Raw genomic sequence first — 47,445 nt, 5'->3', positions numbered from 1 at the left:
GGGCGGAAGCCCTCGTAGCGGAGCTACTAGGGCTTTTGTCCGGTGCGGCGAGAGTGCGTGCCGGGCGTCGCGACGCCACGGAGATCCGTCAGACACCCCCTACGGCCGTACGAGGAGCTGGAACTCGAAGGAGTAGCGGGCGGGGCGGTAGGTGTGGCTGCCGTACTCGACCGCGCGGCCGGTGTCGTCGTACGTGGTGCGCTGCATGGTGAGCAGGGGGGCGCCGACCGGTTCGCCGAGGCGTTCGGCCTCGTCGGCGGTGGCGGCGCGGGCGCCGATGGACTGGCGGGCGCTGTGCAGGGTGATCCCGGCGGCCCGCATCAGCCGGTACAGGCCGGTGGCCTCCAGTTGCCCGGTCTCCAGCTCCAGCAGCCCGGTCGGCAGGAAGTTGCACAGATACGCCATCGGCTCCCCGTGCGCGAGCCGCAGCCGTTCCACCCGGTGGACGTCCGCGCCCTCGGGGACGCCGAGCGCCGCCGCGATCTCGGCACCGGCCGGGACGACGGTGTTGACCAGCACCGTGGTGGCGGGGCGCTGTCCGGCCGCCTCCAGGTCGTCGTAGAGGCTGCTCAGCTCCAGCGGGCGTTTGACCTGGCTGTGCACCACCTGGGTGCCGACGCCCCGGCGGCGCACCAGCAGTCCCTTGTCGACCAGGGACTGGATGGCCTGGCGGACCGTGGGCCGGGACAGGCCGAGCCGTCCGGCCAGCTCGATCTCGTTGCCCAGCAGGCTGCCCGGGGTGAGCGTGCCCTGCTCGATGGCGGCCTCCAGCTGCTGGGCGAGCTGGAAGTACAACGGCACCGGGGAGCTGCGGTCGACGCTCAGGTCGAGGCGCACGGTCGGGTCCACATCAGGTTTCGGCACGGCCCGAGCGTAGCCGCGTGACGGGTTGACGGGAAGTTGTGTAGTCAGATTGTCCGGACATACGGATTGACAGCGGGGCCGGGGGGCCTCACTTTGATTCCATGCGCATCGGGGTCATCGGTACGGGCCGCATCGGCACGATCCATGCGAACACGCTGAGCCGTCACCGCGAGGTCGGTTCACTGATCCTCACGGACGCCGACCCCGCCCGCGCGCAGGAGCTGGCGCACCGGCTGGGCGAGACGGCGGCGCCCGGCATCGACGAGATCTTCCGCTGGGGCGTGGACGCGGTGGTGATCACCACCGCCACCTCGGCGCACGCCGAGCTGATCGGCCGGGCCGCCCGCTCCGGGCTGCCGGTGTTCTGCGAGAAACCGATCGCCCTGGACGTGCCGGGCACACTGGCCGCGATCACCGAGGTCGAGACCGCCGGAACGGTCCTCCAGATGGGGTTCCAGCGCCGCTTCGACACCGGGTACGCGGGCGCCCGGGAGGCGGTGCGGTCCGGGCGGCTGGGCCGGCTGCACACCGTACGGGCCCTGACCTCCGACCCCGCTCCCCCGCCGGCCGCGTATCTCGCCGTCTCCGGCGGGCTCTACCGGGACACCCTGATCCATGACTTCGACGCGCTGCGCTGGGTGACCGGCCGTGAGGTGGTGGACGTCTACGCCGCCGGGTCGGACCACGCGGGCGGGGTCTTCCGCGAGCTGGGCGACCTGGACACCGCCGCGGTGGTGCTGACCCTGGACGACGGCACGCTCGCCACGGCGACCGCGACCCGGCTGAACGGCGCCGGATACGACGTCCGGATGGAGCTGGCCGGGGAGCGGGACCAGATCGCCGTCGGCCTGGACGACCGCACGCCCATCGCGTCCACCGAACCGACCGGGCCGCCGCCCGCCAGCAAGCCGTGGACCGGTTTCCTGGAGCGCTTCGGACCGGCCTACGAGGCCGAACTCGCCGCGTTCGTGGAGGTGGTCCGGGGCGAGCGCGCCAACCCGTGCGACGGCCGGGAGGCGATGCAGGCGCTGCGGATCGCGGAGGCGTGCGACCGTTCCCGGCGGGAGCACCGGCCGGTGCGGATCGGGGAGATCCTGGGCGGCCACGAGCCGGTGTGAGCCGCTCTGGTCCAGAGCGTCCGGCTACTCCAGCAGTCCGGCGTCATGGGCGAGCAGCGCGATCTGGACGCGGTTGTTGAGGCCGAGCTTGGCCAGCACCCGGGAGACATGGGTCTTGACGGTGGCCACGCTCATGTACAGCTCGCCCGCGATCTCCGCGTTGGACAGCCCCCGGCCGACGGCCACGGCGACCTCGCGCTCCCGGTCGTTGAGGGCGGCGAGCCTGGTCCGGGCGCGGCCCGCGCGGTCACCGCCGGGGGCGCCCGCCGCGTGCTCCATCAGCTGCCGGGTCACCGTCGGGGAGAGCACCGGGTCACCGGCCGCGACCCGGCGCACGGCGTTCAGGATGTCGGCGGGCGGGGTGTCCTTGAGCACGAAACCGGCGGCGCCCGCGCGCAGCGCGCGCAGCACCTGTTCGCCGGCGTGGAAGGTGGTCAGCACCACGACCTGGGGGGCGCTCTCGCGGTCCCGCAGCCGGGCGGTGGCGGTGAGCCCGTCGACGTCCGGCATCCGGATGTCCATCAGTACGACGTCCGGCCGCGCCCGCTCCACCAGCGCCTCGACCTCCGCGCCGTCGGCCGCCTCACCGACGATCTCGATGTCCTCGGCGCCGCCCAGCATGAAGGAGAGTCCCGCGCGCACCAGGGGGTCGTCGTCGACGAGGATCAGTCGGATCGGGGTCGCAGTCATGGCCCTCACGTCATCACGGTCGGCGGAGCGGGAACAGGGGGCACGGGCGGGGGCCACCCAGAGTCAGGGTCCGTCGTCGCCGCCCCGTGCCGTGGCCGCCGGGGGCCACGGCAGCCAGGCCCGGATCTCGAACCCGGCGTCCGGACCGGGCCCGTGGTGGAGCCGTCCGCCGGCCAGGGTGGCGCGTTCGGTGAGACCGATGAGCCCCTGTCCGGAGCCGGGCACGGGGACGACCTCGCCCTCGGGGGCGGGGTTGTGCACCCGGACGTCGAGGCCGTCGCCGGGGGCGCCGGTGACGGTCACAGAGACCTCGGTACCGGGGGCGTGCTTGCGGGCGTTGGTCAGGCCCTCCTGGACGATGCGGTAGGCGGTGCGGCCGACCGAGGCGGGGACCGTGCCGGGGTCGGTGACCCGCAGGTCGAGATGGACCTTCGCACCGGCCTCGCGGGACTCGGCGACCAGGGCGTCCAGCGCGGCCAGGGTGGGCTGCGGGCGGCCGGACTCGTCGCCCTCGGCGGCGCGCAGGACACCGATGATCTCCCGGAGGTCCTGGAGCGCCTCATGGGAACTCTCCCGGATCACCCCGGCGGCGCGGGCGACCTCCGCGCGGGGCGCGTCGGGCCGGAACTCCAGCGCGCCCGCGTGCACGCTGAGCAGGGTGAGCCGGTGCGCCAGGACGTCGTGCATCTCCCGGGCGATGGCCTCGCGGGCGAGCCGCTGGGCGCGGTCGGCGCGCAGTTGGGCCTCGCTCTCGGCGTGCCGGGCGCGGTCGCGCAGGCTCAGCATCAGCTCCCGCTTGGAGCGGGCCAGGCGGCCCCAGCCGATGACACCGAGCAGCAGCAGGTTGGTGAAGCCGATGACGACGCCGTAGGACAGGTCGGGGTCGGGGCGCAGCCAGTAGAACAGCGGGACCTGGAGCATGGCGATGCCGCCGATCCAGGCCACGTACCGGAAGGGCCGGTGGACGGCGACGGTGAACAGGGCGACGATGAACGCGCCGCCCGAGGAGCTGGAGACGAAGCCGACCGCCAGCAGCCCGATCGCCAGCCCGACCGGCCAGCGGCGGCGCAGCCAGATGGCGGCGCAGGCCAGGGCGCCCAGCAGTTGGTCCAGCGCGGCCAGCGCGGGCGACAGGCCGTAGCTGCTCATGGAGTCGGCGTCCATCAGCCCGATCCCGGCGGCCATGAGGAACAGGGCGAAGTCCACGGCCCAGTCCCGCGCGGTCCGGCGCGGGCGCCCGGAACGGGCCGAGCGGGGCGCGTCGGGGTCCAGCTCGTGCACCACGGCGGACGGGAGCAGCCATCGGCGTCCCTTGAACGAGTACGCGGACGGCGGCTGTGCCGCTTCCTGGACCTGACCCTTCACGGTCGACAAATCTACGCAGTCCCCCGGCGGGGTACCGCATCGAGCGGCTGATCTCCGACCAAAGTCGCGGCACCCGAGACTTTCGGCGGGGTGCGGGCGGCGGACGCCAGACTTCCGTCTGCCCGGTCCGAGCCCGGCGGCCGATGCGCGCCGGGTGCCCGCCCGGGGAAGGTCGGGGCATGAAGCGGTTGCTGGAGATTCTCGGGTTCCTGGCCCTGGTGCAGGGCGTGCTGGGGCTGGTGCAGCGGTTCACCGGCTGGGGTGGGGGGCTGGTGCACCGGTTCCTCGGCGATCATCAGATCTTCGCGAGTGTGGTGCTGATCGTCCTGGCGTTCGCCCTGTTCGCGGCGGCGGAGAGCCGCAAGGGCCCCTGACCGGGCGCACGCGCGGCGACGGAGAGCCGTAAGGCCCTGGACCGGGCGCACGCGCGGAGCCCCCGCTCCGCGGCGGATTCCGTGGGGGGAGCCGCGGAGCGGGGGCGGGGGACGGGGGCGGTCGGCGGACGGCGGTCCGAGCCGGTCGGCGGTGCTGACCGATCAGCAGTCGTAGTCGACCAGATCGAACGACGCGTAGTGGTTGGCGGTGTAGTAGTCCTCGTCGGTGCGCTCACCGGTGACGATGCGCCGGGCGCCCCGCGTGGAGGAGCCGGGCGTCTTCACCGTGTACTCGTGGTAGTAGCCGGTGGCCTTGATGGGCAGCAGGCGCTCCCGGTTCTGGAAGACCCCGCCGTCCTGCGGATAGGGGAAGGGCCCGCCCCGGGAGATCAGGTTGAGCGTGGTGTACGCCTGCGACGGCAGATCGCTGTAACAGATGCTGCCGTACGCGGTGGGCGCCGCGGTGGCGGTCGGGGCGGACATCGCGCCGCCGACGAGGAGCGCGGAGAGCAGGGCCGCCGCGGCGCCGAGACGAGTGGTTCGTGGGGGGAATCTCATGGCCCCATGATGACGCGCGTAGAAGGTGGCATGTCAATGACAAGTCGAGAGAATTTCCCGTGCCGTGCCATGAGTTCTCACCGTGTTAACACGCGGGACCGCCCCCGCGTCGACGAAGGGGACCGCCCCCGCGTCGAGGAAGCCGACGAAGGCGACCCGCCCCGCCCTACGCCCCCTCCGGCAGCGTGAACTCCCCGTACAGGGGCCGCCCGGTGCGCTCGTAGGACTGGATGGACACGCCCTTGGAGGTGATCCGGCCGCCCGCGTGCCGGAACGCGGTGGGCAGCCCGCCCTCCCCGAACAGCCGTCGCCCGGCGCCGAGCAGCACCGGCACGGTCACCAGGTGGAGCGTGTCCACCAGGTCCTCCGCGAACAGCGAGCGCGCGAGCGTCGCGCTGCCGTGCACCTGCACCTCGCCGTCGGTCCGGTCCAGCACCGCCCGCACCTCCCCGGGGAGATCGGGCCCGAGCACCGTGGTGTGCGCCCAGGACGGGTCGGTGAGGGTGCTGGAGACGACATACTTCGGCAGCGCGTTCAGCGGCGCGGCGACCGGGTTGTCCGGGTCGGTCACCCGGGGCCAGTAGTCGGCGAAGATGTCGTACGTCCGGCGCCCCAGCAGGAACGCGCCGACCCGGCTGAAGACACCGGCGATGAAGACACTGAAGTCGTCGTCGGCGTAGGGGACGGTCCAGCCGCCCTGGGTGAAGTCGTCCCGGGTGTCCTCGTAGGGCGAGCCGGGGCCCTGGTGGACACCGTCGAGGCTGACGAACGCGGTGAGCACGAGTTTGGAGGACATGGGCACCGCCTCTCTCCGCGCCGCGGGTGATACGCCCGACCGACCGCTTGCCCGACCACTCGCCGCGCCACGTACGGACCGGGGCGTCTTCCATTCAAACCCCGGACCACGGCGACGGCGACCGCGTCCCGTGGCCGTACGGGTCAGCCCCCCAGCTCCCGGTGGCGGGCCCGCAGCCCGGTCAGGCCCTGGTCGGTCAGGGTGCCGTGCAGGCGCAGCCGGGAGATGCCGCCGTCCGGGTAGATGTCGATCCGGGCGTGCGTGGCCGCCGGGGACGGGGACGGCAGGGGGAAGCGGTGGGCGGTGTCGGGCTGGAGTCGGGTGCGCGGGAGGATCTCGTGCCACTCCTCCCGCTCACCCTGGCGTACGGAGACCGACGCCCAGCCCGCGCTGTTGCCCTTGAGGTAGGCGGTGTCGATCTCGACGGCGCGGATCTCGGCCTCGGCGGTCAGCCGGTAGGTGATCCAGTCATGGCCCTGGTCGCGGCGGCGGCGGGTCTCCCAGCCGTCGTCCATTGTGCGGGAGCGGCCGGGCTGGATGGTGTGCGTGGCCGGTGAGTAGAAGAGGTCGGAGGCGTCCTCGACGCTGCCGCCGTTGTCCAGCGCCACCACGTCGAGGACGGACAGGGCCGCCAGCCACTCGGGGTCCGGGGCCACCTCCCCGTGCACCCGCAGCCGCGCTATGCCCCCGTCGGGGTGCTGGTTGACCCGCAGATGGGTGAAGCGCCGCTCCTCGGTCACGGCGAAGCCGTTCGCCGCGTGGCCGCCGACCGGGGTGCGCGGCACCAGGGTGGTCCAGGTGACACCGTCGGCGAGCAGGTCCTCCGGGCCGGGCGCGCCCTCCACCGCCGTGGCCTCGATGGACACCGACTGGGGGTAGTTGCCGCGGAAGTGGGCGGTGTCGACCACGATCCCCCGGACGACGCCGGGGGCGCCGAGCCTGATCAGCGCCCAGTCGTGGTCCTCGGCGGCGGGCCAGGGGTGCTCGGCGCAGACTCCTCGGCGGCGCCGGGTCTCCCAGCCGTCCATGACCTTGCCCTTGTGGCCGAAGTGCTCGGGGTCGAACACCGCCGGGCCGGGCTGGAGCAGGTTCTCCCGCTGGGCGAAGAACTCGTCGTTGGCGGCGACGACTCCGGCGCCGAGGCGGCGGTCGGCGAGGTCGGCGTACCGGGTGAAGGGGAAGTCCGCGGTGCGGTAGTCCGCGTACGGGTCACCGCCTCCGTAGGGCTGCGCGTCGCCGGTGAAACTCGGAATCGCCGTCACGGGATCTCTACTTCCTTTCGGGGGGAGCTGCGAGCGACAGAGGGCGTGGGGGCTCAACGAGTCAGGAGGCGTCCCCTCGGTGGGGTGAACTGGCCGTCCGCGTAGATCCGTTCGCCGCGCAGCCAGGTGGACTTCACGGTGCCGGACAGGGTGCGGCCCGCGTACGCCGTGACCCGGTTGCGGTGCTGGAGGGCCGCCGGGTCCACGGTGAACGTCTCGTCGGGGGCGAGGACCGCGAAGTCGGCGTCCCGGCCGGGGGCGATGGCGCCCTTGCGGTCGTCCAGGCCGACCAGGGCGGCGGTGCGCGCGGACATCCAGCGGGCCACGTCGGTGAGGCCGTGGCCCCGGGCGCGGGCGGCCGTCCAGACCGCGGGCAGGGACAGCTGGAGTCCGGAGATGCCGCCCCACGCGGTGGCGAAGTCGGCGGTCTTGAGGTCGGCGGTGGACGGGGAGTGGTCGGTGACCACGCAGTCGATGGTGCCGTCGGCGAGCGCCGCCCACAGCAGGTCCTGGTTGGCGGCCTCCCGGATGGGCGGGCAGCACTTGAACTCACTGGCCCCGTCCGGCACTTCCTCGGCCGTCAGGGTCAGATAGTGCGGACAGGTCTCGACCGTGACGCGTACGCCGTCCGCGCGGGCGCGGGCGATCAGCGGCAGCGCGTCGGAGGAGGAGAGATGGAGGATGTGCACCCGGGCGTCCAGCCGCCGGGCGGCGGTGAGCAGCGTGGCGACGGCGGTGTCCTCGGCGGCGCGCGGGCGGCTGGCCAGGAAGTCGGCGTAGCGGGGGCCGCCGTGCTGCGGGGCTCCGGCCAGCCGGTGCGGGTCCTCGGCGTGCACGATGAGCAGCCCCCCGAACCCGGCGATCTCCGTCAGGGACCGGTCGAGCCCGGCGGCGTCCAGATGCGGGAACTCGTCCACGCCCGACGGCGACAGGAACGCCTTGAAGCCGAACACCCCGGCGTCGTGCAACGGACGCAGGTCCGGCGTGTTGCCGGGCAGCGCGCCGCCCCAGAAGCCGACGTCGATGTGCGCCTTGGCGGCGGCGGTCGCGCGTTTGACCGTCAGATGCGCGACGGTGGTGGTGGGCGGGAGGGAGTTGAGGGGCATGTCGACCAGGGTGGTGATGCCACCGGCCGCCGCCGCGCGGGTGGCGGTCCGGAACCCCTCCCACTCGGCGCGTCCGGGATCGTTCACATGCACATGGGTGTCCACCAGACCGGGCAGCAGCACATCCCCACCGAGATCCACCACCCGGTCGGCGGCGACCGGATGGCCATGGGGCAGTACGGCGGTGATGGTGCCGCCGGTCACCGTGACGGACGCGGGGCGCTCCCCGTCGGGCGTGACGACCCGTGTGGAGCGCAGCACCAGTTCGGCGTCGGACACACGGACCCCTCTCATTCAACGTTTTGTTGAATCTGCTGCTGGAGTCTTCACTCCCGCCCGAGCCCCGTCAAGAGGCACACTTCTCCACGGTGCACCCACCCCTGGCATCTGGACGTTTCCACAAAGCGGAATTATGCTTCCGAAGGGTAGAACACGGGTCGAACGCCGTTCCGCGCCGACGGGCGGCCCACCGGCCGCCGGGTAGGCTTCTGCCCTTTCCGCCCGCCCCGAAAGGAACGCGCCGTGCCGACGTCGAGCGCCAGCACCACCGACTCCGCCAAATCCTCCCCCAGCGGCGGCGTCCAGTCCCTGGAGCGCGCCTTCGACCTGCTGGAGCGGATGGCGGACGCGGGCGGCGAGGTCGGCCTCAGCGAACTCTCCGCGAGCAGCGGGCTGCCGCTGCCCACCATCCACCGGCTGATGCGCACGCTGGTCGCCTGCGGCTATGTACGCCAGCAGCCCAACCGGCGGTACGCGCTCGGGCCCCGGCTGATCCGACTGGGTGAGTCGGCGTCCCGGCTGCTCGGCACGTGGGCCCGCCCCTACCTCGCCCGGCTGGTCGAGGAGACCGGCGAGACGGCGAACATGGCGCTGCTCGACGGCGACGAGATCGTGTACGTGGCGCAGGTGCCGTCCAAGCACTCCATGCGGATGTTCACCGAGGTGGGGCGGCGGGTGCTGCCGCACTCCACGGGGGTCGGCAAGGCGCTGCTCGCCGGGTTCCCGCCGGAGGAGGTACGGGCGCTGCTGGCGCGGACCGGGATGCCTGCGGCGACGGAGAAGACGATCACCACGGCGGACGGGTTTCTCGCGGCGCTGGAGGAGGTGCGGCGGGTGGGGTACGCCGTGGACGACAACGAGCAGGAGATCGGGGTGCGGTGTGTGGCGGTGTCGGTGCCGGGGGCGCCGACTGCGGCGGCGATCTCTATTTCCGGGCCTGCGGGGCGGGTCACTGACGTGGTCACCGAGCGGATCGTGCCGGTGCTTCAGGGGGTTGCCGTGGAGTTGTCGGAGGCCTTGGACAGTTCGGGGGCGTGAGGGGCGCGACGGGGGGGGTGGGGGGTCGGGGGGTATTGGCGGGTGCGGGTCGTGGTCGCTTTTCGCGCAGTTCCCCGCGCCCCTGAGAGTCGTTGTCGGGTGCGGGTCGTGGTCGCTCCTCGCGCAGTTCCCCGCGCCCCTGAAAGGCACCTCGCCGCGCCCCCGAATTACCAGAACAGGCCCACTCGATCGCTAGAACCGCTCCACCGCTCTTCTCATCTGGTCCAAGCCCCTCGACAACGCGCTCACCGAGCCGATCGACGCGGTGATGAGGAGGAGGGAGTTGCGTAGGTGTGGGGGGTCTGGAAGGGCGTCGGTGAGGGTGGCGGCGAGGGACGCGAGTTCGTGCTCGGCGATGGGGCGGTCCGGGAAGTCCGCCGGGTGGGCGGCTAATTCGCGGCGCAAGCGGGCGACCGCCGTGCACAGTTCCGCCATCCTCGGATCGTCGCCACTGTCCGTCGCGGGCCGGTGGCCCAAGCTGTTGAACACAGTTCTCCCCCTGCGCACCCTCCGGCGCGCGGTCCCTTCGTGTTCCCGCCCTGTCGTCCGCCCCAGGTGGTCGGCACCGGCGGACGCGGGTCAGTAAACGCCACCCGGCGCGGCGCGCGCCACCACGCGGGCCTAAATTCAGTCCGCCGTGCGCGCCCCCGGCGCACCGCGGAACCCGGGGTTGACTCCGCCGGGCCAGTGGGTCGGGTAAGCAGGAGTCATGACGGATCAGGAAGACGCCGCCGCCCCGGTCGCCGGGCTGTTGCTGGCCGCCGGGGGCGGGCGGCGGCTCGGCGGGCGACCCAAGGCGCTGCTGGTGCACCGGGGGCGACCCCTGGTGGAACACGCCGTGGAGGTGCTGCGTACGGCCGGATGCGCGCGGGTGCATGTGGTGCTGGGGGCCGCCGCGGACACCGTGCGGGAGCGGGCCCGGTTGGACGGGTGCGCGGTCGTGGAGAACCCGGACTGGGCCGAGGGCATGGGCTCGTCGCTGCGGGTCGGGCTGGCCTCGCTGGCGGGGACCGGGGCCCGCGCCGCCCTGGTGTCGCTGGTGGACCAGCCCGGCATCGGCGCGGCGGCGGCCGGGCGGGTGCTGGCGGCGTACACCGGCGAGGACTCCCTCGCGTCGGCCGCCTACGACGGCGTACGGGGGCATCCGGTGCTGCTGGGGGCCGCGCACTGGGCCGGGGTCGCGGCGAGCGCGGGCGGGGACCGGGGGGCGCGGGCGTATCTGCGGGCGCACGAGGACGGGATCACGCTGGTGGAGTGCGGGGACGTGGCCCGTGCGGACGACATCGACACCGAGGCCGACCTGCGCCACCTTGAGTGAACGCGATGGCACCCTGCGCCATCTTGGCTTGAACCCGTGAATCTCGATATCGACAGACCGTTGAACTTCCACCATGAGGAAACTAGTATCCACTGTTCAGAAGCGCTCGGGGTGTCCCCCCGAACGCCGGTCGCCCTTTTTGCACGCATTGGCACGCGCTGGCACGCGGTGCCAGTGGTGTGCGGCGGCATCGCACCATGGTTCGCCGAAGCAGCTCGCCGAAGGAAGTGACAGCACATGTCCGCACCAGCGCCGTCCTCGCTGGCCGTCGTCGACGCCGAGCCCCTGCCCCGGCAGGAGGAGGTCCTCACCGACGCGGCACTCGCCTTCGTGGCCGAGCTGCACCGCCGGTTCACGCCCCGGCGTGATGAACTCCTCGCCCGCCGGGCGGAGCGCCGCGCCGAGATCGCCCGCACCTCCACCCTCGACTTCCTGCCGGAGACCGCCGCGATCCGCGCGGACGACTCCTGGCGGGTGGCGCCCTCCCCGGCCGCGCTGAACGACCGCAGGGTGGAGATCACCGGCCCCACCGACCGCAAGATGACCATCAACGCCCTCAACTCCGGCGCCCGGATCTGGCTCGCCGACTTCGAGGACGCCTCCGCGCCCACCTGGGAGAACGTGATCCTCGGCCAGCTCAACCTGGCCGACGCCTACACCCGGAACATCGACTTCACGGACGCCGCCTCGGGCAAGTCGTACGCGCTCAAGGCGGACGAGGAGCTGGCCACCGTCGTGATGCGCCCACGGGGCTGGCATCTGAGCGAGCGTCATCTCGTCGACGCGGACGGCACACCCGTGCCCGGCGCGCTGGTCGACTTCGGGCTGTACTTCTTCCACAACGCCCAGCGCCTCATCGACCTCGGCAAGGGCCCCTACTTCTACCTCCCGAAGACCGAGTCCCACCTGGAGGCGCGCCTCTGGAACGAGGTGTTCGTCTTCGCGCAGGACTATGTGGGCATCCCGCAGGGCACGGTCCGCGCCACCGTCCTCATCGAGACCATCACCGCCGCCTACGAGATGGACGAGATCCTCTACGAGCTGCGCGACCACGCCTCCGGACTGAACGCCGGCCGGTGGGACTACCTCTTCTCGATCATCAAGAACTTCCGTGACGGCGGCGAGAAGTTCGTCCTCCCGGACCGCAACGCGGTCACGATGACCGCCCCGTTCATGCGGGCGTACACCGAACTCCTGGTCCGCACCTGTCACAAGCGCGGGGCGCACGCGATCGGCGGCATGGCCGCGTTCATCCCGTCCCGGCGCGACCCCGAGGTCAACAAGGTGGCGTTCGAGAAGGTCAGGGCCGACAAGGACCGGGAGGCCGGGGACGGCTTCGACGGCTCCTGGGTCGCCCACCCCGACCTGGTGCCGATCGCGCTGGCGTCCTTCGACAAGGTCCTCGGGGACCGCCCGAACCAGAAGGACCGGCTGCGCGAGGACGTCGACGTCCGGGCCGCCGACCTGATCGCCGTCGACTCCCTGGAGGCCAAGCCCACGTACGCGGGGCTGGTCAACGCGGTGCAGGTGGGCATCCGGTACATCGAGGCATGGCTGCGCGGGCTCGGCGCGGTCGCCATCTTCAACCTGATGGAGGACGCGGCCACCGCCGAGATCTCCCGCTCCCAGATCTGGCAGTGGACCAACGCCGGGGTCATCCTCGACAACGGGGAGCGGGTCACCGCGGAGCTGGCCCGCAAGGTCGCCGCGGAGGACCTGGCGGAGATCCACGCGGAGATCGGCGAGGAGGCGTTCACCGCCGGGCACTGGCAGCAGGCGCACGACCTGCTGCTGTCGGTGTCGCTGGACGCCGACTACGCCGACTTCCTGACCCTCCCGGCGTACGAGCAGCTCAAGGGCTGAGCCGACGTCAGCTCTCGCCGGTACGGTCCGTGTGGCCCAGGGTGCGTCCCGGGGCCACCCGGTCGCGGACCAGCCGCTTGACCGCCGTGGGCTCGGGGAACCCCTGCTCACGGCGGTCCCACACCACCTCGCCGTCCACCCGCACCACGAACACCCCGCCGGTGCCGGGCTTCAGCGCCAGCTCGGTCAGCTCGGCCTCGAAGGTGGTGAGCAGTTCCTGCGCCAGCCAGGCCGCGCGCGGCAGCCACCGGCACTGGGTGCAGTACTCGATCTGAACGACGCTCATCCCAGATGCACCGACCCGTCCTGTTCCACCGCTGGCTTGCCATGCAGATCGGGGACCTCCCGCAGCCACGCCGGGCGCCCCCGCCGGGTCTTCGCCGCCCGGCGCGCCTCCTCCGCGGCGATCTCCGCGCGGCTCGGGAACCCGGTCGGCAGCCACCCGGCCGACACCCGCGCCCGCGCCAGCAGAAAGTCCACGTACGCCGCGCGCACCGCGTCCGGTGTGCCGAACCCCGCCTCACCGGCCAGCCAGTCGTCGGGCACCTCGCCGACGATCCCGCGCAGCAGCTCCTCCGTCACCCGGGGCGCCAGCTCGGCGTCGGCGGCCGTCATGTCCGGCGCGTAGCGGCCGAGGGCGTGGTGGCGGAAGTCGTAGCGCCGGGCCGGGTCGGTGCCCTCCCAGCGGTGGTGGAAGACCAGGGCCGCGCCATGGTCGATCAGCCACAGCCGGGGCGGCACGGTCCCCAGGGTCGGCCAGACCATCAGGTTGGAGCTGTGGATCGTCCGGTCCACATTCACGGTGAGCGCGTCCAGCCAGACGATCCGCCCCGCCTCCAGGGGATCGACGGGGAACTCCTCGGCGACCTCCGGGCTGAAGTCCCGGGCGCCCGGCAGATAGTCCATGCCGAGGTTGATCCCCGCGCTGGCCTCATGCAGCCGCCGCACCTCGGTGTGCGGTTCATGGGCGGCGATGGCCGGGTCGAAGCGCACCAGCACCAGTTCCGGGAACCGCAGCCCGAGCGCCCGCGCCAGCTCCCCGACGATCACCTCGGCGACCAGCGCCTTGCGGCCCTGCGCGGAGCCGGTGAATTTGACGACGTACGTTCCGAGGTCGTCGGCCTCCATGACTCCCGGGACGGAGCCGCCGGAGCGCAAGGGCTCCAGGTAGCGGGTGGCGGTGACTTCTCTGAGCACCTGATCAGGTTATACGGGGGTCGGTGAGGGCGGCTTCCGGCCGCAGCGGGTTCGGCAGCGGCCGGTACCGCGCGTCCGCGCCGTCCGCGTCCGTCCAGCGCAGCAGCAGGTTGGTCTTGCCCGGCAGGGTCTCCGCGGTGAGCAGCGCGGGGATCTCCGGGAGGGCGTGGCGGGACAGCTCGCGGCGGGCGGCGGGCCAGGGGTCCAGGGCGGGGTGCTGTTCGGCGAGGGCCGCGGCGATCTCCACCAGGTGGTTCACCACCAGGCAGTACACCAGCCGCTCCCATCCGGCGGCCCGTCCCACGTCCTCGACCAGTTTCACGCCCTCCGCGTCCCGGTACAGCGCCCGCACCGGTGTGCCGTCCGCCGCGCACACGACGAGGGCGTTCTGGAGGTGGGCCTCGACCACCACACCGCGGTCCGCGAAGGCGGCCAGGACCGGGGGCACCACCGCGGCGAGGTACGCCTCCCACCAGCGCGCGGGGTCGGTCGCGGCGGCCAGCGGGGAGCCGGGGAAGCCCTCCGTCAGCGCGGCGGCGAGATACGGCGTGGTGCCCGGCGCCAGGTGCGGGCGCAGCCCCTGGCGGCTGAGCACCGCGAGTTCCTCGAAGGCGAAGGCAGCCGTCCGGTACCCCTGGTCGCCGAGCCAGCCTCCGCCCCCGCCGCCGGGCGCGCCCTGCGCGGCGAACGCGGCCGTCGCCGCCGTGTCCGTCCGGCGGAGTCTCAGCAGGTCGTGGCGCCACAGCCGGCGGATGTCGTTGGTGATCCGGACGTCCAGGCTGAACTTGAGGAAGAGGTCCGCGTCGGGCGCGTACACCGTGCGGATCGCCGCCGTCGGCCAGACGTCGGCCGGGGTCGCGCCGAGCCGGATCAGCCGACCGTCGGCGAACGCGGCGGCGAGCCGGTCGCCGAGCAGGGCGAGCTGCCAGGGGTGGGCGGGCAGCAGCCGGTATCCGGGCGGGGCGGTGCCGAGCGCGTCCAGCGCGGACGTGTCGCCGTCCTCCACCACCGTGTCGGCGCGCAGCCCGAGCAGGGTGAGCGGGAAGCGGGCGTACGCCTCCGGCGCGTACGGCAGCCAGGCGGCGACCGGACCGCCGCCGCGTGCCTTCGGCGCGGGGTGGTGGGGGTGGCCGGTGAGCAGGGACTGCTCGGAGAGGAGGTACGGGTCGGCGGGCGGCTCGGTGTCCGCACGGGCGGCCAGCAGCGCCGCCACCACGTCCCGGCTGTCCCGCATCTCGCCGGGCAGCTCGGCGTTGGTCCGGCCGGTGTGCCGGGTCAGCTCCTCGGCGACGACCTCGACCAGGGCGGTGTGGGTGAGCGGCTGCCAGTGGCCTCCGGCCGTGCGCAGCTCCGGGTCGGCGGGGCGCCGGGTGCCACGGACACGCAGGAGGCGGCCGGTGCCGAGCAGGCGGTAGGTGGGGCGCGGGTCCCCCGGCGCCTGCCCTGGCACGCTCCCCGGCGTCTCCCCCGACACCCGGCCTGGCGCACTCCCCGGCGCCTCCACTCGCTCCGCCGCCTCCCGCAGCAGACAGTTCAGCAGCGGCGCGGCGGCGCGGGCGTCGGCCTCCCCCGCGAGACGGGCGGCGGCGGCGGACGCGGCGCCGCCGGTCCGGGGGCCGGTGGACGGGGGGATGAGATCCACGGGTTCTACTCGTTCCCTACGGTTCTTACGGTTCGTGCGGTCGGAGACGATCAGTATCCCTCCGTACCCTCGCGCCCCCCATCAGCACCACCGCCCCGAGCCGCCCCGCCCCATCAACACCACCGCCCCCGAATCCCCCCCTCCCCACCCGCACCACCACCCCCGCACCGCCCCGTCCCCACCCGCACCACCGGAGGTAGACCCCCCGTGTACCCACCCTCAGCAGCCGTCACCGAGGTCGCCGGTGAGCTGGCCGCCCTGCGGCCCGGACTCGTCCCCGGGTTCTCGGCGGCGCTGCCCGGCGCCCGTGTCGCCGTGCTGACCCGGCTGTGGCGTGCCCTGGCCCATGAGCCGCTGCCCTGGGTCGAGCGCCGTGAGCCGTCCGGCGACGGTGTCACCCTGCGGCTGCGCGACGGGCGCGCGCTGTACGGCCCCGCCGCCGACCCGTACGCGACCCACGCCTACGCCACCACCGTGGAGCTGGACGGCCGTCCGTACGACGACCCGGCCCGGCTGCTGGCCGCGCTCGGTGTCCCGCACGGCGACGGGTTCGCCGCCGAGCTGGCGCACAGCACGGCCTCGCTGGCACTGTCCCGGGCCGCGCAGTCCGAGCACCCGGACACGGCCCCGGCGCACGACTGGGAGTGGGAGCAGCGGGTCGTCGACGGGCATCCGTACCACCCCAACTGCCGGGCCCGACCCGGTTTCTCGGTCGCGGAGCAGTTCGGGTACGGTCCCGAGCACCGCCCGCTGGTCCGGCTGGGACTGGTGCCGGTCCCGGCGTCCGCGGCGCTGGTGTCGGGCACCTGGCCGGACGCGCTCCGGGACGGAAGCCGTCTCCTGGTGCCGGTGCACCCCTGGCAGGCGGCCCATGTCCTCAAGCGCCGCTACGACGAGCAGCGTCCGGCGCATCCGCTGATGTCCTTGCGGACGCTCGCCCTGCCGACCGGGCCGCACGTCAAGACCGCGCTGAGCGCCCGGCTCACCTCCTCCGTGCGGGACATCTCCGTGCCGTCGGTGACCTCGTCCGCGGCCCTGTCGGCGTTCGCGGAGCGGCTCGCGGCCCGTACGGACGGGCTGCTGCACACCACGCGCACCCTGGGCGCGGTCACCGACGGCACGCCCGAACTGGCGGCGGTACTGCGGGAGTCGCCGCAGGTGTACGCAGGGCAGGGCGAGCGGGTGGTGCCGGTGGCGGCGCTGCCGCTCACGGGGCTGCCGGACGCGCCGGGCTGGCTGGTGGGGTTCGCGCGGCTGGCGCTGACGGTCGGGCTGCGGCTGCTGGAACTGGGCGTGGCGATGGAGGCGCACGGCCAGAATCTGCTGGTGGTGCTGGACGCGCAGGATGTGCCGGTGCGACTGGTGTACCGGGATCTCGCGGACATCCGGGTGAGTCCGGCGCGGCTGGCCCGGCACGGCATCGAGGTCCCGGAGCTGCCGGAGCTGCCCGCCCGCATCCTGACGGACGACGAGGACACCTTGCGGCGGAAGCTGTTCGGTTCGCTGGTGGCGGGGACGCTGGCCGCGACGGCGGGTTCGGGAGCCGCGCTGGGGGCGGTTCTGGACACCGTCGTCGACGATCTGCCCCGTACGCCGGACTCCGCCGCGCTGCGCGAAGGTCCGCTGCCCGCGAAGGCGTTGACGCTGATGCGGCTGACACCGGACCGAAAGGGAGATCTGTGGGCGGAGTTGCCCAATCCACTCAAGTGACGGAACGGACTCTCATGACGGTCCGCCACTCATGACGGACCGTCATATCCAGTCCCCCGTACGCCCCTTGACGCGCCCCCGGATGCCCTTCACCTCACTCCATCCGCGTTCTTGACCCGGAGTTTTGGAGCCGGACACCCACGCTCAATAGGATCCGCCGATGATCACAAGTAAACGGCGGGCGGCAGGCGTGGGTGTCCTGTTCGCCGCGCTGGCGGCCGGGCTCACGTTCCCGTCCACGGCGCTCGCCGACGAGACCACGGCCGCGGCGCCCAAGGTCAATCTGGTGCTGGACGTGAGCGGCTCCATGCGGGAGCGGGACATCGACGGACAGTCCCGGATGGCCGCCGCCAAGCAGGCGTTCAACGAGGTGCTGGACGCAACCCCCGAGGATGTCCAGTTGGGCATCCGGACACTGGGCGCGGACTATCCGGGCGACGACCAGAAGCGGGGCTGCGAGGACACCGCGCAGCTGTACCCGGTGGGCCCGCTGGACCGTACCGAGGCGAAGACGGCGGTGGCGACGCTGGCGCCCACCGGCTGGACGCCGATCGGCCCGGCGCTGATGGCCGCCGCCGGTGATCTCGACGGCGGCACCGGCTCCAAGCGGATCGTGCTGATCAGCGACGGCGAGGACACCTGCGCCCCGCTGGACCCGTGCGAGGTGGCCCGGGAGATCGCGGCGAAGGGCATCGGCCTGACCATCGACACCCTCGGCCTGGTGCCGAACACCAAGATGCGCCAGCAGCTCAGCTGTATCGCGGAGGCGACGGGCGGCACGTACACCTCGATCGAGCACACCGATGAGCTGACCGACCGGGTCAATCAGCTGGTGGACCGGGCCGCCGACCCGGTGGTCGTGCCGGTGGCGGTGGAGGGCGCCGACCGGTGCGCGCGGGCGCCCGCGCTGAAGTCGGGGCTGTACACGGACCGTCAGGAGTTCGGCCAGGCCCGCTGGTACCAGGTGGAGGTGGCGCCGGGCCAGGAGGTGCGCGCCGCGGTGAGTGTCGCGGCGGACCGGGCGGTGGCCCCGCACTACGGGGTGCTGCTGCGGGCGGTGACGGTCTCCGGCCGGGAGATCGTGCGCGGTGAGGCGGCGGGCACCGGCCGTACGGATGTGATCTCGACGGGGCTGCGCTATCCGAAGGCGGAGGCGGACGACGAGGACGCCCCGGCGGAGACGGTCTGTCTCCAGGTGACCAACTCGTTCGCGGCGGCCTCCGGGGTGAAGACCACGCCCGGTCTGCCGCTGGAGCTGACGGTGGACGTGGTGGACGGGCCGTCGCCCGCCGCCGATGTGGCCGCGTTCGGCCTGGGGCGCGGCTGGTGGCTGCTGGGCGCGCTGGTGCTGACCGGTTTCGTCGCGGGTCTGCTGTGGGGCTGGGTGTCCCGCTGGCGGGTCGCGGTCTGGAGGACCAGCTGATGCGCGCACGGAAGCAGACACGGAAACGGGCGGGGACAGGGACACGGATGCGGATCACACGAGCCGGGGCGGGCGCGCTGCTCGCCCTGGGCCTGGCGGCGGGCCCGGCGGCGGCCGACACCACTCCCGCCGCGACTCCGTCCGCCGAGGACTCCGGCGGCCCCACGGAGGCGGGGACGTCGTTCCGTACGGCGACCGAGCTGGAGCAGGGCCGGCCGGGTACGGCGGGCGCGTCCGCCGGTGACTACCTGTACTGGTCCTTCCCGGCCGACTCGGGCCAGCGCCCGACCGTCAAGGCGACGGTGGAGCTGCCCGAGTCCCATGCCGCGCAGACCTGGCAGATCGATGTGTACGACGGTCTGCGGCGCCGCCAGGCGTGCCAGTACGGGGCGCAGACCCGGACGGCGGCGGCGGGAGCGGCCTCCGTGGAGCTGGCGTGCACGCTGCGCACGGTCCGGGCGTGGTCCGAGCCGTGGGCGAACGACCCGCTGCCGGGCACGTACTACGTCCGGCTGACCGCGCCGGGGCTGCCGACGGCCGACCTCGGGCTGCCGGTCCGTACCGAGGTGCGGGTGGACGCGAAGCACATCGGTGGCCCGGCGGCGGTGGACGGTTCGCTGGCGGAGCCGCTGGTGCCGGGCGTGGCGGTGACGGCCGCCCAGGACGCCGACGACGACTCGGCGTCGTCGGCGGTGCTGTCGGCGATCGAGCCGGAGGACGGCTGGGCGTCGGGCTGGTGGTCGGACCGCTGGGTGTGGACGGCGATCGGCGGCGCGCTGGCGGCGCTGGCCGGGATCGGCGGCTACGCCCTGACCCGGGGTGCGGGACGGCCGCCGCGCGCCTGACCGATCCGAGAAGGCCCGCCCGTGGTGCGGGCCTTCTCGCGTACCCGGCGTCTCTCACGCCTCCCGGAGCGCCTTGGCAAGCGTGCTGTCCCCGCTCACGGAGACCCGTCCGTCGCGTACGGCGTCGGTGAGGGTGACGAGCCCTCGGGCGAGGGCGGTCCCGGTGTCCCGGTCGAACTCCAGCCGGGCGGCGGGCTGCTCACCGGACGCGCTCCCGTCCCCGTCGCCGTACAAGGGCCCGGCGTCCGCGCCGCCGCCCACGCGCACATGGAAGTCGCCCTCCTCGGTGCGTACCTGGACGAGCCCCTCACCCTCCCGCCCCGCCAGGGCCCGCAGCAGGGGCAGGGCGAGCCAGTGGGCGCGCAGGGCGTCGGTCGGCCGCCGGTCGCCGAGTTCGTCCTCGCCCCACTCCCCCAGCGCTTGCAGCACCGGGAGCAACCGGGCGCCGCGCGGGGTGAGTTCGTAGACGAAGGCGGCTGCGGGCGGGGGGAGTCGGCGGCGGGTGGTGAGTCCGTCGCGTTCCATGTCCTTGAGCCGGGAGGCGAGGACGTCGGTGCTCACACCGGGGAGGTCCGCGTGCAGATCCGTGTAGCGGCGCGGACCGGCGAGGAGTTCCCGGACGATCAGCAGAGTCCAGCGGTCGCCGACGACATCGAGCGCGCGGGCTGCGGAACAGTACTGGTCGTAGCTTCGGCGTGGTGACATGCGACGCAGTCTAGACATGTTGTTGGACTTTCCAAGCTGCCACTTGGTAAAACCAAGCATCACTAGTCAGCGGAGGAGCGTCGCATGGAGTTCCGGCAGTCGAGCAAGCTGAGCGAGGTCTGTTACGAGATCCGCGGCCCGGTGATAGAGCACGCGAACGCGCTGGAGGAGGCGGGTCACAGCGTGCTGCGCCTGAACACCGGGAACCCGGCGCTGTTCGGCTTCGAGGCGCCGGAGGAGATCGTCCAGGACATGATCCGGATGCTGCCGCAGGCGCACGGCTACACCGACTCGCGCGGAGTCCTCTCGGCCCGCCGCGCGGTGGCCCAGCGCTATCAGACACTCGGTCTCGAGGTGGACGTGGACGACGTCTTCCTCGGGAACGGCGTGTCGGAGCTGGTGTCGATGGCCGTGCAGGCGCTGCTGGAGGACGGCGACGAGGTACTGATCCCGGCGCCGGACTTCCCGCTGTGGACGGCGGTGACCACGCTCGCCGGAGGCAGGGCGGTGCACTACCTCTGCGACGAACAGGCCGACTGGTACCCCGATCTGGACGACATGGCGGCGAAGATCACCGACCGCACCAAGGCGGTGGTGCTGATCAACCCGAACAACCCGACGGGCGCGGTGTATCCGAAGGAGATCGTGGAGGGCGTCCTCGACCTGGCCCGCCGCCACGGTCTGATGGTGTTCGCCGACGAGATCTACGACCAGATCCTGTACGACGACGCCGTGCACCACTCGGCCGCCGCACTGGCCCCCGACCTGGTGGTCCTCACCTTCTGCGGCCTCTCCAAGACATACCGGGTGGCGGGTTTCCGCTCGGGCTGGCTGGTGGTGACCGGTCCGCGCCAGCACGCCCGGGACTATCTGGAGGGCCTGACCATGCTGGCCTCCATGCGGCTGTGCGCCAACGCGCCCGCGCAGTACGCGATCCAGGCGGCGCTGGGCGGCCGTCAGTCCATCCGGGACCTGACCGCGCCCGGCGGGCGCCTGCACGAACAGCGGGACGTGGCATGGGAGCGCCTCAACGACATCCCGGGCGTGTCGTGCGTCAAGCCCAAGGGGGCGCTCTACGCGTTCCCGCGCCTCGATCCCAAGGTCCACAAGATCCATGACGACGAGCGTTTCGTCCTGGACCTGCTGCTCCGGGAGAAGATCCAGGTCGTACAGGGCACGGGCTTCAACTGGCCGTCCCCGGACCACTTCCGGATCCTGACGCTGCCGCACGCGGACGACCTGGAGGCGGCGATCGGAAGGATCGGCCGTTTCCTGAGCGGCTACCGGCAGGACTAGAAACCTTGTGGGGGCTGGTGGTCGCGCCTAGGGTCCGCTCATGCGGGATGAGATCACGGCGAGGGTCGGCCACGAGTTCTACTCCTTCGACGGCCGGATACTGGAACTCTTCGGCCGTGAGTACTCCTGGCGCTTCCACATACGGCACATGTACATGATCGTGACGGAGCCGGACCGGAAGGGGCGGCGGGAGGTGACCCTCGGCCACGGCACTCCGGAGAACCGGGGGGCGAGCCTCACCTGGCGCCCCACGGCGGCGGAGTGGGAGCAGTCCCCCGACCTCGCGGCGCTGCTGGACGCGGTACGGGCGGCCCTGGACGCGCCGCCGGGCCGCTAGCCCTAGCTAGTCGACTCTCACCACATACTTCCCCCGTACCCCGCCCGCCTCCAGCGCGCGGTAGGCCGCCGCCGTCTCCGCCAGCGGGAAGACGGTGTCCACCGCCGGGCGCAGTGACCCGTCCTCGACGAGGCGGGCGAGTTCGTCGAAGAGCGCGCGGCCGGGGTTGCCGCTGAAGAAGCGGACCCGGGCGCGGCCGTGGACCGTGCTGGCGAGGACGGAGCCCAGCCAGGCGGCGGGCCGGGCGGTGTCGACCGCGACGGTGACCATGCGCCCGCCGGGCGCCAGCAGCCGCCGGTAGGCGGACAGTTCGGTGCCCACGGTGTCGAGGACGACGTCGAAGCGGCCGAGGTCAGCGGGGGTTGTGGTGCGGTGGTCGACGGCGTGGTCGGCGCCGAGTCCGCGGACGAAGTCGAGGTTGGTGGCGCGGGCGAGGGCGGTGACCTCGGCGCCGTACGCCCGGCCGAGTTGGACGGCGGCGTGGCCGACGCCGCCCGCGCCGCCCCGGACGAGGAGCCGTTCGCCGGGGCGCAGGGCGGCCTTGTCGCGCAGGGCGGTGACGGCGGTGGTGCCGGTGGCGGGCAGCGCGGCGGCGGCCACGAGGTCGAGCCCGTCCGGCACCCGGCCGAGCCGTTCCGGCCGTACGGCCACGTACTCGGCGGCGGTGCGGAAGCCGGAGCGGCCTACGACGCCCCAGACCCGGTCACCGACGGTGACGCCGGTCGTGCCGGGGCCGAGGGCGGCGATCTCGCCGGTGAAGTCGACGCCGACGCGCTGCGGGAAGGTGCGGCCGGTGAGGAGCCGGGCACGGCCGGAGCGGACGGTCGACTCACCGCCGTTGGCGCTGAACGCGCGGACCCGGACGAGGACTTCGCCGGGCGCCGGTTCGGGACGGGGGACGCGGCCGACGTAGAGGACGTCGGGGCCGCCGAAGCGGTCGAAGAGTACGGCGCGCATGGTGGGGGTTCGGGTGGGGGCGGTCATGGTGCTCACCTCGGTGGGAGGGGTGGGTGGTCGGGGTCGCCGCCGAGCGTAGGGTCGTAAGTGGACGGGATCGTCCGTTTGTGGCGGAGGTGAGAGACAGTGGTGGGTGATTCCTCTCGGTTGGCGGGTGGGGACGGGTTGCGGGCGGACGCCCGGCGCAATCGGGAGCGGGTGCTCGCCGCCGCCCGCGCGGTCTTCGCCGAGCACGGCATCGACGCGCCGATGGCGACGGTGGCCCGGCGGGCGGGGGTGGGCGTGGCGACGCTGTACCGGCGCTTCCCGACCCGGGACGACCTGGTGCGGGCGGCGTTCGAGGAGCAGATGGACCACTGCGCCCGCGCGCTCACCGAGGCACTGGCCGACCCCGATCCCTGGCGGGGCTTCACGCGGCTGGTGGAGACCGTGTGCGCGGTCCAGCGGGAGGAACGGGGCTTCCCGGCGGCGTTCCTGACCGCGTTCCCGGGCGGCGCGGACGCGCACGGCCGGGTGCGGGAGCGGGCCGAGCGGGATGTGGTGGCGCTGATCCGGCGGGCGCAGGCGGCGGGGGCGCTGCGGGCCGACTTCCATCCGTCCGATCTGGTCGTGGCCCTGGTGTCGCACTGCGGCCTGGTGGCCGCGCTGCCGGGGGACGTCGGGGCGTCCCGGCGGCTGGTGGCGTATCTGCTCCAGTCGTTCCGCGCGGGGACACCGGGGCGGCTGCCGCCGCCGAGCGGGGTGTCGCTGCGGGACGTTCCACTTGCGGCAACCGGCGGGTCTACAGCTGAAAGTGGCTCAGGAGCCGGTCGAAGGCGGCGCGGGTGAGACCGGCTATGACTCCGCCGAGGACGACACGGAGGACGGTGGACCGGTGAGGGTGGTCGCTCTCGGCCGGGTCCGGGACGGTGTGGGGTTCCTGAAGGGTCTCGGGGTGCGCCTCCTGGCGGATCTTCATGGCGGATTTCCTTTCTCGTAGGGCGAGCGTGACCCTCTCTGTGTAACGCCCGGTCATGCCCCGTTCCGTGATCTTTGGACGAATCCGAACGGCCGTCACGGCACCCTGGCCGGACCGGGCGGGGGGTGCGATGGTGGGCGGCGGGCGATGCCTGGTGGGACGTCACGCCGATCCCTGGGGGGAAGATGCCGACCGCTGGAGAGATCGCTGCGGCACTGCGGTTCACCGGTGAGTTCGAGCGGTTACGCAAACGCGCCGGGAATCCCTCGTACGACGAATTCGAGCGGCTGGTTCCGCACATTCCGCGCAGTACGCTGCACAACGCGCTCAGCGGTACACGGAAGAGTCTCGCGGACTGGCCGCTCTTCCGTCCGCTGCTCCTGCGGTGTATCGAGCTGGCGCGGAACAGCGGGGTCATGGATTCCGGGACCGAGGCCGAGTGGCTGGAGTTCTGGAAGGCGGCCACGGACGGGCGGATCATTCCGTCCCCGCTGGAATCCGCCGCCGTGCGGGAGAAGTTCCGCAGGGAGCAGGAACGGGCGAGGGCGCTCGGTGGCTCGGGGGTGTTCAAGACGCTTGAGGCGCTCTACCCCGGCTATCCACTGGTCGACTTGTGGGGGGTCAAGCATCCGATCGCGGAGTTCCCCGCGCCGCCGGGTCAGTGGGACGACACGGAGGCGGCGGCGGGCGAGATCCTGGACCGCCGGGTTCCGGCGGAGGACGCGTACGCCGACGATTTCGACCCGGGGATCGGACGGGCCGCGTTCTTCCGCTACGTCGACCGGTATCGCTCGGCGAGCGCGGAGGACCGTCGGCGGTTCTTTCCCGGGGTGACGTACGCGCTGCGCAGGATGACGAGGGACCCGCTCGGTGCCGTCACCCTCGACTGTTCCATGGGGCGCTACTTCACCTCGCTCGCCACATCGGAGGATCTCGACTCGGAGCTGATGGAATCGCTGGTCGCGGACCCGGAGAGAGCCGTGCCGCTGGGTGAACTCCCCCGCCGTTCCTGGCTCCATGAGCAGGTGGGCGATCCCCTTCTGGACGGTCGGCACCGGGACGCGGCGATCTCCCATGCGACGGTGGTGCTGACGGCCACGGGGGATGGCGGGTACGACATTCTGCTGCCGGAGCGGTCGCGTGATGTGGCCACGCACGCCAATTTCAATCATGTGGCGCCGTCCGGGATTTTCGCGCCCTATGACGAGACATCGCCGTCGCCGCTTGAGGAGTATTCCGTGCGGCGCAATTTCTTCCGCGAGTGGACCGAGGAGTTGTTCGCGGCGGAGGAGCATGAGCATCCACAGTATTCCGTGGTGATTCCCGATCCCGAGGACGAGCCCGAGATCACCCGGCTCAAGGATCTGCTGCGGAGTGGGCGTGGGCGGCTCAAATACACGGGGGTTTCCTACAATCTGCTCACCCTGCGCCCCGAGATCTGTATGGCGCTCATCGTCGGGGACCGGGCCTGGTTCCGGGAGGAGGACCGGATCGCCCGGGAGATGGGGCGCCGGTTCGAATGGGGCTGGGAGTACGAGCGGAAGGTGTGGGAGGGCACGAGGGCCCACGGGAAACCCGGACAGTTGCGGCTGCGCCTCGACTCCGACCTTCAGCCGACGGGCGGCACGCAACTGACGCCGAGTTTTCTGATTCCGAATGCCGCCGCCGCGATTTCACTGGCCGTGAGGATGCTGCGGCTACAGCTTCAGGGCGACCTCGCACCAGACGGTCTTGGTGTAGGGGTCTCCCCCGGCGGTCCCCCAGTGGGTGGCGAGTGACTCCACGAGGAGCAGACCGCGACCGGATTCGGCGTCCGGGTCGACCGGGGGGAGGCGACCGGGGGTGGGTGGCCGGCGTTCGGGTCGGGCGTCGGTGACCTCGATCCGCAGGGCGGGGTCCTCGGGGTAGAGGGTGAGTTTCAGCCGGAACTCGCGCCCGCGCAGCCGTCCGTGGAGAGCGGCGTTGGTGGCGAGTTCGGCGACGAGCAGGGCGGTGGTGTGACTGGCGTCGCTGTCGGGGGGCCAGCCCCATTCGTGCAGTTTCCCGATGGCACAGTGCCGGGCGAATCTAGCGCCGGTGGGGGTTGCGGGGAGGCGGATTCCGTAGTTCATGTCACTCAGAGTGGTCAGACGTCCCTATGGTGGCCAGTAACGGTGCCCGTACACAGCGTCACTGTCCGGGTCCCAACAGTGGTCTGGCCGGACGGTCAGGCGTTACACAGTGCGGTACAGGCAAGTTGGCGCTCGGAGGGGTTGGACCATGAGTGACAAGACCGCAGTATCGAAAGCCACCGATGACGAAGAGTCCATGGCGGTACTCCGGACGATCGGGCGGTTCATCAAGTCGTTCCGAGAGCGGAGCGGACTCACACAGGCGGAGTTGGGCAAAGCGGTCGGGTACAGCGAGGAACAGGTGTCGTCCATCGAGCGAGGCAAGCGTGCTCCGAGCGCGGCGTTCCTGATCGAAGCGGACCGGGTGTTAGCGGCGGACGGGCTGATCGCACGGCTGCAAGAGGAGGTGGAGCAGGTTGAGTACCCTCAGACGCTTCGGCATCTGACCAGGTACGAGGCGGACACGGTCGAGTCCTGCGCCTACACCAACAGTGTCGTTCATGGCCTGTTGCAGACTCCGGAGTACACCAGGGTGCTGTACGCGATGCGACGCCCCCCGTACACCCAGGAGGAGATGAAGCGGCTCGTCTCCGCGCGCCTGGCTCGTCAGAAGATGCTCGACCGGCAACCGGCGCCGGTGTTCAGTTTCGTTCAGGACGAGGTCACCTTGCGTCGCCCGCTGGGGGGCAGGGCGCTCATGAAGGCCCAACTCGAACACCTCCTGAAGATGGGCGAGCGACCCAACGTGGACATCCAGGTCATGCCGATGGATGTGAAGGAACATGCCTCGGTCTCGGGAGCCATCCGGTTGCTGCGGCTCAGCGGCGGAAGCACGGTGGCGTTCCAGGAACTGCCGTTCGTCGGACGCATCTTCACGCAGCCGAAGAAGGTACGGCCCCTGGAGATCCGCTACGGCATCGTCCGCTCCCAGGCCCTGGCGCCCTGTGATTCACTGGCATTTATCGAACAATTGTTGGGAGAGACGTGATGACCACCACCACGCTGAAGTGGTTCAAGAGCAGCTACAGCGAGAATGAAATCTCGGACTGTGTAGAGGTCGCCAACACCCCCCGCACCATCCACGTCCGCGACTCCAAGCGCATAGACGGCGACCAGCTCACGTTCCACCGCGACCACTGGACCACCTTCCTGAAGTACGCGAGCGCGTCGTCGTAGCCTGAACGGCATGGCTGATCTCTTTCTCGTACGGCATGGTGAGACCGAGTGGTCGCGGTCCGGGCGCCACACAGGACGTACCGACGTTCCGCTCACCGAGCGCGGACGCGCCGAGGCCAAGGCGCTCGTACCGCTCATCCGGTCTCACCGCATCGGCGCCGCGTTCGTCAGTCCCTCCCAGCGGGCCCGGGAGACCGCCGAACTGATCGGCCTGCCCGACGCCCGCCCCGACGTCGACCTCATGGAGTGGGACTACGGGGCCTACGAGGGCATCACGACCGTCGAGATCCAGCGGGAACGACCCGGCTGGTTCCTCTTCACGGACGGCGTGGAACCGGGACCCGCCGAGCATCCCGGCGAGACCGTGGACCAGGTCGCCCGACGCGCCGACCGGATGCTCGCCAAAGTGGACGCGGCGCTCGCCAACAACGAGGGCTGTGTCGTCCTCGTCGCCCACGGACACTTCCTGCGCGTACTGACCGCCCGGCGCCTGGGGCTCCCGCCGGAGAACGGGGCGCTGTTCCAGTTGGCCACGGGCGCGCTGGGGCGGCTGAGCCAGGAGCATGGGCGGCCGGTCATCGCCGGGTGGAATGTCAGAGCCGGGTCGTAGCCTTCGGAGACAGGGAGATCTCACGGAGGGGTACGGCATGACACGACCGCCCACGTCCGCGCAGCGGCGTGTCATCGACGCGGCCGATCCCGTCACGGGGCGGCTGAAGGGGACGGAGGCGCAGCTCGCGGCGCTGGTGAAGCGCGGGCTGGCCTTCCGGCATCCGCGCCCACCGCATGAGCACTTTCTGACCCCGGCGGGACACCGGCTGCGGGACACCCCGGTGTCCCAGCCGCCCGCCCCGGTCGCACGGGCGGAGCCCACCGCGTCGTCGGGGGTGTTCAGCGCGCGGGTCGGGGGTGAGGAGGAGCCGCCCGAGGGCGGGCCCGCGCGGGTGCGGGAGGTGCACAGCGCGTGGCAGGGGCTGCTGGAGCTGCGGCGGATGACGAACCAGGACGGGGCGATGGACCGGCCGTGCGCGTGGGAGCGTACGCATCTGGTGCAGGCGGCGGCGCTGGCGCTGGAGGCGGCGGGGCACCGACCGGAAGGCGGGGCGGAGGGCGGGGGGTATCGAGTGAGAGCCACGCCGCAGCCCGACGCCGTGGCGGTGTACGAGCCGGACCCGGACGCGCTGCGGGCGTGCGCGGCCACGCTGGAGCGGGCGGGCTGGCAGCCCGGCGAGTACACCGAGCCACGCACCCGGGCACGCTATCTGCTGGCGTCGCCGCGCCGGGTGTGAGCGGGGCGGCGGAACGGGATGACAAGGAGTCGCGGTGAGTGATGAGTTCTCGGTGCCGGTGACCGTACGGGGCTATGAGACCGATGTGCAGGGGCATCTCAATCAGGCGGTGTATCTGAGCTATGCCGAGCACGCCCGCTGGTCCCTGCTGGAGGCGGCCGGTATCCGCCAGCGGAATCTGACGGACAACGGGCTCGGACCAGTCGTCCTGGAAACCACGATCCGCTACCTCAGCGAACTACTCGCGGGCGACGAGGTGACGGTGACCTGCGCGTTCCTCTGGGGCGAGGGAAAGACGTTCAGGGTCGTCCAACGGATCGTGAAGCCGGACGGCACACTCGCCGCCGAGGTGGAGGGCATCAGCGGGCTACTCGACCTCACGGCCCGGCGACTGGTCGCGGCCCCGGGCGACCGCTTCAAGCAGCTCGCGACGGACCCGGGCCTGATGGGGCTGTAGGGAGCCGGTCCGTCAGGCGTCACTCGGAAAGGGCGTCATGGGTCGAGTATTCAGCTCCTACGCGGATGAACTGACCGTGGCGGTGTTCCTTGGAGTTCCGCTGTCCATCACGCTGGCATGGCTGCTGCACCGGTTCGTCATCGCGCGGACTCCGGGGCCGGGCATTCGACGCTTGGCAGTACTCGACGGTCTTCTGGCCGTATCGGTGCTGCCCTTTCTCTACGCGACGCTGTCCAGGGGATACGGCAGCGGACGGACGCTGAGCGTCGTTCCGTTCAGTGAACTCTCCTCCTCGTTCAGCACCGCACAGGTGGCGCTCTCCGAAGTGACGCTGATGAACATCGGCGGCAATACGGCCCTGCTGTTTCTCTTCGGCGCCCTGCTCCCCGTGCGGAGCCGCAGATGCCGCGGCTTCGCACGCGTCGCGGCTGTCGCGGCCCTGCTGTCGATCGGTGTGGAAGCCGCGCAGTACGCACTGGCGGTCGGCCGGGTCAGCTCCGTGGACGATGTCCTCGTCAATGTCGTCGGCGCCCTGATTGGCGCTCTCGTGTCTCGTCCATGGTGGGCGACCGTCCCTGTCCCTCGCGCGTCCGCCTCGACCGCGGCGGCGGTGTCCTGACGTGCGGGGTGCGGTCCGCGGCCCGGATCAACGGACCGCCCCACTGATCTCCTCCCCCGCCTCCATCGGATGCGTGACGTCCTGGGCGTCCCGGCCGTCTCCGCCGCCGATGTGGTTGAAGACCAGGTTGAGGAGGACCGCGGCGACGCAGCCCGTCGAGATGCCCGAGTCCAGGATGATCCGGGCGGTCTCCGGGAAGGCGTGGTAGAACTCCGGCGCCGAGATCGGGATGATGCCGACGGCCAGCGACACGGCGACGATCAGCACGTTGTTGTCCTTGTCGAGGCCCGCCCGTACCAGGGTCTGGATGCCGCTGGCAGCGACCGAGCCGAACAGGACGACCCCCGCGCCGCCCAGCACCGGGCGCGGTACGACGGCGATCAGGGACGCGGCCATCGGGCACAGCCCCATCAGCACCAGGAAGCCGCCGCCGGTGGCGACGACATACCGGCTGCGGATCTTCGTCATCGCGACCAGGCCGATGTTCTGGGCGAAGGCGCTGCACATGAAGCCGTTGAAGAGGGGGCTCAGGGCTGAGCCGAGGGTGTCGGCGCGCAGTCCGGCCGCGATGGTCTTCTCGTCGGCGGGGCGGTCCACTATCTCGCCCAGGGCGAGCATGTCGGCGGTGGATTCCGTCATGGAGACCAGCATGACCACGCAGAGCGAGACGATCGCGGCTAGCTGGAACTGCGGGGCGCCGAAGTGGAAGGGGGTGGGGAAGCCGATGATGTCCGCGTCCGCCACCGGGGCGAAGTCGGTGACGCCGAACGGGATCGCGAGCAGGGTGCCGATGACCAGGCCCAGCAGGACCGCTATCTGCTTGACGAAGCCCCGGGTGAAGCGGCGCAGCACCAGGACGACGGTCAGGGTGAGCGCGGCCAGGGTGAGGTTGGTGGCGGAGCCGAAGTCGGGGGCGGTGGGGCTCGCGCCCTGTGCCCAGCCGAAGGCGACCGGGAGGAGGGAGATGCCGATCAGGGTGATGACCGTACCCGTGACGACCGGGGGGAAGAAGCGGACCATCTTGCTGAAGAAGGGGGCGGCGAGGAAGCCGAGGAGTCCGGCGACGATCACCGCGCCGAAGATGACGGGCAGCGCGTCGGACGGGTCGTCGGTGGACGCGACGATCGCCGTCATGGGGGCGACCCCGGCGAAGGTGACCCCGTTGACGAAGGGCAGCCGGGCGCCGATCTTCCAGACGCCGAGGGTCTGGAGGAGGGTCGCCAGACCGGCGGTGAACAGACAGGCGCCGGTGAGGAAGGTCAGTTCGGCGGCCGACAGGCCGATGGCGGCGCCGACGATCAAGGGCGGGGCGACGACCCCGGCGTACATGGCGGCCACGTGCTGGAGGCCGGTCGTCGCCATCTTCACGGCGGGGAGTTTCTCGTCCACGGGGTGGACTGTGGGGGCGTCGGGGGCTCGGTCGGCAGGCACTGCGGCTCCTCCGGTCGGGTACACGGCACCGTCGCCGTGGGTGTCAGGGAGGTGGTGCGGGTGGTCGTGCGGGACCGGGGTCGAGAGAACTCGGGAGAAGGGGACGGTGTTGCCGTGCTCCGGGGCGTGTCTGTGTGTGGCACGCCCCGGAGACGGCCGCCATGGGCTCCGCTCGGGTCCATGGCCACCGGCCGGGAGCCGTCCCTCCCGGTCGGAGTCGGTGGGTCGCGGGGTCAGCCGCGTGCGGTGATCTCGGCCAGCCTGCGGGCCTGCGCGCGGGTCTCGCGGGCGAGGGCGTCCTCGTCGGCGGTGAGCAGCCGGCCGTTCTCCACGATCTGGCGGCCGTCGACGAAGGAGGCGGTGACCGGGGCCGCCGCGCCGAGGACCAGCGCGGTCACCGGGTCGGCGATGGAGGCGTGGGCGAGGGTGTCCAGGTTCCACAGGACCAGGTCGGCGAGCTTGCCGGGCTCCAGGGAGCCGGTCTCGGCGGCCCGGCCGAGGACTTCGGCGCCGCCGTAGGTGCCGAGGCGTAGTGCCTGACGGGCGGTCAGGGCGCGTTCGCGGTGGGCGCCGAGGCGGTTGACGAGGAGGGCGTTGCGCAGTTCGGTGTGGAGTTCGCCGGACTCGTTGGAGGCGGTGCCGTCGACACCGAGGCCGACCGGGACCCCGGCGGCGAGCAGGTCGGGGACGCGGGCGATCCCGGCGGCGAGGCGGGCGTTGGAGGACGGGCAGTGGGCGACGCCGGTCCGGGTCCGGGCGAACGCGGTGATGTCGGTGTCGTTCATATGGACGCAGTGGGCCATCCACACGTCGTCGCCGAGCCAGCCGGTGGACTCGAAGTAGTCGGTCGGGCCCATGCCGAACAGCTCATGGCAGAACTTCTCCTCCTCCACGGTCTCCGAGCCATGGGTGTGCAGCCGTACCCCGAGGCGGCGGGCGAGTGTGGCGCCCTCGCGGAGCAGTTCGGTGGAGACGGAGAACGGGGAACAGGGGGCGACCGCGATCCGGGTCATGGCGTCGAACGCCGGGTCGTGGTGGGCGGCGACGGTGGCCTCGGTCGCGGCGAGCGCGCCGTCCAGGGTCTCCACGGCGAAGTCCGGGGGCAGTCCGCCGTCCTTCTCGCTGCGGTCCATGGAGCCCCGGGCGAGGGTGAAGCGGACGCCCAGGTCACGGGCGGCCCGCACGATCGTGCCGGATAGATCGCCGGAGCCGTGCGGGAAGACGTAGTGGTGGTCCATGGCGGTGGTGACTCCGCCGCGGGCCATCATGGCGAGGGAGCCGCGGGCCGCCGCGCCCACCATCGGTTCGTCGATCCGCGCCCAGGTCGGGTAGAGCGCCACCAGCCAGTCGAAGAGGTTGTGGTCGGTGGCCAGGCCCCGGGTGATCCACTGGTAGAAGTGGTGGTGGGTGTTGATCAGACCGGGGGTGACCAGGTGTCCGGTGGCGTCGATCCGCCGGACCACATGCTCCAGGTCCCGGGGTGCGCCGCCCGCGCCGAGCGACTCGATCCGGTTGCCCGCCAGGACGACATGCCCGCGGGCGTACTCGGTGTCCTGGGCGTCGACGGTCGCGATCGCCGCGTTCTCGATGACGATGCGCTGGACTGCTGCCATGGGGTGTGTCCTTCGGTGGGTCCTTCGGTGGGTCCTTCGGTGGGTCCTTCGGTGGGTCAGAGGGTGGTGAGGTCCACCGGGATACGGGCCTCGCGGCCGTCGCGCAGGACCGTGGCCTCGATCAGGCCGTAGGGGCGGTCGGCGGCGACATACACCTCGTTCTCGTTCTTCAGCCCGAACGGGGCGAGATCCACCAGGAAGTGATGCTTGTTCGGGAGGGAGAAGCGGACCTCGTCGATCTCGGCGCGGTGCTGGATGATCCGCGAACCCATCTGGTACAGGGTCTGCTGGAGGGAGAGCGAGTAGGTCTCCGCGAACGCCTGGAGCAGTTGGGTGCGGGTCTGCTCGTAGGACTCCTGCCAGGCGGGCGGCTGCTGTCCGTCGTCGGTCCAGCCGAACCGCCAGCGGGCGGACACCTCGGTGGCCAGGATGCGGTCGTACGCCTCCTGGAGGGTCGTGTACTTGTCCTTGACGTAGCCCCAGAACTCGGAGTTGGTCGAGTTGAGGACCGTCAGGTCCTTGAGGCCGGAGATCACTTCCCAGTGCTCGCCGTCGTAGGTGACCTGGGTGAGGCGGGTCTCCTGGCCCGTGCGGACGAAGGAGTGCCGGGGCTCGTCCGCGCCGGTGGACGGCGGGGTGGCGGCGATGCGCTGCCAGGCGTACTCCTCGATCCGGACGCGGGCGCGGTGGATGGGCTCCTGGGAGGTGACGAAGTGCCGGGCGAGGTCGATGCCGAACTGCTCGGCGGACTCGATGCCGTACTCCTTGGCGAACGCGTACACCGTGTTCTTGGTGGTGTCGGTCGGCAGGACATGGGCGTTGGAGCCGGAGTAGTGGACCTCGGTCATGTCGCCGCTCAGCGCGATGGAGACGTTGAGGTCCTTGAGGTGGTGGGTGGCGCCGTCCCGCGTGATCTTGACGACCCGGCACTCGGCCTTGCCGTACTGGTTCTGTCCCAGGATGGTGGGCATCGCTAGCTCCCTCGGTATACGGAGTAGCCGAACGGGTTGAGCAGCAGCGGTACGTGGTAGTGCTCGCCGGGGGTCACGGCGAACGTGATCGCCACCTCCGGGAAGAACACGGCACCGCTGTCCCGGTTCGCGGGGGCGTCCTGCTGCGCATCGGCTCGCGTCGTCGCGGTCTGTTCGAGGTACGGCTCCACCGCGAAGTCGAGCCGTACATGGGTGGTGCCCTCGGGCGGCACCGGCAGGTCCCTGCACCGGCCGTCCGCGTCGGTCACCGAGCCGCCGAGGGCCCGCCAGTCGGCGTCGCGGCCGTCGCGGGCGCTGAGCCGGACGGCGACCGAGGCGGCGGGGCGGCCGACGCTGGTGTCCAGGATGTGGGTGGACACCGAGGCGGTGGTGCGGGTGCTCATGCTGATCGGTCCTCTTCCGGTTCCAGGAGACGGGTCAGTCGGATGCGGTTGATCTTCCCCAGTTCGGTGCGGACGATCTCCCGCTCCCGCTCCGGCGGGTTGCCGATCCGCTCCCGCAGCGCGTCCCGCATCTCCTCGCCGCCGCGGCCGGTGGCGCAGATCAGGAAGACATGGCCGAACCGCTCCTGGTAGGCGAGGTTGAGGGCGAGCAGCTCCGCCTTGACGGTGTCGGCGGCGCCCGCCATCCCGGACTGTTCCCGGGCCGAGGTGGGGTCACCCGGGCGGGGGCGGCCGATGGGCGGGTGCCCGGCCATGGCCTCGCCGAGATCGTCGGCGGTCAGTGCGGCCATGGCGGCGTCGCTGGCGGCGTACAGGTCCCCGGCGGTGGCGCCGGGCCGGGCGGCGAGCAGCCGCTCGACCCAGGCCGAGGCGGCACACACCTCGTGCAGGGCGCTGCGCGCGGCGGGCTCGTCGAGGGCGTTGAACCGGGTGAGGCCCGGTGGAGAGGTGGTCGTCACGGCAGCGCCTCCGGGGCCTGGTGCGGGACGGGCTGCGCATAGCTAACGCCCTGGAAAACACGGCGTCAACAGTTTGTTGAAAATTCGGGGTAACAAAAAACGCCGCCCCGCGCGTACGCGGAACGGCGGTACTGAGACGGGGAAAACCCCAGCTCAGGAGGGGTGGGCCGGGGGCCGTCCGGGTGTCAGCTCTCGCGCTCCCGGTTGAGGTAGTTGTAGACGGTGAAGCGGCTGACACCGAGGGCGACCGCCACCGTCTCCACGCCGTGCCGCACCGAGAAGGCGCCGCGCGCCTCCAGCGTCCGGACGATCTCCTGCTTGGTCCTGCGGTCGAGGTCGGCGAGGGGCCGGCCGTGCCCGCGCTCCATCGCGGCGAGGAGGTGATCGAGCGAGTCCCCGAGCTGCGGCAGGCGTACGGCGACGGCGTCGCTGCCCGCCCAGGTCAGCACCACATCGTCCGGACCGGCCTCCTGCGGTGCGACCATCGCCCCGCCCATGGCGTCGACCAGGGGCTTCACCGCGGCGATGAACTCCTCATGACCGGTCACTTATCGCCCTCCCCGACCACATTGACCTGGAGCGAGATCCTGGTAGCCCCGGCCTGGAGGGTGCGCCGCAGCAGCGCGTCCAGCGCGGTCAGTACGGCGTCGGCGCCGCCCTCCGCCGTGTTGCCGAACGGCCCCACGTCCACCGCGTCCAGGTCGGCCGCCTCGATCACCTCACGGGCCACCACCGCGTGCGCGGGGGCCTCGTCCAGGTCGAAGGGCTCGGTCGTGAACTCCACTCGCAATCGCACCCATACCCCCAGGAGGCCGTCGGCACTGCTCCGATCCGCTGTGGGACGACCCTAACGGACACCCGGGGCGCCACAGCGGGGTGCTGCCGGGCCCCTTGACAAGGGCGCGCACCCGACGGCACTCTTCCATTAGGCAGAAAGCAGGTTCCACCATACGGAATTACGCGACGATGCGAAATTACAGCGGTCGTAGAGAAAGGGGCGCGGCTCCGATGGGATTCGCAGACCAGCGCTTCACCGTCAACCTGTCGATCCTGTTCACGGAACTGCCGCTCCTGGAACGTCCGGCCGCCGCGGCGGCGGCGGGCTTCTCCGCGGTCGAGCTGTGGTGGCCCTGGGTGGACTCACCCACACCCGAGCGGTCCCGGCTGGACGCGCTGAAGAGCGCGATCGAGGACGCGGGGGTACAGCTGACCGGGCTCAACTTCTACGCCGGGCAGCTTCCCGGACCCGACCGGGGCGCGCTGTCGGTCCCCGGGGAGGAGTCGGCGCGGTTCCGGGCGAACGTGCCGGCGGCGGCGGAGTTCGCGGGATCGCTGGGCTGTACGGCGCTCAACGCGCTGTACGGGAACCGGGTCGACGGGGTCGATCCCGGGGCGCAGGACGCGCTGGCCCTGGAGAACCTCGCGCTGGCGGCGCGGGCCGCCGCCCGGATCGGGGCGATCCTGCTGGTCGAGGCGTTGAACGCGCCCGAGTCACCGAGGTATCCGCTGGTGTCGGCCGAGGCCGCGGTGGGGGTCGTGGAGCGGGTCAACGAGGCCACGGGGCTGGACAACGCGCGGTTCCTGATGGATCTGTACCACCTGTCCATGAACGGTGCGGACCTGCCCCAGGTGATCGCCGAGTACACGGACCGCACCGGGCACGTACAGATCGCGGACGATCCGGGGCGGGGGGCTCCCGGCACGGGGGCGCTGCCGCTGGAGGAGCTGCTCGATCGGCTGGCGAAGGCGGGGTACGGCGGTCTGGTGGGCCTGGAGTACAAGTCACCCGGCGCGGATGCGGACCCCTTCACCTGGCTCCCGTCTTCCTACCGCGCCCGGACATGACCCCACCCCTGGGGGCTCCGCCCCCAGCCCCCCGACCTATGCCCACCCACCACCCGACTCGGTGGGGACAAGGGTGAACGAAACAGCCCGCCCGGCAACCCGGCGGCACGTCGCCCGGCACCGGGTGCTCGTGCGGCACGTTCGGTTCCATCGTTCAGAAAGGGTTCCCCATCATGAGCACACTTCCCAAGGTCGCCTGGATCGGGCTCGGCATCATGGGGTCGCCGATGTCCGAGAACCTGATCAAGGCGGGGTACGAGGTCACCGGGTTCACGCTGGAGCGGCCCAAGCTGGAGCGGCTCACGGCGGCCGGGGGGACCGCCGCCGGATCGCTCGCCGAAGCCGTACGGGACGCCGACGTCATCATCACGATGGTGCCCGCCTCCCCGCAGGTCGAGGCCATCGCGTACGGGCCGGACGGCGTTCTGGAGAACGCCCGCTCCGGGGCGCTGCTGATCGACATGTCCTCCATCACCCCGCAGACCTCGGTCGATCTGGCGACCGCCGCGCGGGAGAAGGGCATCCGCGTGCTGGACGCGCCCGTGTCCGGCGGCGAGGCGGGGGCCGTCGAGGCGGTGCTGTCCATCATGGTCGGCGGTGAGCAGGCCGACTTCGACGCCGCGAAGCCGCTCTTCGAGGCGCTCGGCAAGACCATCGTGCGGTGCGGACCGCACGGCTCGGGGCAGACCGTGAAGGCGGCCAACCAACTGATCGTCGCCGTGAACCTCCAGGCGTGCGCCGAGGCCGTGGTCTTCCTGGAGAAGTCCGGCGTGGACCTGGGGGCCGCGCTGGACGTGCTCGGCGGCGGGCTCGCGGGCTCGACCGTGCTGGCCCGGAAGAAGGACAACTTCCTGCGCCGCGACTTCACGCCCGGCTTCCGGATCGATCTGCACCACAAGGACATGGGCATCGTCACGGACGCCGCCCGTACCGTCGGCGCCGCCCTGCCGGTCGGCGCGGTGGTGGCCCAACTGGTCGCCTCGCTGCGCGCCCAGGGCGACGGGGGGCTCGACCACTCGGCGCTGCTGCGGTCGGTGGAGCGGCTCTCCGGGGACCAGGTCTAGCCTCCCCAGCCCCTCCCCTCCTCCCCCTGAACTTCCGGGCGGTGCCGGTGCTGACAACTGTCCTGTCGCGCCCAAGCACCGGCGCCGTCCGGAACCCCTTTCCCTCCACGTCCGCCGGAGCCGACAAGCCCGGCGGACCCGGTGGGACCGCGGCGGCGTGCGAGCCAGTGCGGTGGTGAAGGCCCTGCGGGACCCCTCCCGACCTGAGGGACGGGTCCCCCCGGGCCATCGCCGCCGCCGCGGTCCCCGGCAACCCGGTCCCCCCTTCCCCCCACCACCTGCCGCGCGCCCCGCCGCGCGGCTCACGCATGTCCGCCACCCGGGGGTGCGGATCGGGCGCCGTCGCAGCACCCTGAAGGCATGGGACATCCATCGCCGCGTCCACTGATCGTCGTCCACGCCCCCGCCCTGGACGGGACCCGCCGGGTCACCGAGGGCGACATGACCCTCGGGGTGGCCTCGCATCTGGCCGATGTCGCCGAGTTCCTGCGGCTGGCCGACCACTATGTGACGGACGTGGAGAGCAGCGATCTCGTCGTCTGGCAGGGCGGCGGTCCGGAGGACTGGCCGGGGCTGTCCGAGGAGCATCCGGGCACGCCGTGACATGCCTGGTCCCCCGGCGCCTTCGCGAGGAGGGACCGGGGGACCAGGGCGGGCAGCCGTGCGCGTGGCGTCGTCAGACCTTCCGGCGTCAGACCTTCAGGGGTCAGAGCGCCAGGGGTCAGACCCCCAGGCGTCAGACCTTCAGGGTCCGGATCGAAGTCGGCGCATGACCCGGCTCCGTGGCGATCTCCTCGAACTCCACCACATTGCCGATGTCGTTCGTCGGGGACATCGCGATGTTGGTGACCCGTTCGAGGATCACCTCCACCACCACCGGCACCCGGAGCTCCGCGGCCAGCTTCTTGGCCTGCTCCAGGGCCGCGCCCAGTTCGTTCGGGTCGGTGACCCGGATCGCCTTGCAGCCGAGGCCCTCGGCGACCTTGACATGGTCGACGCCGTAGACGCCCAGTTCGGGCGAGTTGAGGTTCTCGAACTCCAGGTTGACCTGGAAGTCGATCTCGAACGCCCGCTGGGCCTGGCGGATCAGTCCGAGATAGGCGTTGTTGACGAGGACGTGCACATACGGGATGCGGTGCTGGGCGCCGACCGCGAGTTCCTCGATCAGGAACTGGAAGTCGTAGTCCCCGGACAGGGCGACGACCAGGGTCTCGGGGTCGGCCTGGGCGACGCCGAGGGCGGCCGGGATGGTCCAGCCGAGGGGGCCGGCCTGACCGCAGTTGATCCAGTGCCGCGGCTTGAAGACGTGCAGCATCTGGGCGCCCGCGATCTGGGAGAGACCGATCGTGGAGACATACCGGGTGTCCGGTCCGAACGCCTTGTTCATCTCCTCGTAGACCCGCTGCGGTTTGATCGGGATGTCGTCGAAGTGGGTCCGGCGCTGGAGCGTGGCCCGGCGCTCCTGGGCGGCGGCGGCCCAGGCGGAGCGGTCCGGCAGCCGCCCGGCCGCCCGCTGCTCCCCGGCGATCTCCACGAGCAGTTCGAGCGCGGCCCCGGCGTCGGAGGCGATGCCGTAGTCGGGGGCGAAGATCCGGCCGATCTGGGTGGGCTCGATGTCGATGTGCACGAACGTCCGCCCGGCGGTGTAGACATCGAGCCGTCCGGTGTGGCGGTTGGCCCAGCGGTTGCCGATGCCGAGCACGAAGTCGGACTCCAGGAAGGTGGCGTTGCCGTAGCGGTGCGAGGTCTGGAGGCCGACCATCCCGGCGTTCAGCTCATGGTCGTCGGGCAGCACGCCCCAGCCCATCAGCGTGGGGACGACGGGCACACCGGTCAGTTCGGCGAACTCCACCAGCAGGGCGGCGGCGTCCGCGTTGATGACCCCGCCGCCCGCGACGATCAGCGGGCGCTCGGCGGCGTGCAGCAGCGCGAGCGCCTTCTCGATCTGGGGGCGGGTCGCGGCGGGCTTGTAGACGGGCAGCGGGGCGTAGGTGTCGGGGTCGAACTCGATCTCGGTGAGCTGGACGTCCAGCGGCAGATCGATCAGCACGGGTCCGGGCCGCCCGGAGCGCATCAGATGGAACGCCTGCTGGAACACGCCGGGGACCTGCGCGGCCTCCAGCACGGTGACCGCCATCTTGGTCACCGGCCGGGCGATGGCGGCGATGTCGACGGCCTGGAAGTCCTCCTTGTGGATCACCGCGGTGGGGGCCTGGCCGGTGACGCACAGGATCGGGACGGAGTCGCCGATCGCCGAGTACAGGCCGGTGATCATGTCGGTTCCGGCGGGTCCTGACGTGCCGACGCAGACGCCGATGTTGCCGGGCTCGGCGCGGGTGTAGCCCTCGGCCATGTGCGAGGCGCCCTCGACATGGCGGGCGAGGGTGTGGGCGATACCGCCGGACGCCTTGAGCGCCGCGTAGAAGGGGTTGATGGCCGCGCCGGGCACACCGAACGCGTGGCTGACGCCCTCGCGCTTGAGGATCTCGACTGCCGCGCGGGCAGCGGTCATACGAGCCATTGAGTACTCCTGCTTCGGCTGACGGATGCCCTCCCGGCGCGCCCCGCGGGCAAGCATGTCCCCAGTGAGTTGTCCACTGACATTTCCGCATTGACTTCCGCACTTACTTCCACATTGCGGAAATCATCTTCTGCTATCTGGAATTAATGTAGGAGTGGGGCCCGAACGGAGTCAAGACAACCGGTGGAGATCAGGGGACAAGCGGTCTCCTCCTGGAGCACCATGGGGCCGACCACCTCGCACGACCCCCTTCACACCCCCCTCACGACCCGCACGCCCCTCACGACCCACGACCCTCCCTACCTGCCGACCGTCCGACCTGACGCAGTCCTGGAGAGCCGGCCCATGTCCCAGAGCATCGCGGTGCACTGTCCGGCCTGCGGCCGGGAACACCGGTACACCCCACCGTCGTATCCCTGTATGTGCGGTACGGCGGTGAGCCCGCCGCTCGATCCGCGCGGCGCGGTACGGCCCGTGACGCATCGGGTCTGGGACGAGGAGTGGGTGCCCGCGCGCTGCGACGGCTGCGGCCGGGTCGGCATCTGGCCGCGCCCGGACCTGGGCTGCCCCTGCGGCACGACCCTGCGGCTGCCGGTCGCCGAGGAGCCCCCGGCGGGCTGCGGCCCCGGAGCGCGCCCGGCGTTCCACCCGGTCACCATCCGCACCGCGAAGGACGCGGTCACCACCGCCGTCCTCTATCTGAACTGGCTCGGCTACGACGGGGTGCGCCGCGCCGACCAGCACCCGCCCGCCGGCATCGGGCTGATCGCCCCCGGGGTCATGGCCCAGGTCGATCCGACGGTCCACCCGGCGTCCCTGCGGGACGTGGAGTGCCTCTGGCTGACGGCGATGACCGAGGCGGCGTCCTGTGTGTACTTCACGCTGGCGGGCTACGAGGAACGGGCCAGGACGCGAGCCGAGTCGCTCGGTATGCCGCTCTACGTCCTGGACCTGACCGGCACCCCCCAGCCGGTCAACACCGTGGCGGAACAGCTGACCGCCACCGGAGCGCCGTGAGCTTCGTGAACACGGTGAACTCCGGGCGCCGCCCGCCTCACGCGTCGCCGGTAGACCCGGTGAACCGGGTGAACCGCTCGCGCAGTTCGACCTTGCGCACCTTCCCGGACACCGTCATCGGGAAGCCGTCCACCGTCTCCAGCCGGCTGGGCACCTTGTAGTGCGCGAGCCGTCCCGCGCAGAACTCCCGCACCTCCTCCACCGTCAGCGGCTCCGCCCCCGCCCGCAGCACCACACAGGCGACGACCTCCTCCCCGTACCGCTCATGGGGGACGCCGACCACCTGGACGTCCGCGATCTTCGGATGGCGGTACAGGAACTCCTCGATCTCGCGCGGGTACACGTTCTCGCCGCCCCGGATGATCATGTCCTTGATCCGTCCGACGATCTCCACATAGCCGTCGTCCCGCATCACCGCGAGATCCCCGGTGTGCATCCACCGCCCGGCGTCCACCGCCCGCGCGGTCTGCTCGGGCTGGTTCCAGTAGCCCAGCATCACGCTGTACCCCCGGGTGCACAGCTCCCCCGCGGTGCCGCGCGGCACGGTGGTGCCGGTCGCCGGGTCGACGACCTTGACCTCGATGTGCGGCAGGACCCGGCCGACCGTTCCGGTGCGGTGCTCCAGGTCGTCGTCCGCGCGGGTCTGGAGGGAGACCGGCGAGGTCTCCGTCATGCCGTAGCAGATCGCCACCTCGCTCATGTGCATCTCGGCGACGACCCGCTTCATCACCTCCACCGGACACGGCGACCCGGCCATGATCCCGGTGCGCAGTGACGAAAGGTCGTAGGAGGCGAAGTCGGGCAGCCCCAGTTCGGCGATGAACATGGTCGGCACCCCGTACAGCGAGGTGCAGCGCTCGCGCTGGACGGCCTCCAGGGTGGCCCGGGGGTCGAAGGACGGGGCGGGGATCACCAGACAGGCGCCGTGCGAGGTGGCCGCGAGATTGCCCATGACCATGCCGAAGCAGTGGTAGAAGGGCACCGGTACGCAGACCCGGTCCTGCTCGCCGTAGCCGATCAGCTCGCCCACGAAGTAGCCGTTGTTCAGGATGTTGTGGTGGGAGAGGGTGGCGCCCTTGGGGAAGCCCGTGGTGCCCGAGGTGTACTGGATGTTGACCGGGTCGTCGCAGGACAGCTCGGGAAAGGCGGGGAAGGCGGGGAAGGTGGGGAAGGTGGGGAAGGTGGTGTCCGGCCGGGCCCGGCCGAGCAGGTCCGCCCAGCCCTGGTCGCCGAAGTAGACCGTCTCGCGCAGGGCGGGGCAGCGGTCGGCGACCTCGTCGACCATGGCCCGGTAGTCGCTGGTCTTGTGGCGCTCGGAGGCGAACAGCAGGGACACCCCGGCCTGCCGCAGGACGTATTCCACCTCATGGGTGCGGTACGCGGGGTTGATGTTCACCATGATCGCGCCGATCCGCGCGGTGGCGTACTGGACGAGCACCCACTCGGGGCAGTTGACCGCCCAGATGCCCACCCGGTCGCCCTTGCCGACGCCGCTGGCGAGCAGCGCGCGGGCCAGTTCGTCCACCTCGGCGCCGAACCGGGCGTAGGTCCAGCGGCGGCCCGAGGGGACGTCCACCAGCACCTCACGCTCGGGCCAGGCGGCGACGGCCCGGTCGAGGTTGGCGCCGATGGTGTCGCCGAGGAGGGTGGTGGGGCTGGTGCCGTGGGTGTAGGAGAGCGCGACCGCCGGGACGGGGGCCGGGGTGGTGGCGGGGGTCACCGGCGGGGCGGGGGTGGGGGGTTCGGGGGTCACCGGAAGTCCTCCTCGCGGTACTCGTCCGGCGATCCGGCCGCCGTCGCCTCGCGCAGCTCGATCCGGCGGATCTTCCCGGACACGGTCTTGGGCAGCGGCCCGAACTCCAGCCGCCGTACCCGCTTGTACGGGGCCAGCGTCTGGCGCGCGTGCTCGAACAGCGCCTTCGCGGTGTCCGGGCCGGGCTCCCAGCCCGCCGCGAGCACGATGTACGCCTTGGGCACGGCGAGCCGCAGCGCGTCCGGCGCGGGGACGACGGCCGCCTCGGCGACGGCCGGGTGCTCCAGCAGCGCGCTCTCCAGCTCGAACGGGGAGATCTTGTAGTCGGAGGCTTTGAACACGTCGTCGTCGCGGCCCACGTAGGTGAGGTGGCCGTCGGCGTCGCGGGAGCCGAGGTCGCCGGTGCGGTAGTGGCCGCCCGCCATGACCTGCGCCGTGCGGTCGGGGTCGCCGTGGTAGCCGGTCATCAGGCCGACCGGGGGTCCGTCCGGGCCGGTGAGGTCGAGGGCGATCTCGCCCTCGTCGCCGGGGGCGCCGGTGGCCGGGTCGAGCAGGACGACCCGGTAGCCGGGGCTGGGGCGGCCCATGGAGCCGGTCTTCAGGGGCTGGCCGGGGGTGTTGGCGATCTGCACGGCGGTCTCGGTCTGCCCGAAACCGTCCCGGACGGTGACGCCCCAGGCGGCCCGGACCCGTTCGATGACCTCGGGGTTGAGCGGCTCACCGGCGGCCACCGCTTCGCGCGGCGGGGTGCGCAGCCGGGTCAGATCGGCCTGGATCAGCATCCGCCACACCGTGGGCGGGGCGCAGAAGGTGGTGACCCCGGCCCGGTACATCTCGGTCATCAGCCGGGCCGCGTCGAACCGGGTGTAGTTGAGGAGGTATACCGTCGCCTCCGCGTTCCAGGGCGCGAAGAGGTTGGACCAGGCGTGCTTGGCCCAGCCGGGCGAGGAGATGTTGAGATGGACGTCGCCGGGCCGCAGGCCGATCCAGTACATGGTCGCCAGATGGCCCACCGGGTACGAGACATGGGTGTGCTCGACGAGTTTGGGCCGGGCGGTGGTGCCGGAGGTGAAGTAGAGCATCAGGGGGTCGTCGGCGCGGGTGGGACCGTCGGGCGTGAACCCGGCGGGCGCCCGGTACGCCTCGTCGTAGGGCAGCCAGCCGTCGGGGGCGGCGCCGGTGGCGATCCGGGTGTAGTCGCCGGGCACCTCGGTGAACTTGGCGGTGTCCTCGGCACGGGCGACGACATGGCGGACCTGGCCGCGCGCCACACGGTCGCGCAGATCGGCCGGGCCCAGCAGCGGGGTGGCGGGGATGACGACGGCCCGCAGCTTCATCGCGGCGAGCGCGGTGAGCCACAGCTCGACCTGGTTGCCGAGCATCACCAGCATCCGGTCCCCGGCGGCGACGCCCCGGGCGCGCAGCCAGCCGGCGAAGCGGTCGGAGAGCGCCGAGACCTCGGCGAACGACAGTCTGGTCTCCCGGCCGTCCTCCTCCACCAGGTGCAGCGCGATCCGCTCGTTGCCCCGGGCCATCGGGTCGAACCAGTCCAGGGCCCAGTTGAAGTGCTCGGGGCGCGGCCAGCGGAAGCCCGCGCAGGCGGTGGCGTAGTCCTCGCGGTGCGCCAGCAGGAAGTCCCGGGCGGCCCGGAACTCCTCGGTCGGTGTGGTCGGTGTGGTCGGTGTGGTCATGGTCGTCGTCGTCCTCCTTGGACCCGGCTCGGTCCCGGCTCGGTCCCGGCCATTGCCGGGCGGCTCCCTGGCATCGTGTAATCCGTGATGCAGGTCTCACTACCCCCGAACGGGGGTGGCCGGTGCGGCAGAAGGGCGAACTGTGGCGGTGGACGGCGGGACGGGAGCGATGCAGGGCGCGCTGCTGCGGCTGCGCCGGGCGACCGGGCTGCCGGTCGCCTTCGGCGGGCTGGTCGAGGCGGGCGGCCGACGGGTCCGGATCACCGAGCTGAGCGGCACCGAGACGGCGGCGCTCAGCTCCCTCGCGGTGGGCAGCGGCAACGGGCTCGGCGGGCGGGCGGTGGCCCGCGCCCGGCCGTGCGCGGTGAGCGACTACGCCGCCTCGCGCCGGATCAGCCACGAGTACGACGTGCCGGTGGCCGCCGAGGGCCTGCACTCGATCCTCGCGGTCCCGGTGGTCGTACGGCGCCAGGTGCGCGGAGTGCTGTACGGGGCGCTGCGCTCGGCGCAGCCGTTGGGCGACCGGACGCTGAGCGCGGCGGTGGAGGCGGCGCGGGACGTGGAGCAGGCCCTCGTGGTGGCCGAGGAGGCGCGGGGGCTGCTGGGTGTGGTCGCCCGGGACGCCGCCGGGAACGCCGGGCGGGACGGGACAGCGGTCCGGGAGGCGCGGGCCGATCGGGAGCGGGTGCGGGAGGCGCACACCGCGCTGCGGACCCTGGCCCCGCGGATCACCGACCCGGCGCTGCGCGCGGAGCTGCTGCGGGCGTGCGCCCTGCTGACCGGGGAACCGGCGGCGGCGCCGGACGCGCCCGCCCCCCGGGAGGTGGACGTCCTGGCCTGTGCCGCCTCGGGCGCCACCAACGCGGAGATCGCCGCCCGGCTGGCCCTCGCCCCGGAGACGGTGAAGAGCTATCTCCGCTCGGCGATGCGCAAGCTGGGCGCCCACACCCGGGGCGAGGCGGTGGCGGCGGCCCGCCGGGCGGGGGTACTGCCATAGCGGCCGGGGCGATGGCCGAGGGGCCGGGTGGTCCGCCGGGCGGAGGTGCTGCCGGGCGATGGCCGAGGGACCGGACGGCCCGCCGGGCGGGAGTGCTGCCGTACCGGCCCGGACGATCACCGAGAGGCCGCACGGCCCGCCCGGCAGGGGTACTGCCGTACCGGCCGGAACGGTGGCCGACGGACCGGACGGCCCGCCCGGCAGGAGGGCTGCCATACCGGCCGGAACGGTCGCCGACGGACCGGACGGCCCGCCCGGCGGAGGTGCTGCCATACCGGCCGGAACGATCACCGAGAGGCCGCACGGCCCGCCGGGCAGGGGTACTGCCGTACCGGCCGGGGCGGTCGCCGACAGACCGGACGGACCGCCCGACGGGAGTGCTGGCGTGGCGGCCGGGGTGGTGGCCGAGGGGTCGTACGGTCCGCGCTGCCGCCGGGTGCCGGGACGTCCCTTGCGGTTCAACCGTGATCCGCGCGATCCGCGCTGTAATTTCCCTCACCACCGCACGTCTCCGGATTTCAACGAGGCGTTGCCTAGAATTTGGCGGACCACGACACACGGAGGGAGCGGTGACCGTGCGACGGGACTTCCAGGAGCCTGCGAGATGCCGCCCCGACCTGGTCATCGGGCGGCAGGAGCTGTTCACGGCCGCGCGCGAGCAGCTCGGACACGGCGGCAGTGTGCTGCTGCACGGTCCCGCCGGGATCGGGAAGTCGACCGTGCTGCGGGCGCTGGCCGCCGAGTACGGGGAGTCCGCGCGGACCGTGCTGCGCTGCTCGGCGACCGAGTCGGAGTCGCATCTGCCGTTCCTCGCGCTGGCCGATCTGCTGGGTCTGGTGCTGGACGAGGTGGCCGGGAAGATGCCGGACGCCCAGCGCACGGCGCTGGAGTCGGCGCTCACCGGGCGCGGCGAGTCCACGCTCCAGCGGGACGGTCTCGCGCTGCGGCTCGCCGTGCTGTCCGCGCTGCGCGCGCTGGCCGCCGAGGGTCCGGTGCTGGTGGTCGCCGACGACCTCCAGTGGCTCGATCCGGCCAGCGCCGAACTGCTCGGCTTCGCCGCCCGCCGGCTCGGCGACTTCCCGGTCCAGGTGCTGTGCGCGGCCCGCACCGAGGGCCAGGAGTACGACGACCATCTACGCGCGTCCCCGCCGGACACCCTGGCCCTGCGGCTCGGCCCGCTGACCCGCGCCCAGGTGTCCGACCTGCTGGACGAGCGGGGCTATCCGGCGCTGCTGCGCTCCACCGTCCGGGACATCCACCGCACCAGTGGCGGGAACCCGCTGTTCGCGCTGGAGCTGGGCCGCGCCCTCACCGAGAGCCCGACCCCGCCGCGCCCCGGTGAGCCGCTGCCCGTGCCGACCTCGCTGCGCGCGCTGGTGCTGCACCGCCTCGACATGCTGTCCGCCGATGCCCGGCACACCCTGCTGGTGGCCAGCGCGGGCGCCCGGCCCACCACCGCGCTGCTGCACGCGGCGGGCCGGGAGCACGCCGAGGCGGAGACCGCGCAGGCGGCGGCGCTGGGCCTGCTGGCGACCGAGCCGGAGGGTCCGGCCGTACGGTTCGCGCATCCGCTGATCTCCGCGGCGCTGTACGCGGAGGCGTCCGCGCAGGAGCGGCGGGACGCGCACGCGGCGCTGTCCACGGCCGCGTCCGACCCCATCGAGCGGGCCCGGCATCTGGCGCTGGCCACCACCGGCACCGACCCGGAGACCTCGGCCCGGCTGGCGGAGGCGGCGGCGCTGGCCCGGGACCGGGGCGCGCCCTCGGTCGCCGCGTCGCTGGGTCTGCTGGCCGCCCGGCACACCCCGGCGGACGGCACGCCAGGACCGGAGGAGCGGCGGCTGACCGCGGCCGAGGACGCGATCACCGCCGGGGAGACGGATCTCGCGCGGGACATCGCACGGGACGTGCTGACCCGGGCGACGGCGGCGGCGGACCGGGTACGGGCGTGGATCGTGGTGATCAACGCGGCCGGGCAGGCGCTGGGGAAGGTCGACGCGGTGTTCCCGCAGGCGCTGGCCGACGCCGACGACGACCCCCGGCTGCTCGCCCTGGTCCGCTACCAGCTCGCGTGGCGGGCGCTGCTCGTGGAGGGCGAGATGGACCGGGGCCGGGAGGAGGCGGCGCACGCGGCCCGGCTGGCGGCGAAGGCCGCGGACCGGCGCACCGAGCTGCTCGCGCTCGCCTTCCAGGCCCATATGGAGACCCTGATGGGGCATCCCGACGCGGGGGCCACCATCAAGCGGGCGATGCGCGAACCCCAGGAC

At 72.2% G+C, this 47,445-nt stretch carries 49 protein-coding genes (1 of these 49 cut by a window edge); 24 read left to right on the top strand and 25 right to left on the bottom strand.

What is annotated here, in order from left to right; all coding sequences use genetic code 11:
- Nucleotides 1–99: 99 nt before the first annotated feature.
- A complete protein-coding gene (locus AB0D49_RS36715; protein ID WP_362766815.1) occupies nucleotides 100–837 on the bottom strand; it encodes a GntR family transcriptional regulator in 738 nt (245 codons plus the stop codon).
- Nucleotides 838–965: 128 nt separating this feature from the next.
- On the opposite strand from AB0D49_RS36715, the gene AB0D49_RS36710 reads away from it, so the two are divergent.
- Nucleotides 966–1,982, top strand: a complete 1,017-nt coding sequence (locus tag AB0D49_RS36710; RefSeq protein ID WP_362766795.1) for a Gfo/Idh/MocA family oxidoreductase — start codon at nucleotides 966–968, stop codon at nucleotides 1,980–1,982.
- A 24-nt stretch (nucleotides 1,983–2,006) separates the two neighbouring features.
- On the opposite strand, the gene AB0D49_RS36705 is transcribed toward AB0D49_RS36710, so the two are convergent.
- Together AB0D49_RS36705 and AB0D49_RS36700 are read right to left on the bottom strand one after the other, a co-directional pair.
- Nucleotides 2,007–2,672 carry a response regulator transcription factor gene (locus tag AB0D49_RS36705; RefSeq protein WP_362766792.1) on the bottom strand — a complete coding sequence of 222 codons (666 nt, stop codon included), beginning with the start codon at nucleotides 2,670–2,672 and terminating at the stop codon, nucleotides 2,007–2,009.
- 63 nt (nucleotides 2,673–2,735) lie between these two features.
- A complete protein-coding gene (locus tag AB0D49_RS36700; RefSeq protein ID WP_362766789.1) occupies nucleotides 2,736–4,037 on the bottom strand; it encodes a histidine kinase in 1,302 nt (433 codons plus the stop codon).
- Between the two features lie 179 nt (nucleotides 4,038–4,216).
- Here AB0D49_RS36700 and AB0D49_RS36695 point away from each other — a divergent pair, with 179 nt between their 5' ends.
- Nucleotides 4,217–4,411 carry a hypothetical protein gene (locus AB0D49_RS36695; protein WP_362766787.1) on the top strand — a complete coding sequence of 65 codons (195 nt, stop codon included), beginning with the start codon at nucleotides 4,217–4,219 and terminating at the stop codon, nucleotides 4,409–4,411.
- 162 nt (nucleotides 4,412–4,573) lie between these two features.
- Here AB0D49_RS36695 and AB0D49_RS36690 read toward each other — a convergent pair whose 3' ends face one another.
- From AB0D49_RS36690 to allB, 4 genes are all read right to left on the bottom strand, one after another.
- On the bottom strand, nucleotides 4,574–4,969 hold the full coding sequence (locus tag AB0D49_RS36690) for a ribonuclease domain-containing protein (protein WP_362766784.1): 396 nt from the start codon (nucleotides 4,967–4,969) through the stop codon (nucleotides 4,574–4,576).
- Between the two features lie 166 nt (nucleotides 4,970–5,135).
- Entirely contained in the window at nucleotides 5,136–5,765 is a 630-nt protein-coding gene (locus AB0D49_RS36685; protein ID WP_362766782.1) for a dihydrofolate reductase family protein, read from the bottom strand.
- Between the two features lie 143 nt (nucleotides 5,766–5,908).
- The gene (gene alc / locus AB0D49_RS36680; protein ID WP_362766779.1) at nucleotides 5,909–7,027 is read right to left on the bottom strand and encodes an allantoicase; all 1,119 of its coding nucleotides are present in this window, start codon (nucleotides 7,025–7,027) and stop codon (nucleotides 5,909–5,911) included.
- Nucleotides 7,028–7,080: 53 nt separating this feature from the next.
- Nucleotides 7,081–8,412 carry an allantoinase AllB gene (allB, locus tag AB0D49_RS36675; protein WP_362766776.1) on the bottom strand — a complete coding sequence of 444 codons (1,332 nt, stop codon included), beginning with the start codon at nucleotides 8,410–8,412 and terminating at the stop codon, nucleotides 7,081–7,083.
- A 243-nt stretch (nucleotides 8,413–8,655) separates the two neighbouring features.
- Here allB and AB0D49_RS36670 point away from each other — a divergent pair, with 243 nt between their 5' ends.
- Nucleotides 8,656–9,450, top strand: coding sequence for an IclR family transcriptional regulator (locus AB0D49_RS36670; RefSeq protein ID WP_362766774.1), 795 nt, complete (start codon nucleotides 8,656–8,658; stop codon nucleotides 9,448–9,450).
- Between the two features lie 192 nt (nucleotides 9,451–9,642).
- Here the strand turns inward: AB0D49_RS36670 and AB0D49_RS36665 are convergent, their stop codons facing one another.
- On the bottom strand, nucleotides 9,643–9,939 hold the full coding sequence (locus AB0D49_RS36665; RefSeq protein WP_362766771.1) for a DUF5955 family protein: 297 nt from the start codon (nucleotides 9,937–9,939) through the stop codon (nucleotides 9,643–9,645).
- A gap of 220 nt (nucleotides 9,940–10,159) precedes the next feature.
- Here AB0D49_RS36665 and AB0D49_RS36660 point away from each other — a divergent pair, with 220 nt between their 5' ends.
- Both AB0D49_RS36660 and aceB read left to right on the top strand, forming a co-directional pair.
- The gene (locus tag AB0D49_RS36660; RefSeq protein ID WP_362766768.1) at nucleotides 10,160–10,768 is read left to right on the top strand and encodes a nucleotidyltransferase family protein; all 609 of its coding nucleotides are present in this window, start codon (nucleotides 10,160–10,162) and stop codon (nucleotides 10,766–10,768) included.
- 237 nt (nucleotides 10,769–11,005) lie between these two features.
- A complete protein-coding gene (gene aceB, locus AB0D49_RS36655; protein WP_362766764.1) occupies nucleotides 11,006–12,631 on the top strand; it encodes a malate synthase A in 1,626 nt (541 codons plus the stop codon).
- A gap of 7 nt (nucleotides 12,632–12,638) precedes the next feature.
- Here the strand turns inward: aceB and AB0D49_RS36650 are convergent, their stop codons facing one another.
- From AB0D49_RS36650 to AB0D49_RS36640, 3 genes are read right to left on the bottom strand one after another with little or no spacing between them, the layout of a single operon-like run.
- Nucleotides 12,639–12,917 carry a SelT/SelW/SelH family protein gene (locus tag AB0D49_RS36650; protein WP_362766761.1) on the bottom strand — a complete coding sequence of 93 codons (279 nt, stop codon included), beginning with the start codon at nucleotides 12,915–12,917 and terminating at the stop codon, nucleotides 12,639–12,641.
- Nucleotides 12,914–13,828 carry a HipA family kinase gene (locus tag AB0D49_RS36645; RefSeq protein ID WP_362766758.1) on the bottom strand — a complete coding sequence of 305 codons (915 nt, stop codon included), beginning with the start codon at nucleotides 13,826–13,828 and terminating at the stop codon, nucleotides 12,914–12,916. Before AB0D49_RS36645 ends, AB0D49_RS36650 begins: the two co-directional genes overlap by 4 nt.
- A gap of 4 nt (nucleotides 13,829–13,832) precedes the next feature.
- Nucleotides 13,833–15,461 (bottom strand): IucA/IucC family protein, encoded by a 1,629-nt coding sequence (locus AB0D49_RS36640; RefSeq protein WP_362766812.1) that lies wholly within the window; start codon nucleotides 15,459–15,461, stop codon nucleotides 13,833–13,835.
- 216 nt (nucleotides 15,462–15,677) lie between these two features.
- Here AB0D49_RS36640 and AB0D49_RS36635 point away from each other — a divergent pair, with 216 nt between their 5' ends.
- The 3 genes from AB0D49_RS36635 (at nucleotide 15,678) to AB0D49_RS36625 (ending at nucleotide 19,448) form a co-directional block, all read left to right on the top strand.
- A complete protein-coding gene (locus tag AB0D49_RS36635) occupies nucleotides 15,678–17,180 on the top strand; it encodes an IucA/IucC family protein (protein WP_362766755.1) in 1,503 nt (500 codons plus the stop codon).
- 160 nt (nucleotides 17,181–17,340) lie between these two features.
- On the top strand, nucleotides 17,341–18,603 hold the full coding sequence (locus tag AB0D49_RS36630; protein ID WP_362766752.1) for a VWA domain-containing protein: 1,263 nt from the start codon (nucleotides 17,341–17,343) through the stop codon (nucleotides 18,601–18,603).
- A 47-nt stretch (nucleotides 18,604–18,650) separates the two neighbouring features.
- Nucleotides 18,651–19,448 (top strand): hypothetical protein, encoded by a 798-nt coding sequence (locus tag AB0D49_RS36625; RefSeq protein WP_362766749.1) that lies wholly within the window; start codon nucleotides 18,651–18,653, stop codon nucleotides 19,446–19,448.
- A 54-nt stretch (nucleotides 19,449–19,502) separates the two neighbouring features.
- Here the strand turns inward: AB0D49_RS36625 and AB0D49_RS36620 are convergent, their stop codons facing one another.
- On the bottom strand, nucleotides 19,503–20,153 hold the full coding sequence (locus tag AB0D49_RS36620) for a helix-turn-helix domain-containing protein (protein ID WP_362766746.1): 651 nt from the start codon (nucleotides 20,151–20,153) through the stop codon (nucleotides 19,503–19,505).
- Nucleotides 20,154–20,237: 84 nt separating this feature from the next.
- Between AB0D49_RS36620 and AB0D49_RS36615 the strand changes: the two genes are divergently transcribed.
- Entirely contained in the window at nucleotides 20,238–21,449 is a 1,212-nt protein-coding gene (locus AB0D49_RS36615) for a pyridoxal phosphate-dependent aminotransferase (protein ID WP_362766743.1), read from the top strand.
- Nucleotides 21,450–21,489: 40 nt separating this feature from the next.
- Nucleotides 21,490–21,786, top strand: a complete 297-nt coding sequence (locus AB0D49_RS36610; protein WP_362766740.1) for a hypothetical protein — start codon at nucleotides 21,490–21,492, stop codon at nucleotides 21,784–21,786.
- Nucleotides 21,787–21,792: 6 nt separating this feature from the next.
- On the opposite strand, the gene AB0D49_RS36605 is transcribed toward AB0D49_RS36610, so the two are convergent.
- Nucleotides 21,793–22,770: an NAD(P)-dependent alcohol dehydrogenase gene (locus AB0D49_RS36605; RefSeq protein WP_362766737.1), complete on the bottom strand. Its 978-nt coding sequence runs from the start codon at nucleotides 22,768–22,770 to the stop codon at nucleotides 21,793–21,795.
- 102 nt (nucleotides 22,771–22,872) lie between these two features.
- Between AB0D49_RS36605 and AB0D49_RS36600 the strand changes: the two genes are divergently transcribed.
- Nucleotides 22,873–23,571: a TetR/AcrR family transcriptional regulator gene (locus AB0D49_RS36600; protein WP_362766734.1), complete on the top strand. Its 699-nt coding sequence runs from the start codon at nucleotides 22,873–22,875 to the stop codon at nucleotides 23,569–23,571.
- Here the strand turns inward: AB0D49_RS36600 and AB0D49_RS36595 are convergent.
- Nucleotides 23,525–23,701 (bottom strand): hypothetical protein, encoded by a 177-nt coding sequence (locus AB0D49_RS36595; RefSeq protein WP_362766731.1) that lies wholly within the window; start codon nucleotides 23,699–23,701, stop codon nucleotides 23,525–23,527. The two genes, AB0D49_RS36600 and AB0D49_RS36595, sit on opposite strands and share 47 nt — an antisense overlap.
- Nucleotides 23,702–23,886: 185 nt before the next feature.
- Between AB0D49_RS36595 and AB0D49_RS36590 the strand changes: the two genes are divergently transcribed.
- Nucleotides 23,887–25,479 carry a hypothetical protein gene (locus AB0D49_RS36590; protein ID WP_362766728.1) on the top strand — a complete coding sequence of 531 codons (1,593 nt, stop codon included), beginning with the start codon at nucleotides 23,887–23,889 and terminating at the stop codon, nucleotides 25,477–25,479.
- Here the strand turns inward: AB0D49_RS36590 and AB0D49_RS36585 are convergent.
- Nucleotides 25,399–25,812, bottom strand: a complete 414-nt coding sequence (locus AB0D49_RS36585; RefSeq protein WP_362766726.1) for an ATP-binding protein — start codon at nucleotides 25,810–25,812, stop codon at nucleotides 25,399–25,401. The genes AB0D49_RS36590 and AB0D49_RS36585 overlap by 81 nt on opposite strands.
- A 148-nt stretch (nucleotides 25,813–25,960) precedes the next feature.
- Here AB0D49_RS36585 and AB0D49_RS36580 point away from each other — a divergent pair, with 148 nt between their 5' ends.
- Genes AB0D49_RS36580 through AB0D49_RS36555 form a run of 6 tightly spaced genes read left to right on the top strand, consistent with a single transcriptional unit; the run spans nucleotide 25,961 to nucleotide 29,353 of the window.
- The gene (locus AB0D49_RS36580) at nucleotides 25,961–26,800 is read left to right on the top strand and encodes a helix-turn-helix transcriptional regulator (protein WP_362766725.1); all 840 of its coding nucleotides are present in this window, start codon (nucleotides 25,961–25,963) and stop codon (nucleotides 26,798–26,800) included.
- On the top strand, nucleotides 26,800–26,988 hold the full coding sequence (locus tag AB0D49_RS36575; RefSeq protein ID WP_362766723.1) for a DUF397 domain-containing protein: 189 nt from the start codon (nucleotides 26,800–26,802) through the stop codon (nucleotides 26,986–26,988). The genes AB0D49_RS36580 and AB0D49_RS36575 overlap by 1 nt, the downstream gene beginning before the upstream one ends.
- Before the next feature lie 10 nt (nucleotides 26,989–26,998).
- Nucleotides 26,999–27,598: a histidine phosphatase family protein gene (locus AB0D49_RS36570; RefSeq protein ID WP_362766722.1), complete on the top strand. Its 600-nt coding sequence runs from the start codon at nucleotides 26,999–27,001 to the stop codon at nucleotides 27,596–27,598.
- Nucleotides 27,599–27,635: 37 nt separating this feature from the next.
- Nucleotides 27,636–28,277, top strand: a complete 642-nt coding sequence (locus AB0D49_RS36565) for a hypothetical protein (RefSeq protein ID WP_362766720.1) — start codon at nucleotides 27,636–27,638, stop codon at nucleotides 28,275–28,277.
- A 34-nt stretch (nucleotides 28,278–28,311) separates the two neighbouring features.
- On the top strand, nucleotides 28,312–28,734 hold the full coding sequence (locus AB0D49_RS36560; RefSeq protein WP_362766718.1) for an acyl-CoA thioesterase: 423 nt from the start codon (nucleotides 28,312–28,314) through the stop codon (nucleotides 28,732–28,734).
- Nucleotides 28,735–28,771: 37 nt separating this feature from the next.
- Nucleotides 28,772–29,353, top strand: coding sequence for a VanZ family protein (locus AB0D49_RS36555; RefSeq protein WP_362766713.1), 582 nt, complete (start codon nucleotides 28,772–28,774; stop codon nucleotides 29,351–29,353).
- A 27-nt stretch (nucleotides 29,354–29,380) separates the two neighbouring features.
- Here the strand turns inward: AB0D49_RS36555 and AB0D49_RS36550 are convergent, their stop codons facing one another.
- The 7 genes from AB0D49_RS36550 to AB0D49_RS36520 form a co-directional block, all read right to left on the bottom strand.
- On the bottom strand, nucleotides 29,381–30,715 hold the full coding sequence (locus tag AB0D49_RS36550) for a nucleobase:cation symporter-2 family protein (RefSeq protein WP_362766810.1): 1,335 nt from the start codon (nucleotides 30,713–30,715) through the stop codon (nucleotides 29,381–29,383).
- A 302-nt stretch (nucleotides 30,716–31,017) separates the two neighbouring features.
- On the bottom strand, nucleotides 31,018–32,397 hold the full coding sequence (locus AB0D49_RS36545; protein ID WP_362766710.1) for an 8-oxoguanine deaminase: 1,380 nt from the start codon (nucleotides 32,395–32,397) through the stop codon (nucleotides 31,018–31,020).
- Between the two features lie 56 nt (nucleotides 32,398–32,453).
- Nucleotides 32,454–33,368 (bottom strand): factor-independent urate hydroxylase, encoded by a 915-nt coding sequence (gene pucL / locus AB0D49_RS36540; RefSeq protein ID WP_362766707.1) that lies wholly within the window; start codon nucleotides 33,366–33,368, stop codon nucleotides 32,454–32,456.
- 2 nt (nucleotides 33,369–33,370) lie between these two features.
- A complete protein-coding gene (uraH, locus tag AB0D49_RS36535; RefSeq protein ID WP_362766704.1) occupies nucleotides 33,371–33,772 on the bottom strand; it encodes a hydroxyisourate hydrolase in 402 nt (133 codons plus the stop codon).
- Entirely contained in the window at nucleotides 33,769–34,290 is a 522-nt protein-coding gene (uraD, locus tag AB0D49_RS36530; protein ID WP_362766701.1) for a 2-oxo-4-hydroxy-4-carboxy-5-ureidoimidazoline decarboxylase, read from the bottom strand. The genes uraH and uraD overlap by 4 nt, the downstream gene beginning before the upstream one ends.
- Nucleotides 34,291–34,475: 185 nt before the next feature.
- A complete protein-coding gene (locus AB0D49_RS36525; RefSeq protein ID WP_362766698.1) occupies nucleotides 34,476–34,838 on the bottom strand; it encodes a helix-turn-helix domain-containing protein in 363 nt (120 codons plus the stop codon).
- Complete coding sequence (locus AB0D49_RS36520; protein ID WP_362766696.1) at nucleotides 34,835–35,086, bottom strand: hypothetical protein; 252 nt, start codon at nucleotides 35,084–35,086, stop codon at nucleotides 34,835–34,837. Before AB0D49_RS36520 ends, AB0D49_RS36525 begins: the two co-directional genes overlap by 4 nt.
- Nucleotides 35,087–35,298: 212 nt before the next feature.
- On the opposite strand from AB0D49_RS36520, the gene AB0D49_RS36515 reads away from it, so the two are divergent.
- The 3 genes from AB0D49_RS36515 (at nucleotide 35,299) to AB0D49_RS36505 (ending at nucleotide 37,802) form a co-directional block, all read left to right on the top strand.
- On the top strand, nucleotides 35,299–36,135 hold the full coding sequence (locus AB0D49_RS36515; RefSeq protein ID WP_362766694.1) for a TIM barrel protein: 837 nt from the start codon (nucleotides 35,299–35,301) through the stop codon (nucleotides 36,133–36,135).
- Between the two features lie 173 nt (nucleotides 36,136–36,308).
- On the top strand, nucleotides 36,309–37,199 hold the full coding sequence (locus AB0D49_RS36510; protein WP_362766691.1) for a 2-hydroxy-3-oxopropionate reductase: 891 nt from the start codon (nucleotides 36,309–36,311) through the stop codon (nucleotides 37,197–37,199).
- A gap of 360 nt (nucleotides 37,200–37,559) precedes the next feature.
- On the top strand, nucleotides 37,560–37,802 hold the full coding sequence (locus AB0D49_RS36505; RefSeq protein ID WP_362766688.1) for a hypothetical protein: 243 nt from the start codon (nucleotides 37,560–37,562) through the stop codon (nucleotides 37,800–37,802).
- Nucleotides 37,803–37,935: 133 nt separating this feature from the next.
- On the opposite strand, the gene gcl is transcribed toward AB0D49_RS36505, so the two are convergent.
- Entirely contained in the window at nucleotides 37,936–39,720 is a 1,785-nt protein-coding gene (gcl, locus tag AB0D49_RS36500) for a glyoxylate carboligase (RefSeq protein ID WP_362766685.1), read from the bottom strand.
- Between the two features lie 345 nt (nucleotides 39,721–40,065).
- On the opposite strand from gcl, the gene AB0D49_RS36495 reads away from it, so the two are divergent.
- A complete protein-coding gene (locus AB0D49_RS36495) occupies nucleotides 40,066–40,737 on the top strand; it encodes a hypothetical protein (RefSeq protein ID WP_362766682.1) in 672 nt (223 codons plus the stop codon).
- 37 nt (nucleotides 40,738–40,774) lie between these two features.
- On the opposite strand, the gene AB0D49_RS36490 is transcribed toward AB0D49_RS36495, so the two are convergent.
- A complete protein-coding gene (locus AB0D49_RS36490; RefSeq protein WP_362766807.1) occupies nucleotides 40,775–42,457 on the bottom strand; it encodes an AMP-binding protein in 1,683 nt (560 codons plus the stop codon).
- 29 nt (nucleotides 42,458–42,486) lie between these two features.
- Nucleotides 42,487–44,181 (bottom strand): AMP-binding protein, encoded by a 1,695-nt coding sequence (locus tag AB0D49_RS36485; RefSeq protein ID WP_362766679.1) that lies wholly within the window; start codon nucleotides 44,179–44,181, stop codon nucleotides 42,487–42,489.
- A gap of 169 nt (nucleotides 44,182–44,350) precedes the next feature.
- Between AB0D49_RS36485 and AB0D49_RS36480 the strand changes: the two genes are divergently transcribed.
- Both AB0D49_RS36480 and AB0D49_RS36475 read left to right on the top strand, forming a co-directional pair.
- The gene (locus tag AB0D49_RS36480) at nucleotides 44,351–45,178 is read left to right on the top strand and encodes a helix-turn-helix transcriptional regulator (RefSeq protein ID WP_362766804.1); all 828 of its coding nucleotides are present in this window, start codon (nucleotides 44,351–44,353) and stop codon (nucleotides 45,176–45,178) included.
- A 569-nt stretch (nucleotides 45,179–45,747) separates the two neighbouring features.
- On the top strand, nucleotides 45,748–47,445 hold the 5' portion of the coding sequence (locus AB0D49_RS36475) for an AAA family ATPase (protein ID WP_362766676.1). The gene runs 1,107 nt beyond the window's last position; the window shows 1,698 of its 2,805 coding nt (coding positions 1–1,698); it begins with the start codon at nucleotides 45,748–45,750; the stop codon falls past the right edge of the window.

It is taken from the genome of Streptomyces sp. NPDC048290, from assembly GCF_040652095.1.
Taxonomy (GTDB): Bacteria; Actinomycetota; Actinomycetes; order Streptomycetales; family Streptomycetaceae; genus Streptomyces.
Note: the sequence above shows the minus strand (reverse complement) of the source record. Positions and strands in the feature narration are given on the sequence as shown.

What these genes read in the sequence shown, in the direction of transcription:
- AB0D49_RS36710 (WP_362766795.1), top strand. Translation starts at nt 966, where the DNA reads ATGCGCATCGGGGTCATCGGTACGGGCCGCATCGGCACGATCCATGCG.
- AB0D49_RS36705 (WP_362766792.1), bottom strand. Translation starts at nt 2,672, where the DNA reads ATGACTGCGACCCCGATCCGACTGATCCTCGTCGACGACGACCCCCTG.
- AB0D49_RS36695 (WP_362766787.1), top strand. Translation starts at nt 4,217, where the DNA reads ATGAAGCGGTTGCTGGAGATTCTCGGGTTCCTGGCCCTGGTGCAGGGC.
- AB0D49_RS36690 (WP_362766784.1), bottom strand. Translation starts at nt 4,969, where the DNA reads ATGAGATTCCCCCCACGAACCACTCGTCTCGGCGCCGCGGCGGCCCTG.
- AB0D49_RS36685 (WP_362766782.1), bottom strand. Translation starts at nt 5,765, where the DNA reads ATGTCCTCCAAACTCGTGCTCACCGCGTTCGTCAGCCTCGACGGTGTC.
- AB0D49_RS36660 (WP_362766768.1), top strand. Translation starts at nt 10,160, where the DNA reads ATGACGGATCAGGAAGACGCCGCCGCCCCGGTCGCCGGGCTGTTGCTG.
- aceB (WP_362766764.1), top strand. Translation starts at nt 11,006, where the DNA reads ATGTCCGCACCAGCGCCGTCCTCGCTGGCCGTCGTCGACGCCGAGCCC.
- AB0D49_RS36650 (WP_362766761.1), bottom strand. Translation starts at nt 12,917, where the DNA reads ATGAGCGTCGTTCAGATCGAGTACTGCACCCAGTGCCGGTGGCTGCCG.
- AB0D49_RS36630 (WP_362766752.1), top strand. Translation starts at nt 17,341, where the DNA reads ATGATCACAAGTAAACGGCGGGCGGCAGGCGTGGGTGTCCTGTTCGCC.
- AB0D49_RS36625 (WP_362766749.1), top strand. Translation starts at nt 18,651, where the DNA reads ATGCGGATCACACGAGCCGGGGCGGGCGCGCTGCTCGCCCTGGGCCTG.
- AB0D49_RS36620 (WP_362766746.1), bottom strand. Translation starts at nt 20,153, where the DNA reads ATGTCACCACGCCGAAGCTACGACCAGTACTGTTCCGCAGCCCGCGCG.
- AB0D49_RS36615 (WP_362766743.1), top strand. Translation starts at nt 20,238, where the DNA reads ATGGAGTTCCGGCAGTCGAGCAAGCTGAGCGAGGTCTGTTACGAGATC.
- AB0D49_RS36610 (WP_362766740.1), top strand. Translation starts at nt 21,490, where the DNA reads ATGCGGGATGAGATCACGGCGAGGGTCGGCCACGAGTTCTACTCCTTC.
- AB0D49_RS36605 (WP_362766737.1), bottom strand. Translation starts at nt 22,770, where the DNA reads ATGACCGCCCCCACCCGAACCCCCACCATGCGCGCCGTACTCTTCGAC.
- AB0D49_RS36595 (WP_362766731.1), bottom strand. Translation starts at nt 23,701, where the DNA reads ATGAAGATCCGCCAGGAGGCGCACCCCGAGACCCTTCAGGAACCCCAC.
- AB0D49_RS36590 (WP_362766728.1), top strand. Translation starts at nt 23,887, where the DNA reads ATGCCGACCGCTGGAGAGATCGCTGCGGCACTGCGGTTCACCGGTGAG.
- AB0D49_RS36585 (WP_362766726.1), bottom strand. Translation starts at nt 25,812, where the DNA reads ATGAACTACGGAATCCGCCTCCCCGCAACCCCCACCGGCGCTAGATTC.
- AB0D49_RS36580 (WP_362766725.1), top strand. Translation starts at nt 25,961, where the DNA reads ATGAGTGACAAGACCGCAGTATCGAAAGCCACCGATGACGAAGAGTCC.
- AB0D49_RS36575 (WP_362766723.1), top strand. Translation starts at nt 26,800, where the DNA reads ATGACCACCACCACGCTGAAGTGGTTCAAGAGCAGCTACAGCGAGAAT.
- AB0D49_RS36570 (WP_362766722.1), top strand. Translation starts at nt 26,999, where the DNA reads ATGGCTGATCTCTTTCTCGTACGGCATGGTGAGACCGAGTGGTCGCGG.
- AB0D49_RS36565 (WP_362766720.1), top strand. Translation starts at nt 27,636, where the DNA reads ATGACACGACCGCCCACGTCCGCGCAGCGGCGTGTCATCGACGCGGCC.
- AB0D49_RS36555 (WP_362766713.1), top strand. Translation starts at nt 28,772, where the DNA reads ATGGGTCGAGTATTCAGCTCCTACGCGGATGAACTGACCGTGGCGGTG.
- AB0D49_RS36550 (WP_362766810.1), bottom strand. Translation starts at nt 30,715, where the DNA reads ATGGCGACGACCGGCCTCCAGCACGTGGCCGCCATGTACGCCGGGGTC.
- AB0D49_RS36545 (WP_362766710.1), bottom strand. Translation starts at nt 32,397, where the DNA reads ATGGCAGCAGTCCAGCGCATCGTCATCGAGAACGCGGCGATCGCGACC.
- pucL (WP_362766707.1), bottom strand. Translation starts at nt 33,368, where the DNA reads ATGCCCACCATCCTGGGACAGAACCAGTACGGCAAGGCCGAGTGCCGG.
- uraH (WP_362766704.1), bottom strand. Translation starts at nt 33,772, where the DNA reads ATGAGCACCCGCACCACCGCCTCGGTGTCCACCCACATCCTGGACACC.
- AB0D49_RS36515 (WP_362766694.1), top strand. Translation starts at nt 35,299, where the DNA reads ATGGGATTCGCAGACCAGCGCTTCACCGTCAACCTGTCGATCCTGTTC.
- AB0D49_RS36510 (WP_362766691.1), top strand. Translation starts at nt 36,309, where the DNA reads ATGAGCACACTTCCCAAGGTCGCCTGGATCGGGCTCGGCATCATGGGG.
- AB0D49_RS36505 (WP_362766688.1), top strand. Translation starts at nt 37,560, where the DNA reads ATGGGACATCCATCGCCGCGTCCACTGATCGTCGTCCACGCCCCCGCC.
- gcl (WP_362766685.1), bottom strand. Translation starts at nt 39,720, where the DNA reads ATGGCTCGTATGACCGCTGCCCGCGCGGCAGTCGAGATCCTCAAGCGC.
- AB0D49_RS36495 (WP_362766682.1), top strand. Translation starts at nt 40,066, where the DNA reads ATGTCCCAGAGCATCGCGGTGCACTGTCCGGCCTGCGGCCGGGAACAC.
- AB0D49_RS36485 (WP_362766679.1), bottom strand. Translation starts at nt 44,181, where the DNA reads ATGACCACACCGACCACACCGACCACACCGACCGAGGAGTTCCGGGCC.
- AB0D49_RS36480 (WP_362766804.1), top strand. Translation starts at nt 44,351, where the DNA reads ATGCAGGGCGCGCTGCTGCGGCTGCGCCGGGCGACCGGGCTGCCGGTC.